This is a genomic window from Mixta sp. Marseille-Q2659 (assembly GCF_940807255.1).
Classification (GTDB): Bacteria; Pseudomonadota; Gammaproteobacteria; order Enterobacterales; family Enterobacteriaceae; genus Mixta.
Map to the genome: position 1 here is coordinate 1 of NZ_CALNWY010000009.1, position 56,415 is coordinate 56,415.

Here is a 56,415-nt window from a genome sequence, read left to right on the forward strand (position 1 = left end):
GCCAGACCAGACCAGACCAGACCAGACCAGACCAGACCAGACCAGACCAGACCAGACCAGACCAGACCAGACCAGCACCGTTCTGCTTTATAACCATCCTCGTTTTATAATATTCCTGTTCCTGTTTAGTTACATTTTCTCTCTTTCACTCCTTTCCTGAATATGCCGAGCGCCAATACCTTACGTTTAACTGCCAGCCTCATTGCATAAAGAACCAATAACTCCTGACACCTCACAAAACATGCCGCTCATTTATAAAACATTTTATTAACATCAGACTTTAATGCTTTACTGAGTTTTTGGCCTGTTAGGCGGCAAGGAATACAGTGAGGTATACATGGCTGATATAATCACCAGCAGTAAAAAAAGCGAGTTGACCCAGACGTCAGATAAAGCCCGTATTCGAGCAATTATCGGTGCGTCCTCAGGTAATCTCGTCGAGTGGTTTGATTTTTATGTTTACTCTTTTTGCTCTCTCTACTTCGCACATATCTTCTTCCCAACGGGAAACACTACAACGCAGCTGGTACAAACGGCTGGAGTTTTTGCTGCCGGCTTTCTGATGCGTCCAATTGGCGGATGGCTCTTTGGCTGGATCGGCGATCGTCATGGGCGTAAGAAATCGATGCTGATTTCCGTCTGCATGATGTGCTTCGGCTCGCTGGTCATTGCCTGCTTACCCGGCTATACGACTTTAGGGATCTGGGCACCGATACTGCTTTTACTGGCCCGCTTGTTTCAGGGGCTGTCGGTTGGGGGAGAATACGGAACCAGCGCCACCTATATGAGTGAAGTCGCCGTCGAAGGGCGCAAAGGCTATTACGCTTCTTTCCAATATGTCACCTTGATCGGCGGGCAACTGCTGGCATTACTCACCGTCGTGATATTACAGCAACTATTAACACCTGAAGATCTGCGTAGCTGGGGCTGGCGTATTCCTTTTGCGTTAGGCGCCGTACTGGCAATCGTCGCGCTATTCCTGCGTCGTTCCTTAAATGAAACCACTAATAATAAAACACGGCAGCATCATGACGCAGGACGCCTGCGCGGCTTATGGAAACACCGTCGCGCTTTTTCAATGGTATTAGGTTTTACCGCCGGCGGTTCCCTGAGCTTTTATACCTTTACTACCTATATGCAGAAATATCTGGTGAACAGCGCAGGAATGGATGCAAAAGATGCCAGCGCTTTAATGACGTTAGCATTGTTTATTTTTATGTTGATTCAGCCGCTGATGGGCGCATTGTCGGACAGGATAGGGCGTCGTAACTCAATGCTTATTTTCGGTGCTGGCGCCACGTTGTGTACAGTACCAATTCTGACCTTATTACAGCGCAGCGAGAGCGGTTGGCTAATCTTCTTCATGGTTATGCTGGCTTTGTTGATTACCAGCTTTTACACCTCAATCAGCGGCATTGTCAAAGCAGAGATGTTTCCGCCAGAGGTACGGGCGTTAGGCGTCGGACTTTCGTATGCCGTAGCCAACGCTATTTTTGGCGGATCGGCGGAATACGTTGCGCTTTCGCTAAAAGCGGCGGGGCACGAAACCTGGTTTTTCTGGTATGTCTCAGGGTTAGGCGCTGTTGCGCTGCTGGTTTCGCTAATGCTGCATCGTAAAGGGCAGGGGATGAAACTGTAGATTACTGACCTATATTCCAGAGGGCGAAGCCGGTCGCCGCACCGGCAATATCCCAGCTTAAATCTTTCCAGCTCCAGCCGCTGCCTGCCGGGCGGCTGTCATACAACTCTTTAGCCGCGCCAAGGCTGAAAGAAAACATCAAGCCGAAACTATTGCTGTGGCGCGCCGACCAGTTCTGTCGCTGGCCATATTCATTACCTGCAGCGGAGAGAACCGCCGAGGCAATAAAATGCTGAGCCTTATCCTGTCCGGACCAGCGATCCTGCGCGGTATGGCTGCATCCGGCACAGCATAAGCAGCATAAAAGCAGGGTTATACGCATCACAGCTCCTGAAAGAATTAAGATGCGACAAACATCCTGCAGGCTACAGGATGCGGCTGATTAACCGATCGATACGGATACGACGCAAACGGCGAATCAGTTTACGAACTTTCACCGGATAATCGGCAATACTGTCGAGATCGCGGAAATGTTTAACCACGCTGGTATGCTGACGAATTAAGGCCAATTCGCGTTCGCGCTGCTCTGCCAGCTGCTGTAGCGGATCGTGGATCAACACCGCATTTTCCAGATCGAGTCGCCAGGCGCGCGGATTCAGGTTATTACCGGTAATCAGCATCCACTCTTCATCCACCCACATGCCTTTCAGGTGATAGCTATTTTCACCGTCTTTCCACAGGCGCACGGTCAGCTGGCCGTTATTAACGTAATATTGCAGCCTGCTTAGGAAACGTCGCAGATTAATTTCGTACAGATAAGGCAACGCGCCGATAATTTTAAACGGCTGGTCCTGCGGAATATAAAAATCATTCGCCGTTTTATCGCCGACAATAATTTCCACCTCTTTGCCCTGGCGCAGCAGCCAAATAATATTGCGTACCAGAATAGCTGGCAGGTTGAAATAAGGCGTACAGAGCGTTAGTTTCTGCTCGGTGCAGGGCATCAAATGATAGATGGTTTTATTCAGCAGGCTGCGTTTACCCAGCCCAACCAGCGGCGTTACCGCCAGTTCTTCATTATTGGCATTAGAGGTAAAGTGGTAATCAAAGCCGCGCAAATCCTGACGAAACTGGCGGGTTTCATTTTTAATTTCCGGGCTTTTTGGGCGCTCATGTTGATCGAGACGATGTACCGCTTCCGCATTTTTCAGATTACGTTCGATCCATTCAAACATAGTATCGGTAAGCTGCGGATTACGAATCAATTGATAGCGGTCGTAACGATATTTATCATGCTGATGCAGATAAACATCATTAATACTGGCGCCGCTATAAAGCAGCGTATCGTCAATAATAAAGCCTTTCAGATGCAGTACGCCCAACGCTTCGCGGGTGTTAACCGGAATGCCGTAAACCGGAATGGCAAGATCGGGATGCTGGCTGGCCATATCGCAATACCAGTCAGCGTTGGTTAACCCTTTGGCGTCGCCGATACGGCCACGCTGCGCCCGATGCCAGTCAACCAGTACACTAATATCCAACTCCGGGCGGGCGCGCCTGGCGGCATAAAGCGCGGACAGCACTGCGCGTCCGGCATCATCATTTTCCAGATAGAGCGCCACAATGCAGATGCGCTGCGTGGCGCTGGCAATTTTTTCCAGCAGCGTAGCGCGGAACTCAGATGGTGAGTAAAGCGTGGTGACATCAGCAACTGACTGAGACAGTTTGGGCAGCTGGGCAAGGTGTTGTTGATGTTTATTACGCTTGAATTTAGACAACATCACAGTGCGCTTCTTCTCTATTCATTGAGTGGTCTTCTGCCATAAAATCATGGTTCTAACCTTCGATATTAACATTAACTCGGCGTAAAGGGCGATCTTCACGGTTTAATGTTGCCCGTCAGCGTGTCTGAGAGGCAGATGCAGGCTAACAATGCCGTCTTCCAGCTGCACCTCTACGCTGAACCCCAGCTTTTTCGCCAGGGTAATCATGCCTTGATTATTGGGCATGGTAATACCATTTAACTGCAACAGGCCATGACTACGCGTATAAACCATCATCTTCTCCAGCAGTTGCCTGCCAAGCCCCAACCCTTTTAAATCCGAACGCACCAGTATTGAGAATTCAGCATCGGTATTATCCGCATCGGAAATTGCGCGCGTGACGCCGATAATTTCCTTCTCACCTTGTTGCTCGCGTACTGCGACAAAAGCCATTTCTCGATCGTAGTCGATTTGCGTCATATTGGCTAAATCCTCGTGGGTAAACTCATTGATCTCACTAAAATAGCGATAGTAGAGATCTTCTTTAGTTACCTGAGCGATAAAGCGCTGAAGCAGCGGCTCATCTTCCGGCAGGATCGGGCGAACCAAACAGCGCTCGCCGTTTTTCATGGTAATCCATGCCTCCAGCGTGTGCGGATAAGGGCGAATAGCCAGGCGGGACTCGCTGTCGCCGTCGAACGTCGCCAACGTCATGCTGACATCCAGTAAGGTAAATTCATCGCCCGCGGCCAGCAGCGGATGGATATCCAGCCGCTGAATCTCCGGGCAATCAATAATCAGGTTAGAGACCTGTACCAGCACCTGGCTGAGCGCGGCAATATCTAGTGGCCGCAGTGCGCTACGTCCGCGCACCTTACCGCTTTTAATCGCCTGAATAACCAGATAGCGCGCCAGCGTCATATTGAGCGGCGGCAGCGCTACGGCTGCATGAAGATCCGCCTGCCATTCGACGCCGCCTTCGCCCAGCATAATCACCGGGCCGAAAAGCGGATCCTGCTCAACCACAATACGCAACTCTTGCGCACCGGCGCGATTTGCCATGCTCTGGACCAGCAGGCCGTGAATACGCGCCTGCGGCCAGGCCAGCTTGACGCGATCGATAATGGCATCGGCCGCCTGCTGAACCTCACTGGCAGTACGCAGATAGAGCATCACGCCCTGAACATCCGACTTATGGGGAATATCTGGCGAGCGCAACTTCAGAGCAACCGGATAGCCGATTTGTCCGGCGATATGCACTGCCTCAGCGCTGTCGCCTGCGATCCAGGTTGGCAGCGTCGTCAGGCCATAGGCCTGCAGAATCGCCTGTACCTCATGCGTATCAAGCTGAGTAGCGCCATCATCTAATGCCTGCTGGATCAGCTGATGCGCATAAGCGGTATCCTGCTTCAGCGAGGCGGGCAGGGCAGGCGTTTCGCGCAGCTGTTTCTGGTTACGACGATATTCCACCATATACATGAAAGCGGTGACCGCGCCTTCCGGCGTACGATAGGTTGGAATCGACGCATCGCTAAAGGCGCGGCGCGCCTCCAGTGAAGAGAACTCGCCGCACCAGTTAGTGAGCAAGGTTAACGCGCTGCCGCGCGGGTGTTTTTTTATCAGCTCGATCAACCGTTGTGCGGTCTCGGTTGCCGGCGCCACGGCGCTCGGCGCGTGAATGATCATCAGGGCGTCCAGCTCGTGACTATCGAGCAGGGCGGAAACCGCCTGCAGGTAGCGTTCCGGCGTGGCGTCATCTTTCAGGTCGAGCGGATTGCCGGGTGTCACTTCGGTGGGAAGCTGCGAGCGCAGTTGCGTCAGCGTCGCCTCGTCAAGCTGGGCCAGTTTGCCGCTGCGGGTTTGCAGCGCATCCAGCGCCAGCGCAGCGGGTGCGGCGCCATTGCTGGCGATCATTAGCCGCTCGCCGCGCAGCGGCCGCATATGGCTTAACGTTTCCACCGCCGAGAACAGTTCATGCGTATCCTGCACGCGCAGCAGACCGGCGCGCTGAATCGCCGCATCCCAGGCTGCATCCAGTCCGGCATGGGTTTTTAACAACGCCTGAGCCTGCGGGCTGCGTCCGCTTTTGATCACCAGAATCGGCTTATTGCGCGAGGCGCTGCGGGCAGCGGAAACAAAGCGGCGCGCGTCGCTTAAGTGTTCCAGATAGAGCAGAATGGCGCTGGTTTTACTGTCGCGCGCGAGAAAATCGAGCAGATCGTCAATATCGGTGTCCAGGCTGTCGCCTAACGCGATAAACCAGGAGAAGCCAAGCTGGCGCTGCTGCGCCCAGTCAAGAATGGTATTGGAGACCGCCGCCGACTGAGAGACAAAAGCCAGCTTGCCTTTCAGGATCGGTACCGGTGAAAAACTGGCGTTAAGGCCCTGCCACGGCGCCAGCAGCCCGAGACTATTGGGGCCAAGCAGCCTGATTTGCCAGCGGCTGGCGCAGACTTTCAGCTCCGCCATCTGGCTTTCCGGCGCGGAAAGGATAATGCAGGCCTGACAACCTTTCTCACCCAGCTGCTGCAATAAGGCGAGATTACGGCTGGCGTTGGTACAGATCACCGCCAGCTCCGGCGTGAACGGCAAACTGGCGATATCGGGCCAAGCCAGCACGCCGGAAACCGCCTTATATTTAGGCGTAACGGGCAAAATTGGCCCGCTGAAGCCACCGCCCAGCAGATTACGCATCATCAAATACCCTGCACGTCCCGGCTTTACCGAGGCGCCAATAACGGCAATAGATTTCGGTCGTAACAGCGCTTCCAGCCCACGTTGACTCATTTCCTGCTCCTGAGGCGACAATTACCCTGAGTCTAAACGTTTTCCGTTTCTTCTGCCGTGAGGTGAGCTGGATGATGCGGTTTTCCTGCCAGATAACGCTGACGGAACAGCAAAAATGCGTGCTGAGGCGTTGCGCAGCGGCTTCATCGCCCGCCTGGCGCAGCAGCTCGGCGGCAACCTCGGCGGTGCAGTGCTGTCCGGCGCCGTGCGCCTCGCGCAGCGTATAGTTGGATGGGGTGGTGAGCTTTAGCGACATCACCGGCAGCGCGTCCAGCCACGGGCTTTTGCGAAACATTTTGCGCGCTTCGGCCCAGGTGCCGTCCAGCATGATAAACAGTGGCGGCTTGCCGCTTTGTGGCGGGCGATTCAACACCGGACGCCCTGGATCGGCATACGATTCAGGGAATACCACCATCGGCTGATAGTCAGGATTGGCTACCGCGGCCAGCAGCGCCGGATCGGTTGCGGTGCGTGACCAGCCGAAAGCCAGCGTATCGGGAAGAATATCGGCGATCAGTCGGCCGGTATTGCTTGGTTTCATTGGCTCGGTATCGAACATCACCAGGCAAAAACGGCTGCGGGCGGACTGCGGAGCAATTTCGCTGCACAGGCAAAGCTTTTGTGGCAGCAGGCAGCCCTGGCAACGAAGCACCCGGTTTCCGCGGGCGAGAAAAGGGCGGGTTGCGCGCGCCAGGCGCTCGGCGCGCAAGCGTAAAACGGCGTTATCAGTCATGAAATTAAGCGGGCAAAACGCCATTGTAGCGGGAAGCGGGCAGGAAGCGTAGTGCGGCTGGCGCTAAGCCAGCCGTGTTTCTCAGAGCGCCTCGTCCAGCCACTCATTAAACGGCGCTTTCGGCATCGCGCCGTTTAACATATCGGCCAGTTCGCCGCGCTTAAACAGCATAATGGTGGGAATGCTGCGAATGCGGAAGCGGGCACTCAGTTCAGGTTCGGCTTCGGTATTGACCTTCAAAAAGCGGACTTTACCGCCGCGCTCGCTGGCCACATCTTCATAAATGGGCGCAAAGTTGACGCAGGGACCGCACCAGGGCGCCCAGAAATCCACCACGACCGGCAGATCGTCCTGCAAATATTTATCCAGCGTCTCGGTAGTCGCGTTGATCACTTCACCTTCAAACAACGCGCCACCGCAGCGGCCGCATTTTGCGCCATCGGCAATGCGCTCTTCTGGAACGCGATTCGTTGCCTGACAGGATGCACATACCGTATTCATTTATCACCTCAGGGTTTATGGAACCTTATTAGCTGCTAATTTTAAGCATAAGTTTAATTATCAATCGGCCCGAATTGAGCGACAACATGGAATGCTCAATGAATGTAATAGTTAGCGACTTTTGGCGGAAGTTGATGGCATAGAATCTACGCTTCAGGTAATCTTCGCGCTTCGCGCTCAGCAGGTGGAGGAACAGATGAACGACGAATTCAAAGGTAAAAGCGGCAAAGTCAAAGTGATGTATGTTCGCGGTGAAGACAATAATGATAAACGCGGACAAAATCCCCGTACCGGCAAAGGCAGCCGTCCAGGCGCCGACCGTTCGGAAGGAAGCCGTCGTCCATCCCGCCAGTCTGAAGGCGCGTCCCGCGGTGGCCGCGATGGTAAATTCCGTGGCGATCGCGATCGTGATGAACTGCCACGCGGCGAGTCGCCGTGGCGTACCGTTTCGCGCGCGCCGAATGAAGAGGCGAAGCCCGATCACGGCGGCATTAGCGGTAAAAGCTTTATCGATCCTGGGCAGCTGCGTCGTCAGCGCCTGGAAGAGACCCGTGTTTATGGTGAGAACGCCTGTCAGGCGCTGTTCCAGAGCCGTCCTGAATGTATCGTACGCGCCTGGTTTGTGCAGAGCGTAACGCCGCGCTTTCGCGATGCGCTGCGCTGGCTGGCGGCCAACCGCAAAGCTTATCACGTGGTAGATGAAGCGGAGCTGGAGAAAGCGTCCGGCACCGAACATCACGGCGGCGTTTGCTTCCTGATCAAAAAACGCGTTGGCACGCCGGTCCGTGACTGGCTGGCAACGGAGCGCGAGCAGGATTGCGTGCTGGCGCTGGAAAATATTGGCAACCCGCACAACATCGGCGGCATTATGCGCAGCAGCGCGCACTTTGGTGTAAAAGGCCTGCTGGTGGACGATGCCGCTGTGTTGGAATCGGGTGCTGCGGTACGTACCGCCGAGGGCGGCGCCGAGCATGTACAGGCGCTTAGCGCATCAAGCTTTGTCGCTGGCCTCGAAGCCTTCCGCAAGGCGGGCTACACCATCGTCACCACCTCCAGCCATAAAGGCAGCACGCCGCTGACGCAGGCAAAACTGCCGGCGAAAATGGTGCTGGTGCTGGGGCAGGAGAGCGATGGCCTGACCGAATCCGCGCTGCAGCAGGGCGATCTGAGCGTGTCGATTGACGGCACCGGTAAGGTAGAAAGTCTGAACGTATCGGTGGCGACCGGCATTCTGCTGGCGGAGTGGTGGCGACAGAACCACTAATTTTGCCGTCAGGCGGAAAAAGAAAAACGGGCGATAAGCCCGTTTTTTTATGCCTGACATTCAGTGCGCGCCGCCGCCACCTCCACCGGAGCTAAAGGGCGGACGGGCAAACCAAATCAGCGCCAGCAGCACCAGGAAGATGCCGGCTGAGGCCCAGAAAATCTCATTAGCGGAGATGATCAGCCCCTGATTAGTGATCTGCTGGGCGATATAGCCGGACGCCTGCTGTTGCGTCATGCCCATCTGCTCCAGCTGGCGATAGGCTTCCTGCGCATTCACGTTGTACGGTGTGATCGACTCGGCGAAATAGCTATGGTGCATCGATTCGCGATTGGTCCACATGGTGGTGGTAATCGAGGTACCGATGGAACCGGCCAGGGTACGCAAAAAGTTTGACAGGCTGGAGGCCGCCGCCAGCCGCTCCGGCGGCAGGCCCGACAAGGTGATAGTGGTCAGCGGCATAAAGAAGCAGGCCACCGCCAGTCCCTGAACAAACTGCGGCCACGCCGATGCGCCGAAGTCCATGCCTGGCTCAAAGGTATAGGCGCGCCAGTAAAAGCAGACGGCATACATAATAAAGCTGAAGGTCACCAGACGCCGCATATCGATGCGGTGGGCGAAGCGGCCGATAATCGGCGACAGGATCACCGGGAAAATCCCCACCGGGGCAGAGGCCAGCCCAGCCCAGGTTGCCGTATAGCCATAGACTTCCTGCAACAGCTGCGGCAGCAGCACAATGGAGCCGAAGTACAGCATATAGGCCAGGCTGATCGACAGACAGCCGATGGTAAAGTTGCGCGATTTAAAGAGCGTCAAATCCACCACCGGATGATCGTCGGTCATCTCCCAGACAAACAGCACCGCCAGCGCCACCACCGCGATAACCGTCAGCACGATAATTTCGGTTGAGCTGAACCAGTCCAGCTCACGCCCGCGATCGAGCATGATTTGCAGCGCGCCGATCCCCACCACCAGCAATACCAGGCCTACTGTATCGATAGGGCGGATTTCGGTTTTGGTTTCACGATTGCGCAGCGTTTGCAGCGTCAGGATGGTCACCACGATGCCAATCGGCACGTTGATAAAGAAGATCCAGCCCCAGTGATAGTTATCGCTGATCCAGCCGCCAAGAATCGGGCCGCAAATCGGCGCGACCACCACCGTCATCGCCCAGAGCGACAGGGCGATGCTGCGCTTAGCGGGCGGATAGTTGCTCAGTAGCAAACTCTGCGACAGCGGAATCAGCGGACCGGCAACCAGCCCCTGAATCACGCGGAACAGAATCAGCATTGTCAGGCTATCCGCCACGCCGCACAGGAAAGAGGCGGCGGCGAAAGCGATCGTCGACCAGACGAACAGCTTTACTTCGCCCACCCGCTTCGCCAGCCAGCCGGTAATCGGAATGGAGATCGCATTAGCGACGCCAAACGAGGTAATAACCCAGGTGCCCTGTGAGTTCGAGGCACCGAGGTTACCGGCAATGGTTGGGATGGCAACGTTGGCGATGGTGGAATCCAGCACCTGCATAAAGGTCGCCAGCGACAGCGCAATGGTCATCAGAACCAGCTGAGCGCCTTCAAGCGGTTTTTGTGCCATAACCGTCTCCCGCGTTATTCGCCCGCATTGGCGCGAATAATCTCGCTGATTAACTGATTCACCGGCGCAAGGTCGATCGCCAGCGCGTCGCTCTGATAAGCCGCCGTCTGACGAACCTGAGAAGCCAGCACGCTGCCTGCTTTATTGCTGGTATCCACTTTTACCAGCGTGGAAAGACCGATGCGCAGCGGATGATCGGCCACTTCTTTGGCATCCAGTTCGATACGCACCGGCAGGCGCTGCACGACTTTAATCCAGTTGCCGGTGGCGTTTTGCGCCGGCAGCAGCGAGAAGGCGGCGCCGGTACCCATATCCAGGCCGACCACTCTGCCGTGATAAATCACGTCATCGCCGTAAATATCGCTGACCACGGTGGCCGGTTGTCCGATACGTACGCCAGCCAGCTGCGTCTCTTTAAAGTTGGCGTCAACCCAGACATTTGTCGCCGGAACCACCGCCATCAGCGGCGTGGAGGTTGAGATCTGCGCACCAACCTGTACGCTGCGGGAAACGTAGCCGTCGATAGGACTGCGGATCTCGGTACGTTGCAGCGCCAGCCAGGCATCGCGTAGCGCCGCGGCGTTCTGTTTTACCGCCGGCTGGTTTTCCAGCGAGGTATCAAGAATCGCCGCCTGGTTGGCGTTATATTGCTGAACCGCCACATCCAGTTGCGCTCTGGCAGTTGCCACCGCATCGCGCGCGTGTTGCAGCTCTTCACGGCCAATCAGGTTGGACGCGCCCAGCGGCTCGCGACGTTTAAGATCCGCTTCCGCCTGTGCCAGCGCTGTTTTTTGCAGCGCAATAGATGCCTGATACTGCTTGCTGTTGATCATCAGCTGATGCGTTTGGCGCACACTGGTGGCCAAGGCGGTTTGCGCTTTTTCAAACGCCTGTTCGGCATCGGTTTTATCCAGCGTGACCAGCACATCGCCTTTTTTCACAAAATCGGTATTGTCGAACCTGACTTTGTTTACGCTGCCTGCCACCTGGGCCATGATTTGCACCTGGTTGCCCGCCACGTAAGCGTCATCCGTCTCTTCAAAATGGCGCAGTACCAGCGCCCAGTAAATCAAATAAGCGACGCCAGCCAGAACAAACAGAACCGCCAGGAAAGTTAACGCACCTTTACGTTTTTTCTTTTTATTACCTGGCTTCTGCGGGTGTTGCGTCTCCGCATTCACGCTCATACTTCTCTCCACGTTTTCCACGTATACACGTTTTTCGGGGTGCGCCTTTCCATGTGCGCAGGGGCCCGAGCCTAAAATGCCAGCGTTACAGGCGCTGGCATGGACAAAAGGGATTTAAGATAACGATTTCTGAGGGTGATTGTGTCGCAGGAATTGCTATTGATGTGACAGCGAAGAAATAACTTCTTCTTCATCCATCTGATCAAGACGATTCAATAGTTTACGCGTCAGGCTTTCCAGCTGTGCTTTTTCGCTGTTGCTGAGCGAAGACCAGAGATATTGCAGGCTCTGATGTTGCGGCGGCAGAACCTGATGCAGGAACGCATTGCCTTTTTCCGTCAGGTGCAGGTGCAGACAACGGCGATCGTTATCGCTTTCACGACGCTCAATCCAGCCACGTTTTTCCAGCTCATCGGCGATACGCGTAGCGTTAGTACGGGATGAGCCCAGCGCGGCGCTTAGCTCAGAAGGCTGAATGCTTTGATTTTCCTGGGCGTCCAACGTAATCAACGCCATAAACAGTGTCTCGTTAATCCCCTGAGCTTTCAGCATTTTGTTGCGATTATCCAACAGTTTGCTCTGCATGTGCATGCACAGACGCGTCAGCATGATTTCCTGGAGCGGGAAATTTTTATGGCGAGTAGCGCGAATATTCAGCATCTGTTCAATGGGAGTAAACGAACTTTCCATCTTAAAGGAACCTCATTAGTTGCAACTGGTATGTAATGGTGATGACGAAACAGACATGAACATCTTTACCAGCAGCGATAGCTCATACGATCGCAACGTCATCATCTAAATTTCCGGCTCACTCCATAAACCGAAAGGTCGGGCGACATCACGCACTGATGCCGCAGATCTCATAAATAGTGTCCGGCGCAACGCGGGGCTGCAGTTATCAAAGGCCCTAACAAAACGCTGTCGCAAGCGGCTGCGCAAAGGCAAAATCGCGGGCGCGTCATTTGGCGCCTCCAACCTTGTCACTGGCGATTGCAGCACAGAAAAAACAGAGGTTTATTCTCGCTTAAGCATGCTATTTGCTAATGTGACGGGCCGCTGATTGATGTCAGTACCGCTGCGACACAACGGCCTCTTTCCGCACTATTCTTTCCATAACCTGAATAATTGCTTACGAAAAAATAACCATTATGAATGAATTCACCGCTAACCATACCAGAGTGGTAAACGGCTTTATAGCCTGCTGTTACTGAAAAAAATGTCTATTTACATTTTGTCAGTTAATTATTGTGATCTTCGTAACGGTAGCCTCGCCACCAGCTCAACAGATTAAGCAAAGTTAATAGCGCTCCGGCGATACAAACGCCGTACCAGCCTGCGAAATGATAAGCGCTGGCGGAGAGCAAAGAGCCAGCCGCACCGCCGATAAAGTAGCTGGTCATATAGCCAGCCGTCAGCCGGTTACGCGCTTCAGGCATACGTCGATAGATCACGCTCTGGTTGGTGATATGAACGCCCTGTACCGCTAAATCGAGCAGGATAATGCCCACAATCAGGGCCGCCAGAGAATGTGCGCCCAGCGCGGTCAATCCCCAGGAAATCAGCATAATCAGCAGGCCAAGCGTCGTGGTCAGACGGGCTTTGCCGCGATCTGCCAGCGAGCCTGCCTGTCGGGCCGCCAGCGCGCCCGCGGCGCCCGCCAGACCTAACAGGCCGATTTCACCTTCAGAGTAATTAAACGGCGGCGCAGCCAGCAGAAAAGCCATCGATGTCCACAGCACGCTGAAGTTGGCAAAAGAGAGGCAGCCAATAACGGCGCGGGTACGGAGAACACGCGAACCCGCATACAGGCGGAAAATAGAGCCAAGCAGTTGTGGATAGCTCAGTTCGACCGTCTGACGGTAGCGCGGCAGTCCGCGCCACAGTGCCAGCGCCATCAACACCATCAGGATGCTGGCTACCCAGAAAACGGCGCGCCAGCCGCCCAGCTGCGCCAGCGCGCCAGCGACGGTACGGGCCAGCAGAATGCCGAGCAGCAGGCCGCTCATCACCGTGCCGACCACTTTGCCGCGCTTTTCCGGCGCGGCGAGCGTCGCGGCCAGCGGAACCAGCAGCTGCGCCACTACGGAAAACAGGCCGGTCAGCGCCGTGCCGAGCAGCATCATGCCGAGGCTGGTGGAGAGCGCGGTAATCACCATGCCGCCTGCCGCCAGCAGACTCATTCCGACAATTAACCCGCGCCGTTCCAGGCGATCGCCAAGCGGAACCAGCAGCAATAACCCGGCGGCATAGCCCAGCTGAGCGGTGGTAACAATGAAACCGGCCTGATTAACGGACAGGTTAAAACTACGGGCAATGGTGTCCAGCAGAGGCTGTGCATAATAGTTGCAGGCAACGGCCAGTCCAGTGGCAAAGGACATCAGGGCTACCAGCGTGGGGCTAAGGCCCTGGTTTGTTGAATTCATAAGCAGTAAGCAGGGTTGATAATTCGTCGCTGCTAATAGTAACCCAAAAAACTATTTCGTAGTTGGCTGTATTTTACAGGACCTACCAGTTTTGTTTACTTTTGTTCTGCTTTTTAGCGCAGGCGACGGAATAAATATAAAAAAACGGACAACAATCGTTGTCCGTTTCGCTAAACAAATAGTACTTATTTGGCGGCTGCTTGCGCGTCGGCAATCCATTTATCGAACAGCGCCTGATGGGCTTTGATCCAGCCATCGACATGAGCATTAATATCCTGCTCAGAGGAGTGACCCTGATGCATACGAGAGTTCTGCGCGTTGATGTCGCCGATCGGCAGCTTCATTTCGGCAAACAGGCGCGCCGCAGCTGGGTTTTTCTCTGCCCAGGCCTTATTCGCGACGATATGCATCGTATTGACCGGGAAGCCATAATTCGCGCCGTTAGGCAGCTCGGTGTTAACCGCTTTCTGCTCGCCTGGCATGGAGGAGAACGGCACCTGTAACCAGACCACATCGCGGCCCGGGACCAACACATCGCTTATCCAGTAAGGCGTCCAGGTGTAATAAAGGATCGGTTTTCCCTGTTTATAGCGGGCGAGGGTATCGGCCATCATAGCGGCATAGTTACCCATATTCGGCTCGACGGTTTTGCTCAGGCCGAAGGCTTTGTTCTGATGCAGAATCACCGCTTCGCAGCCCCAGCCCGGCGTACAGCCGGTCATATCCGCTTTGCCGTCGCCGTTGGTATCAAACAGGCGCGCCAGCTTTTCATCTTTTAGCTGATCGATACGGGTAATGTGATATTTTTCCGCGGTTTTTCTGTCGATCAGGTAACCCTGCGCGGCGCCGGTAACATAGGTGCCCTGACGGTAAAAGGCTTTGTCGCCGCCGGCGGCTTTATACATATCATCGTGCAGCGGCTGCCAGTTAACGGCGGTAAAGGTGGCGTCACCGGAGGCGATCGAAGTATAGCCGACGTTGTAATCCACTTCGCTCGGCTTTTCGACGCTATAGCCTAATTTTTCCAGCGCGCGGCTGACCAGCAGCGTCTGGAAGGTTTCTTCAGAAATAGTACTTTGCACCGGTTTCACGGTAATGCCTTCGCCGGGTAACGCGGCGGTAGCAGCCTGCACGCCGGTCAGCGACATCAGGGCGGCAGCCAGAAGGGCTGATTTACGCATAGCGATTCCTTATTTATCGTTGGTATACGGTAACGGGCGGCGCGCTGTGGCGCCGCCGGAGGATTAGTGAAACAGACGGGTAATCAGGCCCAGCGGGCCGGTTGCGAACCAGCGACGATTGCCGCGGCTGCGTTTATCGCGGCCGAATGACTGCGTCAGGCGATCGAGAATAATCGCCAGAATCACAATGCCGACGCCGCCGACGGTGGCCAGCCCCATATCGAGACGGCCAATGCCACGCAGCACCATCTGACCGAGGCCGCCAACCGCAATCATCGAAGCGATAACCACCATCGACAGCGCCAGCATCAGCGTCTGGTTCACACCCGCCATAATGGTCGGCATCGCCAGCGGCAGCTGAACTTTGAACAGCATCTGTCGCGGGTTAGCGCCAAAGGATTCGGCAGCTTCGATCAGATCTTCCGGCACCTGTTTAATGCCGAGAACCGTCAGGCGCACAATCGGCGGCAGGGCGAAAATAATCGTCACCACCACGCCTGGTACGTTGCCGATACCGAACAGCATTACGATCGGCACCAGATAAACGAAGGCGGGCGTGGTTTGCATCGCATCCAGCAGCGGACGAATAATGCGCGCCGCACGCTCGCTACGTGCCAGCCAGATCCCCAGCGGCAGGCCGATCACAATACAGAACAGCAGGGCGGTTAACACCAGCGCCAGCGTGACCATTGCCTGTGACCAGGCGCCGATAGCGCCGATCAGCACCAGCGAAATCAGCGTGGCAACGCCCATCGTAAAGCTGGAGAGCTGCCAGGCGATCAGGGCGAACAGCAAGATGGCGACCGGCGCGGGCATTCCCAGCAGCAGCTGCTGAAAAGCGCTGAGGATATAATCCACCGGCACGCGGATCCCCTGAAACAGCGGGCGAAAATGGCTGACTACCCAGTCGATCCCGTTGGTGACCCAGCTATCGAGCGGGATCAGCGTATGGTGAAAAGGATCGAGAATATTAAAATGCTCCGCCTGCGGCGCGGGCGCGCTGTTCAGCCAGTCGCTGCTGCTGGCAGCGGCTTCATGGCCGCCAGACGCGTCGGCAGGCGAGCCCCAGGCGTCGGTTGCGGCAGGCTGCGCTGCGCTGCCGTCAGCAGGCGTTGCGCCCCAGGGATCGCTGGCGGTTTGGCTGGCGGCGGGCTGAGCCGTCTGCTCTGGCGCGCTTTCCCACGGATTAGTTGTTGACTTGCTCATGACGGGCTCCCCTCGCGATCTAATGCCTGTAACAGCGTGCCTTTAGAAATCACGCCGATATACTGATTCTCGTCGCCGACAATCGGCACCGCGCAGGGCGCTTGTGCCACGTGCGACAGCAGTTCATTCAGGGAGGTATCGCCGGAAACGGCGGCGGGTGAGGAAAGGATCGCCGCGTCAAGGCCCGCGCCAGCGGCCAGCGCCGCCTTCAGCGAATCGGTGGAAACCACGCCGACAAATTTTTGTTTTTCCAGCACGTAGCCATATTCCCGATCTTCATCCTGCAACAGCTTGATTGCCGAACGCGGACCGAAGCCGGGCGCTTTGCGCATCAGGGCGCTGGCGCCACGACGGGCAATATCTTTCGCGCTAAAGACATGGCTAATATCAACGCCGCGGAAAAAGGTGCGCACATAGTCATTGGCCGGATTATTGAGAATTTCATCCGGCGTGCCGACCTGCACCACTTCGCCGCCCTGCATAATGGCAATGCGATCGCCAATACGCATCGCTTCATCGAGATCGTGAGAAATAAAAATAATTGTGCGCTGATGTTTGGCCTGGAGTTTTACCAGTTCATCCTGCATTTCCGTACGAATTAACGGATCAAGTGCGGAAAACGCTTCGTCCATTAATAGAATATCGGGATTAATTGCCAGTGCGCGGGCTAATCCAACACGCTGACGCATACCGCCAGATAATTCATCGGGCCAGGCGTGAGCATAATTCTCCAGTCCAACCTGACGCAGCGCGTCCAGCGCTTTTTCCTGCCGCTCTTTTTGTGGCACGCCCGCTAATTCCATACCGAAAGCGGTATTATTTAATACGCTCATATGCGGCATCAGGGCAAATGACTGGAATACCATGCTGATTTTATTTCGCCGGACTTCACGCAGTTCGCTGTCAGATATTTTTGCAATATCGACGCCATCAATAATGACCTGGCCGCGTGTCGGCTCTATCAGACGATTGAGAAGGCGAACCATAGTGGATTTTCCTGAGCCGGAAAGTCCCATGATGACAAAGATCTCGCCTTCTTCAATGGCCAGACTGGCGTTTTTTACTCCGAGGGAAAGGCCGGTTTTTTCCAGCAAAGTTTCTTTGCTGATGCCCTTATCAATATATTTAAAAGCGCGCTCTGGATTTTCGCCAAATATTTTATAGAGGTTTTTTGCTTCTAACTTAATTGCCATGCAGCTTAACTGTCCTGGTTGGTTAATTATCTGGTTTGATTCTTGTCCTGGTGAATTTAAAGCGGCCTATACCCTAACATACTCAGAATCTCTGACAACCCTTTGCGCCGCGCTGCAGCACTGGCTTTGAGATGCGCATCTCGCATCAGGTCAGACGTGATAAGGGCTGAGGCGAAATAAATTAAGGCTGAAAAAAGTTGAATTTCCTGCCTGAAAAGGCGATTTCCCACCATTATTTTTGACTGAAAATTGGCGATTGATATCAATAATGGTTGTAAGGAATAAATACTATTTTTGTGGGAAAATTCGGTATGCAGAGATTATTATTTGTCAGTGTTGGCGAGATAAAAAGGGCGCGATAGCGCGCCCAATTATTATTTAAAAATCCCAATCCTCATCTTCGGTATCTACCGCTTTCCCCATGACATAGGAGGAACCGGAGCCGGAAAAGAAATCGTGGTTTTCATCAGCGTTAGGCGACAGGGCGCTTAAAATCGCCGGGTTAACCTGGGTCATCTCCGCCGGGAACAGCGCTTCATAACCCAAATTCATCAGCGCCTTGTTGGCGTTATAGTGCAGGAAGGTTTTCACCTCCTCCAGCCACGGCGTTTCGCCATACAGCGCCTCGGTATAGGCCAGCTCATTATCGTAGAGCGCCATCAGCAGCTCGACGGCAAACTGCTGAAGCGCCTCACGCCGCTGCGTATCTTCTTTTTGCAACGCTTTCTGATACTTATAGCCGATATAGTAACCGTGTACCGCCTCATCGCGAATAATCAGACGGATAAGATCGGCGGTATTGGTTAGCTTGCCGCGGCTTGACCAGTACATCGGCAGCCAGAAACCGGAATAGAAAAGAAACGACTCCAGAAACACGCTGGCAATTTTCTTCTTCAGCGGATCGTCGGCGCAGTAATGCTGATTGATCAGTTGCGCCTTGTTCTGCAACGGGCCGTTTTCTTCGCTCCAGTCATAAGCCGCGTCCACATCGTTAACCGGACAGAGCGTGGAAAAAATAGAGCTGTAGGAGCGCGCATGTACCGCTTCCATAAAGCTGATATTGGACATCACCGCTTCTTCGTGCGGCGTCAGCGCATCGGCCATCAGCGCGGGCGCGCCGACGCTATTTTGCAGGGTGTCCAGCAGCGTCAGGCCGGTAAACACGCGGATGGTCAGCTGCTGTTCGTTTCTGCTCAGCGTATTCCACGCGGGCAGATCATTCGACAGCGGCACCTTCTCCGGCAGCCAAAAATTGGTGGTCAGACGGTTCCAGACCTCCAGATCTTTATCATCTTCAATACGGTTCCAGTTTATCGCCTGGATGCGCTTAAGCTTTTGCATAGCTCGATCCATCAATGGTTTATAGCGAGCAGGAGACGCAGCCCTGCACCTCGGTACCTTCCAGCGCCATCTGGCGCAGGCGGATGTAATACAGGGTTTTGATCCCTTTCTTCCAGGCGTAGATCTGTGCGCGGTTGATATCGCGCGTGGTCACGCCGTCACGGAAAAAGAGCGTCAGCGACAAACCCTGATCGACATGCTGCGTCGCCTCGGCGTAGGTATCGATAATCGCTTCCGGGCCGATCTCATAAGCATCCTGCCAGGCGGCGAAATTTTCGTTGGTCAGGAAGGGCGCCGGATAATAAACGCGGCCGGTTTTGCCTTCTTTACGGATCTCAATACGCGACACAATCGGATGAATGCTGGACGTCGCGTGATTGATATAAGAGATCGAGCCGGTCGGCGGGATCGCCTGAAGATTTTGGTTATACAGGCCGTCGCGCATCACCGCTTCCCGCAGCGCCGTCCACTCCCCCTGGCCGGGCAACGCAATGCCCGCGTCGGCAAACAGGCGCGCAATGCGTTCGGTACGCGGCAGCCATTCCCGTTCGATATATTTCGTGAAGTAGTCGCCGCTGGCGTAGCGCGACTGTTCAAAACCGGCGAAGCGCTGCTGACGTTCGCGCGCCAGCTGATTTGAGGTGCGCAGCGCGTGATACGTCACGCAGTAAAAATAGAGGTTGGTGAAATCGAGCGCTTCCGGCGAACCGTAGGGGATCCCTTCGCGCGCGAGGTAGCCGTGCAGGTTCATCTGTCCCAGGCCAATGGCGTGCGACTGCGCATTTCCGCGCTCAATTGACGGCACCGAATGGATGTGGCTCATATCCGACACCGCGCTGAGCGCGCGCACCGCCACTTCAACGCACTTCGCCAGGTTGCCGGAATCCATCGCATGAGCAATATTCAGCGAGCCGAGATTACAGGAAATATCTTTGCCCACCTGGCGATAGCTAAGATCGTCATGGTAGCTGGAGGGCGTATTAACCTGCAGGATCTCCGAGCAGAGGTTGCTCATATTAATCCGGCCCGATACTGGATTGGCGCGGTTCACCGTATCCTCAAACATAATGTAGGGATAGCCTGATTCGAACTGGATCTCCGCCAGCGTCTGGAAGAATTCGCGCGCGTTAATAAAGGTTTTGCGGATACGTTCGTCCGCCAGCATCTCATCATATTTCTCGCTGACGCTGATGTCGGCAAACGCCTGGCCGTACAGTCGCTCCACGTCATAGGGCGAGAAGAGCGCCATCGGCTGATTCTCCTTTGCCAGCCGGAAAGTGACATCCGGGATCACCACGCCCAGCGACAGCGTTTTGATGCGGATCTTCTCGTCAGCATTCTCGCGCTTGGTATCGAGAAAACGCAGAATATCGGGATGGTGCGCGTGCAGATAAACCGCACCGGCACCCTGGCGCGCGCCCAGCTGATTGGCATAGGAAAAAGCGTCTTCCAGCATCTTCATCACCGGAATCACGCCAGAGGACTGATTTTCAATGCGCTTGATCGGCGCGCCCGCTTCGCGCAGGTTGGAGAGCAGAAAGGCCACGCCGCCGCCGCGTTTTGACAGCTGCAGGGCGGAGTTTACCGCGCGGCCAATCGACTCCATATTGTCTTCAATACGCAGTAAAAAGCAGGAAACCAGCTCGCCGCGCTGCTGTTTACCGGCGTTTAAAAAGGTTGGCGTGGCGGGCTGGAAGCGCCCGGAAAGCATCTCCTCCATCAGCGCCGTGGCCAGTCGGGTATCGCCCTGCGCCAGCGTCAGCGCCACCATGCAGACGCGATCGGAAAAATCTTCCAGATAGCGTTTGCCGTCAAAGGTTTTCAGCGCATAGCTGGTGAAGAATTTCCAGGCGCCTAAAAAGGTCTGGAAGCGATAGCCCCAGCCCGCCGCCTGTTCAAACAGCTGGCAGACAAACTCAAACGGATACGCGTTCAGCACCTCCGCCTCGTAATACCCTTCCGCTACCAGATATTGCAGCCGCGCCGTCAGCGAAGCGAAAGGGACGCGGTTAGGGATCACGTGCTGCAAATAGAACTGGCGCGCCGCTTCACGATCTTTCTCAAACTGAATATTGCCCTGCGCGTCATAGAGGTTGAGCATGGCGTTCAGCGCATGGTAATCGGGCGCTAGCTGTGTACTGTCTGTTGTTGCCAAAATTGGGTCACTCCCGCTTTAACGTTGGCGATGTCGTCAGCGGTTCCCATCAGCTCGAAGCGGTAAAGATAAGGAACCTGACATTTTTGCGCGATAATGTCGCCGGCCAGGCAAAAGCCCGCGCCGAAGTTACGGTTGCCAGCGGCGATAACGCCGCGCAGCAGCCGACGATTGGCTTCATCGTTCAGAAACTGGATAACCTGGCCGGGAACCGCACCGCGCGCGCTGCCGCCGCCGTAGCTGGGTACCACCAGAATAAAGGGCTGCTCCGCCCGCAGGCGCTGCGACTTATCCAGCGGAATACGGCGCGCCGGCAGGCCGAGCCGGGTGATAAACCGGTGCGTGTTCTCCGACTGGCTGGAGAAGTAAACCAACATGGGATTAACCCTGCGCCCGCTGCGGCTGCGCCAGGCGCATCAGCTTATCGGGACGGAAACCGCTCCAGTGATCGCCATCGGCCATCACCACCGGCAGCTGGCGATAGCCCAGCGCCTTCAGGTTTTCGATAGCGGCCGGCTCATCATCAAGGTTAATCAGCTGATAGGTGAGGCCCTGCTTATCCATGATGTTTTTGGTAGCCGTACACTGCATGCAGTTGTTTTTAGTGTAAATAGTAATGAGCATGATTCGTATTTCCCTTTTACGTCCTGAAGCATCACCTTCAACGGCGCTATACAGGCGACGTCATTTTGATACAGGCACAACAGGTAGTGTGTTGGTGGTAGTGTGAATACTAGATGTGGATTTTTTGATTTTCAACCACGCAAAGTTCAGGCCTAACGGCAAATAACCGCACAGAGCGCGTCAGCGCTGGTAAAAATTTTTTGGTCGTCATTTTCGCGTTTTGTTTAAACATTTTCCTTCTCCCTTTGCTGAATAACGTAATACTTAGTGTTGAACCATCGCCGATAAGCGAAGCGGGCAGGCTTTCTGGATAATTCTGAATGCTCCCGATAGTCACGCTGTTGTAAGGTTGCGAAGCTTTATAAGATAGAGAGGATTAAGCATGTATTTACGACCAGATGAGGTGGCACGCGTTCTGGAAAAAGCTGGCTTTGAAATGGATACCGTGACGCCGAAAACCTATGGTTACCGCCGTGGCGAAGACTATGTTTACGTCAACCGCGAAGCGCGCCTGGGGCGAACCGCACTGGTCATCCATCCGACGCTGAAAGAAAAAAGTCTGAACTATGCTGACCCGGCGTCAGAGATTAAAACCTGCGATCACTACACCCATTTTCCGATGTATCTGGCAGGCGATACGCAGGATCATTATGGTATTCCGCACGGCTTTAGCTCGCGCGCTGCGCTGGAACGCTACCTGCAAAGCATGTTTGACTAATTACCCCTTCGAGCCATTTTCTGTCCTTAACCGTTGTTCCCCGTAGCTTTTCTGGATGCGGGGAAGCGCCGTCTTTCTGTTCGCTGCCGCTAAACCCATATCGTTTGTCACGTTGCATTCTGCCGTCAGGGCAGGTATAAATCTTGCCACATTTAGAAGTTTAGACGTCCATACGGATAGACAATCATGCAGTCAGAACAGCCGCAAGGCGGACAATTCAAACGCAGTATGAAGGCGCGCCATCTGGTGATGCTGTCGCTGGGCGGTGTGATCGGCACCGGCCTCTTTTTTAATACCGGCTATATCATTTCTACCACCGGCGCGGCGGGCACGCTGCTCGCCTATCTGATCGGCGCGCTGGTGGTCTGGCTGGTGATGCAGTCGCTGGGCGAACTGTCGGTAGCGATGCCTGAAACCGGCGCATTCCACGTTTACGCCGCCCGCTATCTCAGTCCGGCCACCGGCTATACCGTCGCCTGGCTCTACTGGCTGACCTGGACCGTGGCGCTGGGCTCCAGCCTGACGGCGGCGGGCTTTTGTATGCAGTACTGGTTTCCGCAGACGCCGGTTTGGCTCTGGTGCCTGATCTTCTGCGTGGCGATTTTTCTACTGAATGTGATTTCTACGCGCTTTTTCGCCGAAGGCGAGTTCTGGTTTTCATTGATCAAAGTGATCACCATTCTGGCGTTTATTATTCTCGGCGGCGGTGCGGTCTTCGGCTTGATCCCGCTGAAGGATGGCACGCCCGCGCCTTTTTTCCATAACCTGACCGCCTCTGGCTGGCTGCCGCACGGCGCGCTGCCGATCCTGATGACGATGGTGGCAGTCAACTTCGCCTTTTCCGGCACCGAACTGATCGGCATCGCGGCGGGCGAAACGGAAAATCCGCAGAAAGTGCTGCCGCTGGCGATCCGCACCACCGTGGCGCGCCTGATTATTTTCTTTATCGGTACGGTATTAATTCTGGCGGCGCTGATCCCGATGGATCAGGCGGGCATTGTGAAAAGTCCGTTTGTGCTGGTTTTTGAAAAGATCGGCATTCCCTGGGCGGCGGATATTTTCAATTTCGTGATCCTGACAGCTATCCTGTCGGCGGCCAACTCCGGCCTCTATGCTTCGGGCCGTATGCTCTGGTCGCTCTCCAATGAAGGCACGCTGCCGCGCTGCTTCTCGCGCCTGACGAAACGTGGGATTCCGCTGGTGGCGATCGGCGCCAGCATGTTGGGCGGGCTGCTGGCGCTGTTCTCCAGCATTGTGGCGGCCGATACGGTTTATGTGGCGCTTTCCGCTATTTCCGGCTTCGCCGTGGTAGCGGTCTGGCTCAGCATCTGTGCATCTCACTATGCGTTCCGTCGTCAGCATCAGCGAGAAGGGCGACCGCTCTCTGAACTTAAATTTCGTGCCCCCTGGTTTCCGCTGACGCCGATCCTGGGGTGTGTCCTTTGTCTGCTGGCCTGCGTCGGGCTGGCGTTCGATCCTGAACAGCGCATTGCGCTCTGGTGCGGTCTGCCGTTTGTGGCGATCTGCTACGGCGCCTACTGGCTGACACAACGTAAAAAGCGGGAAAGCGCTAAGGAAACAGAACATGCTATTTGATCCCATTGCCGATCTGCTCAAGCGTCACGGCACGCTGATTCTCGACGGCGCGCTGGCGACAGAACTGGAGGCGCGCGGCTGTCAGCTTGCCGATGCGCTGTGGTCAGCAAAAGTGCTGATGGAAGATCCGCAGCTAATTTATCAGGTTCATTACGACTATTTTGCCGCCGGGGCGCAGTGCGCAATTACCGCCAGCTATCAGGCGACGCCGCAGGGCTTTGCGGCGCGTGGATTAAGCGAGCTGCAGGCGCGCGAGCTGATCGTGCGCAGCGCGGAGCTGGCGCTGCGGGCGCGGGAAGATTATCTGGCACAGCAGCCGCAGGCCGCACCGCTGCTGGTGGCCGGATCGGTTGGCCCGTACGGAGCGTTTCTGGCCAACGGCGCGGAGTATCGCGGCGATTATGCGCTGCCTAAGGCGGAGATGATGGCGTTTCATCGTCCGCGCGTTGAGGCGCTGGCGGGCACCGGCATCGATCTGCTGGCCTGCGAAACGCTGCCTTCTTATGCCGAGCTGGAGGCGCTGGTAACGCTGCTGGCGGAGTTTCCCACGCTGCCCGCCTGGTTCTCCTTTACCCTGCGCGACAGCGAACACCTGTCCGACGGCACGCCGCTGACGAAGGTCGCTGCGCTGCTTAACGACTGCCCGCAGGCGGTAGCGCTGGGCATTAACTGTATCGCGCTGGAAAAAGTGACGCCGGCGCTGGCAACGCTGCGTGGTCTGACCGCGAAGCCGCTGCTGGTCTATCCCAACTCCGGTGAGCAGTACGATGCAGTCAATAAAAGCTGGCACAGCGCGCCAGCGGGCTGTTCGCTGAAGGATAAGCTGGCGGAGTGGCAAACGACGGGCGCGCAAATTATTGGTGGCTGCTGCCGCACCACGCCGCAGGACATTGCTGCGCTGGCTCGCTGCTGCGCTGCGCAATAATCAAGGCTCAGCTTGCGCCTGGAAAGGATGCCGGGCGCAAGCAAAGATCGGCGTTATGGCTTATTGCCTTACTCTCTGCTGAATTCCCGCCCGGAAAGGTTTTGGCGCGCTAAGGAAAAGCGCCGCGCTGCCGATTACACTAATACCAAACCGTAAAATTCAGGAAAGCGTATGAAACGCCTGTTACTGGCGCTGGCGGCGGCATCGCTGCTGAGCGGCTGCGCCACCATTGTTGGCTCGGAAACCCAAAGCGTGCGTATCGATTCGATTCCGCCAGGGGCGACTTTTGTCGTACAGGATGAAACCGGTCGTCCGGTAGCGCAGGGGATTACCCCGAAAACCGTGGTGCTGGAAAAGTCCAACGGCAGCTATTTCGGTAAAAAAAGCTATCTGGTGATGATGGAAATACCGGGCTATGTTCCGCTGACGGTGCCGCTCAGAGAAAAGGCGAACCTCTGGTATATCCTCGGCAATATCCCACTGGGCGGTTTCCCCGGCTGGCTGCTGGTCGATCCCTTTTATGGCGGCATGTATAACATCGAACCGGCGCAAATTCAGCCCGTTATTAATCCTGTTGGCGCACGCGGCGGCTGATAATGGATTCGGGGCCGCGCGGAGACGTTCACCGCGCGGCGATGGTTCGGAGCAGGCTTTTGTCTGCACGGAAAGCCCGCTTGCTGTACGGTCAGTCGGGCCTTCAGCGTTACATGTTGATATTTCTGCCAGCGTTAGCCGTCCTTTTACTGCGCGGTCGGCTTCACCATCGCGCCGGGATTGGTTTTATGCTTCTGCAGATACTGATGCTGGAAAATGCACATGCGGATGGTATTGCGGTATTCGCCGTTAATAAAAAATTCGTGCCGCAGCACGCCCTCAATTTCAAAGCCCAGCTTGCTGTAAATATGAATCGCTTTTTCGTTCTCCTGATCGACGATCAGGTAGAGTTTATAGAGATTTAATACGGAAAAGCCGTAATCCATCGCCAGTTTCGCCGCCCGGCTCGCCAGGCCTTTGCCCTGATGCGTTGGGTCGATAATGATTTGAAACTCGGCGCGGCGATGCACATGATTAATTTCAACCAGTTCCACCAGCCCGACTTTCTCGCCGTCGTTTTCCACCACAAAGCGGCGCTCGCTCTGATCGTGAATATGTTTGTTATAAAGATCGGACAGCTCGACAAACGCCTCGTAAGGCTCTTCAAACCAGTAACGCATGACGCTGGCGTTGTTATCCAGCTGATGCACAAAATGCAGATCCTCCCGCTCAAGCGGCCGTAATTTCACGCTCATACAGACATCCTGGTAAACAGCTTTAATTCACATTAATGCAAAACAGCAGCCGGAATGATTCCGGCTGCACAGCATCAGCACACGCCGAAATCACCCTCTTCATGATAGATATTGACCGAGCTGGCCGGGATTTCGATCTCTTTTTTATCGGCATCGTCAACACGGGCGCACCAAAGCGTTTCGCCTTCTACGCGCAACACCTGCATTTTCGGGCCGCCAGTCTTTGACTGCACAAAATCATCTTTCTGGAACATCTCAACTCTCCATCATTCTTTATTGGTTACATTTTTCCTCAGTCCGGCAGGCAAGGCGCGGTCGGGCTGGAGGCGTGTGATGTTGTTATAACGTTGTTGCCGACAGGTGATACGCAGCGGGCTAACTATACTGATAGTACATTTCAGCGAAACAGGAGGAAAGATGACCATTCATAAGAAAGGGCAGGCCCACTGGGAAGGCGATCTTAAACGCGGTAAAGGCACCGTCTCTACCGAGAGCGGCGCATTAAGCCAGCAGCCCTACGGTTTCAACACCCGCTTTGAAGATCAGCCGGGCACCAACCCGGAAGAGCTGATTGGCGCGGCGCACGCCGCCTGCTTCTCGATGGCGCTGTCAATGATGCTGGGGCAGGAAGGGCATACGCCGCAGAGCATTGATACCACGGCGGATGTCTCGCTGGATAAAAAAGGCGAGGGCTTTGCCATCACCAGGATTGCGCTCGACAGCACCGTTAAACTGCCGGGTATTGATAGCGCCGCGTTTGATGAAATTATCAATAAAGCGAAGGCGGGCTGCCCGGTTTCGCAGGTGCTGAATGCCGAAATTACACTGAACTATAAGCTGGAAAACTAACGTTTCCTCTTGCCGCTCTGCATCAGCAGGGCGGTACTTTGCTGTCCTGCTTCCTGCTTCCTGCTTCCTGCTTCCTGCTTCCTGCTTCCTGCTCCTTGTTCTTTGATCCTTTTCCGCTCATTGGCGAAACCGTGTCTTCGCAGCGCAATGCACCCATTTCCCGCGTGGGAAACCGATAGTTTTCCTCGTCATCAGCGCAGAGATCGCTATACTGCCCGCTTTAAACGCCGGAAGGTTAAGAGGTCATCGCGATGATGAATAACGACGTACTGCGTAGCCTGCGCTACACGCTAAAACTGAATAATAACGATATGGTCGCGATTATGGCGCTGGCCGATACGGCGGTAACGGCAGAACAGATCGCCAGCTACGTATTAAAAGAGGATGAAGCAGGCTTTGCGCCCTGTCCCGACGTGGTGATGAGCTGTTTCCTGAACGGACTGATCTACCATAAGCGCGGAAAAGACGAGAGCATGCCGCCGCTGAAGGTCGAGCGCCGCATGAATAACAATATTATTCTTAAAAAACTGCGCGTCGCCTTTGCCCTGAAAACCGATGATATTCTGGCGATTCTGACTGCTCAGCAATTCCGTATTTCTATGTCAGAAATTACGGCAATGATGCGCGCGCCGGAACATAAAAATTATCGCGAATGTGGCGACCAGTTTCTGCGCTATTTCCTGCGCGGCTTAACGGCGCGTTTGCGTCCGGCTTAACGGCCCGTCAGTACCCAGCTTTATGATCCGTCTGCGTCCGACACCGGGCGCAGTGTTCAGCGCCATCCTCTCACTCTCCTTTTTGCCAAATCACCGCTTAACCATTGCCAACCTTGCTTCAGGTTTAACGCCCTTGATCAGCAAAACTGCCGCTTCCCCAACGCTTCCTTAATACTCATTTACATTCTGAATGAAAATGATTAAATTTCTCATTCTCAGTGATGACGGCGAAATTATTGCTCATGAATTAATTTCATCTGCCAGGTGGCCAGGCGGCCAGGCGGCCAGGCGGCCAGGCGGCCAGGCGGCTCACGCCAGAATGAATATGGTGAAAAACTGCTTTACTGGCCCAGGCAAAACCGCCTCAAGCGTAGCGCTTCTTCTGCTTCAGACAGGCTGAAACGGTCGGGCAACGGAAAATAATAAAATCTCGCAAAGGTAAGCTATGTTTTTGACTTCAAGTAATAACCGGGAAAAATGTGCGTCAGTGGGCCGACGCGTAAGCTGTCTGGCCGCCTTAATTGCCGCAGCGCTCTATGCGCCAGCAACCCTGGCCGCGCCGCAGGAAGAAACGATGGTTGTCGATGGTGCCAGCGAAAGCGCGGACAGCACGCAACAAAGCGATTACAGCGTGCCGGTTACCGAAGCGGGCACCAAAATGACCCTAACCGCGCGCGATATTCCGCAATCTGTCAGCATCATCAGCAAGCAGCGTATGCAGGACCAGCAGCTGCAATCCCTCGGCGACGTATTGAAAAATACCACCGGCATTACCGAAAAGATTGCTGACCTCGACCGCAGCACCTTTTATGCACGTGGATTTATGATCGACAACTACATGGTTGATGATATTCCTACCGTGTTTGAGGAGAACTGGAACCTTGGCGATGCCGCTTCCGATACGGCGATTTACGATCGTATCGAAGTCGTGCGTGGCGCGACCGGCCTGATGAGCGGCGCGGGCAACCCGTCCGCTTCGGTAAATATGGTGCGTAAGCACGCCGACAGCCGCGAATTTGTTGGCAACGTTTCTGCCAGCTACGGCAGCTGGGATAAACAGCGCTATGTTCTTGATCTTTCCGCGCCGTTAACCGATTCCGGCAATGTACGTGGCCGCCTGATCGCCGGCTATCAAGACAGAGACAGCTATATCGATCGCTACAGCAACAACAGGAAATTTATCTATGGCGTGCTGGATGCGGATCTGACCGATGCAACGACTTTATCCGTTGGCTACGAATATCAGGAAACCAATGCTGACCGTCCAACCTGGGGCGGCCTGCCGCGCTGGTATACCGACGGCAGCCAAATTAGCTATGACCGCAGCGACAATACCGCGCCGGACTGGGCCTACAGCGATACCGAATCAAGAAAGGTCTTCGCTACGTTGAAGCAGCGCTTCGATAACGGCTGGCAGTTCACCCTGAACGGCACCCATGCGGAAACCAAGCTCGACAGTAAAATGCTGTATATCGACGGCTTCTTCGATAAAAACACCGGACGCGGCGTCAGCGCTTACGCGAATTATCCGGTCGTTGGCGGCACCGGCTATAACACCGGCACGCGCAAGGTTCATGCGTTTGATGCTTTCGCCAGCGGCCCTTATCAGCTGTTTGGGCGCCAGCATGAGCTGGTGGCGGGCGTAAGCTACAGCCGCCAGAACAACCGTTATATGAACGCTTTTGCTAATATTTCCTCGGATGAACTCGGCGACTATAACAACTGGGATGGCAATTTCCCGGAAACTAACTGGGGCGAGCTAAGCCTGGCGCAGGAAGATACGGTGCATCAGAAATCCGCTTATACCGCGACGCGGATTTCACTGGCCGATCCGCTGCATCTGCTTATCGGCGCGCGCTATACCCAATGGAGCGCCAGTACGCTGACGCAGAATGTGGAAAAGAATCGCGTTACGCCTTATGCCGGTCTGATTTATGACATCAACGATACTTGGTCCGCTTACGCCAGCTATACCTCCATCTTTAATCCGCAAACCAAGCGTGACCTCAGCGGCAGCTACCTGGCGCCGGTGACCGGCAAAAACTATGAAACCGGCGTAAAAGCGGATGGCTGAACAGCCGTCTGACGACCTCAGTGGCAATATTCCGCGTTGAGCAGGATAACGTTGCGCAAACCACCAACCTCTATATTCCGGGCACGGCGGAACAGGCTTATTACGCCGCGCAGGGCACGGTCAGCAAAGGCGTTGAGTTTGAGGTGAACGGCGCGGTTACCGATAACCTGCAAATGACCTTTGGCGCGACGCGCTACGTGGCGGAAGATGGCGATGGCAATGCCGTCAACCCGATGCTGCCGCGCACCAGCGTGAAATTGTTCGCTGCTTATCGACTGCCGATGCTGCAGGATCTTACGCTGGGCGGCGGCGTCAACTGGCAGACCCACGTCTGGCAAGATGTTGCCGCGCCGGAAGGCAACGGCACCTGGCGGGCGGAGCAGGGCAGCTATGCGCTGGTCAACCTGTTCGGACGCTATCAGGTCACCAAACAGTTGTCGGTGCAGGCTAACCTGAATAACCTGTTCGATAAGTCCTACGACACCTATGTTGGGCAATATCTGGTGTACGGCGCGCCGCGTAACGTCTCAGTGACCGCCAGCTACCAGTTCTGATCGCCATAACAAAAATGGCTCCCTACGGGGGCCATTTTTACTGATAAAGCGTCCAGACGAAAATTTGCGGCCTTCCGTAAAGACGCAACGACCGTTATCCATGACCGGCTTGCCCAGCGCGCGCCAGGGCAGGGGATGCTTTACGGCTTGCCGGGGCCTTTCTCGCCTTAACTTCAGGTTTCGCCTGTGGCTGACCTCAACAAACCGCCTGAAGCGCTATCGATTAATGAGCGATCTGCTTCAGTAAAAGCTCCGCGGTTGCGGCCGAAGAGGTCGGGTTCTGACCAGTAATCAGCAGGCCATCGATAACCACGTAAGAACTCCAGTCATCGCCTTTAGAATAACGTCCGCCTTTAGCAATCAGTTCATCTTCCACCAGGAATGGCACCACGTTTGTCAGGCCGACCGCTTCCTCTTCACTGTTGGTAAATCCGGTGACTTTTTTACCTGCAACCAGCGGCTTGCCGTCCGGCGTTTTCACATGGCGCAGCACGCCCGGCGCATGGCAGACCAGCGCAACAGGTTTATTGGCCGCCAGGAAAGACTCGATCAACGCGATGGAATGGTGATCTTCAGCCAAATCCCACAGCGGGCCATGGCCGCCGGGGTAAAAAACGGTGTCGAAATCGGCTTGCGAAACGCTGTCAAGCCGGACAGTGGAAGCGAGCTGGGCGGTGGCTTCAGCGTCAGCCTCAAAACGGCGGGGCAGTTCAGTTTGAAACATCGGCTCATTGCTTTTCGGATCTAAAGGCGGGTTGCCGCCTTTCGGTGAGGCTAGGGTAATGGTCGCGCCCGCATCTTTAAAGGCGTAATAGGGTGCGGCCAGCTCTTCCAGCCAGAAGCCGGTTTTACGTCCGGTATTGCCCAGTTGATCGTGAGAAGTCAGTACGATTAATACGTTCATGGCGTGTTTCCTGATTGAGGTTAAAAGCATATATAGTATAAGTAGACCAGTCGTCTTAAAACTTGTTTCAAAAAAACGCCCGCAGGCGCTCTTTATCTGGCAGCCCGGATTAAGCGGGCTGGTTAAGCAATTTTTCGGTAGTGGACAGCGCCGCATCAAACGGCTGCGTGTCGCGCATGATTTTTACCATCACGCTGGCGCCCAGCCAGAGTTGATAAAGGCTCTGCGCCAGCGCGTCAGGATCGTTGGTGACCTTAAGCGAACCTTCCGCAACACCAGCTTTAATCGCCGCCGCGATATTCTGAGTGATGGCGGCCGTACCGCGTCGCAGTGATTTGCGCATCGCCTCTGACAAATCGGCCACTTCCGCGCCCAGCTTCACTGCCAGACATTTACCCTGGCAATCCTCGAACGACTGGTTATCGCGCCACTGACGGAAATATTCCATCAACCGTTGCGGTACCGTCAGATCCTCTCTGGCAAAAAGAGCCGTCATTTCAGCCAGGTAATCCTCAAAGTAATAATCCAGCAGCGCCTCGCCGAAAGCCTCTTTAGAACTGAAATAGTTATAGAACGAGCCTTTTGGCACTGAGGCGGCCGTCAGGATCTCATTCAGCCCAACGGCTGAAAACCCTTTGGCGGCCATAATGCGGTAGCCGGCATCAAGGATGTTCTGTCGGGTTCCGGCATTTTTCTGTGCAGTTGTTTTGTTCATGAAGTAACCTTAGCCTTAATTAGACCGGTCGTCTACAAAAATTCAGTTTATTTTTTCATCTAACGCCGCAGCCCTGGTTTTGCTGGGCAGGCCAGCAGGATTTTACAGGGTTTCCATGGGGTAAATGCGAGCTTTATCAATGCTTTTAAATAATTCTGCCTGTTTGTTCCCGACGGCGGCTTTTAATCAACAGCCGTCGCTGGCGCAGAAGTATTAAGTTCACGCACATAATCGATAAAGGCCCGCAGCGGCGCCGGAACCAGCCGACGGTCATTGTAATATAACCAGGGGCCGGTAAAGCTCAGCCACCAGGGCTGTAAAACCGGCTCCAGTTTGCCGCTGTCAAAAGCCGGGCGCAGCCACTCTTCAAAAAGATAAACGATGCCGCCGTTGGCAATCGCCGTATCGACGGCAAGATCCATTGCGCCGCCAACGCTGACTATCAGCGAACCCTTGACCTCCAGAGTGACCTTTTCGCCGTCGCGCTCAAACTCCCAGGCGGGCATTACGCCGCTGGCATAGCGTCCACGCAGACATTGATGCTGCATCAGATCGCGTGGATGCGCCGGACGACCGTAGCGCGCCAGATAATCGGGCGCAGCGCCAGCGGCATAACGCTGCCGACGCGGACCGATGGGCAGCGCCACCATATCCTGCTCAAGGCGCTCCTCATAACGAATACCGGCATCGCAATCGGTGCGAAAAACGTCCTGAACGTTACTCTCCGCTATAACCTCCAGCCGGATCTCTGGATAGCGTTGCAAAAAGCCGGGCACAATGGCGGGCAAGACCAGCCGCGTCGCGCTTACCGGCACGTTCAGCCGCAGCGTACCGGCAGGCCGTTGACGCAGCTGGTTAACGGTATCCAGCGCCGCTTCTATTTCATTCATTGCAGGCAGCAGCCGCGCCAGCAATGTTTTTCCCGCTTCCGTCAGGTTGACTGTACGCGTGGTACGGTTAAAAAGCCGGACGCCCAACTGCTGTTCAGCGCGCCTGACCGCGTCACTCAGGCTCGATGCATTACTGCCCGTAACGCGCGCGGCTTCACGAAAGCCTCCCGCCTTCGCTACCGCCACCACGGCATGAAGCAATCCTATATCCATTGTCCGCCACCTCGTACAGCCTGTCGCTATTTTGCCGGATAGTTGCACGCGGGCGGCGGGATTACAATCAACACAACCCACAAAGAGGAGGCTATCTATGTTACCGTCCACGCTGACTTATCATCTCGGCAGCCGTCAGGTTAATCGTCTCGGTTATGGTGCAATGCAGCTCGCCGGGCCCGGTGTATTCGGCCCGCCAGCGGATGAAGCTCGCGCGATTCAGGTGTTACGCGACGCCGTTGCGGCAGGCGTGCGTCATATCGATACCAGCGACTTTTATGGCCCGCACATCACCAATCAGCTCATCAAAAAAGCGCTGCATCCTTATCCTGACGATTTATGTATCGTTACGAAAGTCGGCGCCCGGCGTGATGATAAGGGCGGCTGGCTGCCTGCGATGAGCGCGGCTGAGCTAACGCAGGCGGTAGAAGATAACCTGCGTTATCTGAAGCTGGAGACGCTCGAGATTGTTAATTTGCGCAGCATGTTAGATGTGCATCAGCCAAAAGAGGGGAAGCTGGACGCGCAACTGGAGGCCTTAATCAGGTTAAAAGATCGCGGGCTGATCCGTCATATTGGCCTGAGTAACGTGACGGCCACGCAGGTCGCCGAGGCACAAAAAATGACCGCCATCGCCTGCGTACAAAACCTTTATAACCTCGCGAATCGGCAGGACGATGCGTTGATTGATGAACTGGCCCAACAGAATATGGCTTACGTACCGTTTTTCCCTCTAGGTGGCTTTGCGCCTTTACAATCTGAACAGCTTAACGATATCGCTGCTGCGCTGGGCGCGACGCCCATGCAGGTTGCGCTTGCCTGGCTGTTGCAGCGTTCCCCGAATATTATGCTGATCCCTGGCACCTCATCGCCCCAACATTTGCAGGAAAATCTGGCCAGCGCGCAGCTGGTGTTACCGGCAGAAAGCGTGGAGCAGCTGAACAAAATAGGGCAGCGTAATACTTAACCGCACTGGCGACCGGGAAACAGGCGGTGACGCATGCCGGAGCCGCTGTCAGATCGGACAGCCATATTTCGTTTCCCAACGAAGCAACTCTCTGTCAAAGGCGGCATGCTGGGCTTCCGAATATGAAGGAGCCGATTATGTTTGCCGTTATTTTTGAAGCCGCGCCTTTTCCCACGCAGCGTCAGCGCTATTTAACCCTGGCAGCGGAACTAAAGCCGCTGCTAAACCATATCGACGGGTTTATTTCCATTGAGCGTTTTCAGAGTCTGACTCAGCCGGAGAAAATTCTGTCGTTGTCCTGGTGGCGTGATGAGGCAGCGGTTATCGCCTGGCGTCAGCAGATAGCGCACCAGGCGGCCCAGCGGGAAGGGCATGCAGAGATCTTTAGCCACTATCGATTACGCGTGGCGGCGGTGGTGCGAGACTATGGCAAAACCGATCGCGCTCAGGCACCGAAACAGGGAGCCGATAATGGAATATAATCTCGCAATCTTGCTGTTAGCCTGCCTGACCTTTCTGCTTGCGGGGCTGGTAAAAGGCGTGACCGGTATGGGATTGCCGACGGTAGCGATGGGCATACTGGGCTCGTTACTTTCGCCTTCCACTGCCGCTGCGCTGCTACTGCTGCCATCGTTAATCACCAATATTTTCCAGTTGGGCGGCGGCGGTCATGCGATAGCTCTGCTGCGCCGCCTTTGGCCGATGCAGGTGGCGATCGTGATTTCTACGCTGTTCAGCAGCCAATGGCTGGCAACCGGTCATAGCACCGGTACGCAACTGGCATTGGGCGTCGCGCTGGTGGTTTATGCGCTGTGGACGCTGGCCGGACGCGCCTTTTCCGTTTCTCCGCGAGCTGAACGCAACCTTGCGCTACCGGTTGGTATGGTGACTGGGTTGCTCACTGGCGCTACCGGCGTATTTGTCATGCCCGCTGTGCCCTGGCTTCAGGCGCTGAGGCTGGAAAAAGATCAGCTGGTGCAGGCGCTGGGCATCTCTTTTACCAGCTCCACGCTTGCGCTTGCTGCCGGACTGTGGTGGCATGGCGCTCTACACTCCACCTCGCTGGGCGTATCGGGATTGGCGGTGATTCCGGCGCTAATCGGACTGTTTGCCGGACAGCGGCTACGGCGGGTTATCTCTGCACCGGTATTTAAACGTTATTTTCTGTTCTGCCTGCTTGGGTTGGGGCTTGAGATGACGATCCGTGCCTTATAAAAAGCAAGGGCAGGCCGGAGGCGTATAAGCGCGCTGCGGTCTTTTTTACGCTAAAGGGCAGCATAAAAATGGCTTTACGCAGCGAAAAAAGAGACGTTCAGGACGATTTACGGCCGGAAGATTTGCTGGCGGCAACGGCTGCGGTGATGGCCGATAAGTCGCGTGTTCGTATGCTGTGCGTATTGATGGACGGCCGCGCCTGGACCGCTACGGAGCTGGGGGCCGCCGCCGATATTTCCCCTTCGACCGCCAGCGCGCATTTGGCAAAACTTACCGAGCAGCGCTTCGTGGTGTGCCTGGCGCAGGGACGGCATCGTTATTATCGGCTAAGCAGCGCAGAGATTGCCGAACTGCTGGAAAGATTAATGGGAGTTTCCTGGAACGGGCAGAATACGCCGCGCATTACTACGCCCGATTACCTGCGTCGCGCCAGAACCTGTTACGACCACCTGGCAGGGGAGATTGCCGTCAACCTCTACCAGCGTCTGGTTGAACGCGCCTGGCTAACGGCGGATGGCAGCGCCCTGACCATACCGGGAAAGGAGGCGTTGGCGGTATTGGGGATTGTTACGGAGCAAGGTTCCTCACGCAGAAAATTCAGCTGCGCCTGTCTGGACTGGAGCGAACGTCGCTATCATCTTGGCGGCGCGCTGGGGGCCGCGCTGCTCAGTGGATTTGAAAAGCAGCGCTGGATAGTAAAAGATTTGGGCAGCCGCTGCGTTCACATCACTGCTAAAGGTGCCAAAGGTTTTAAGCACCATTTCGCCCTTTAGCGTTTCATGCTGGCGGCTTATAGATAAAATTCGATGGCCGCCAGAGGCTTTATCCGGCGACTTAGCGCCTGCCAGCGCTGCGATATGTGGCCGATTTTTTCCTGAGGCGCCCCAAAACGTCAGAAACCGCCAACCTTACAAAAACGTCAGCTCCGCCGCCAGAAACGCTAAAAAGGCGCGGTTAATCTCGCTGCGCTGCCGATGCTGCGGGTAAACGGCATATAAACCCAGCGGCGAAGGCCAGTATTCTTCCAGCACCGTTATCAGCTCGCCGCGCGCAATAGCAGGCGCGATAATAAATTCCGGCAGTAAAACCAGGCCCATTCCGGCGACGGCGGTGTCGCGCAGCATTTCGCCGGTATTGCTGATTACCGGGCCGCGCACCTCAAACAGTTTGCTTTTGCCCTCCAGGCACAGCTCCCAGCCGCTTTGCCCTTCGCGCCCATAGCGCAGACAGGCGTGTTGCAGCAGATCTTCCGGCGCGCGCGGCGTACCGGCGCTCGCCAGATAAGCCGGACTGGCACAGATCACGCGCTTCAGTTCGCCCAGGCGGCGGGCGATCAGCGTCGAATCCGCCAGTTTGCCGATGCGGATCGCCATATCAAAGCCTTCGCCAATCACATCCACATAACGATCGGCCAGCTCGGTTTGCAGCTGAATGGCCGGATGCTGCTGCAGAAAACGCGCTAACAGCGGCGAAAGGTGGCTCATGCCAAACGACATCGGCATGCTGATGCGAAAAGGACCGTGCAGTTCCTGGCGTCCGGCGGATACCGCCAGCTCCGCCTCCTGAATATCATCCAGAATACGCTGCGCATGTTGAGCAAAAACCTGTCCCGATTCGGTCACCGACAGCTTGCGGGTATTACGCATCAGCAGCTGGGCTTTTAATGAGGCTTCCAGCGCCGCCATGCGTCGGCTGACATATTGCTTGGATAACAGCAACTGCTCGGCTGCGGCGGTAAAGCTGCCAGCCTTCACTACCGCCATATAAATTCGGAGATCTTCAATCTGCATATTGTCCACTAATCTGTGACAGTGATTGCCATTTCAGCTCATTGTTGAACAAACAGGTTTACGTGTAACCTCTTTTCATCGCAAGGGCAAACACATTCACCGCATACATTAAGGAACACATCATGATTGAACAACGACTGTCAAACCAACGCGGACTGGGTAATCACGGCTGGTTGAATTCACGTCACACCTTCTCGTTCGCCAACTACTGGGATCCGAAACAGACCGGCTTCTCCGATCTGCTGGTAATTAACGACGATCAGGTGGCACCTTCTCGCGGATTCGGCAGCCACGCGCACAGCAACATGGAGATTATCTCTTATGTGCTGGAAGGGGCGCTGGCGCATAAAGACTCCATGGGAACCGGCTCGGTGATTGTTCCCGGCGACGTGCAGCTGATGAGCGCCGGATCCGGCGTGACCCACAGCGAGTTTAATCATGCCGACAATGAATATGTCCATTTCCTGCAGATCTGGGTCGTTCCGGCGGAAAACGGCACGGAACCGGGCTATCAGCAGATGTCGGTGCCGGAAGCGGAAAAACGCGGCAAGCTGCGCCTGATCGTCTCGCCGGATGGCCGTCATGATTCGCTGCGCATTCGTCAGGATGTGAAAATCTACGCGGGCCTGTTTAACGGCGCGGAGCAGGATACCATTACGCTGGACGACGATCGTTACGCCTATATCCATGTTGCTCGCGGCAGCGTGACGGTAAACGGCATCGTCTTTAACGCTGGCGATGGTGCGCGCGTTCGTGATGAAAAAACGCTGACCTTTAGCGGCGGCGAGGAAGCGGAAGTGCTGTTCTTTGACCTGCGTCCGCTGGAAGTCAATCATCCAACACGTTAACGCAACGGTGTAAGAGGATAGCGGACATCCTCTTACAAACGACCACTGAACCCAGGGCGCCCTGCGCAGACACCTGTCTGCTTTAAAGGGGATGCCTGGCATCCCCTTTTTTATCGCTCACTGAAAACCGCGTCCTGCGGATGCGGCAATCACGTCGCCTTCTGTGTTCTTACTTATGCGCCTGCAGAAACGCCAGCAGATCGTTATTCAGCTGATCCTGATGCGTGACGGCAAAACCGTGTGGGCCGTTGTCATACACTTTCAGTTCGGCGTTGGCGATCATTTCCGCCGCCACTTTACCGGTAGTTTCAAACGGCACGACCTGATCGTTGCTGCCGTGGATCACCAGCGTCGGCACATCAATTTTCGCCATATCCGGGCGGAAATCGGTTTCGGAGAAGGCGGTCACGCAGTCCAGTGTGCCTTTCAGCGAGGCCAGCAGCGCAATATTCAGCGTCTGAGTCAGCACGCCTTCGGAAACCGTCTGTCCGGCATTGGTGCCGTAAAAAGTCGCGGCGAAATCGCTGATAAACTGCGCGCGATCTTTAAGCAGACCGTCGCGAATACCGGCGAACACGCTGAGATCCACGCCCTGCGGGTAATCTTCCGCTTTGCCGAAAATCGGCGTTACCGCGCCCAGCAATACCAGCGCCGCCACACGCGCGCTGCCGTAGCGTCCGATATAGCGTGTAACATCACCGCCGCCCATTGAGAAGCCGACCAGCGTCACCTCCTGCAGATCCAGCGTCATAATCAGATCGTTAATATCAGAGGCGAAAGTATCGTAATCGTAACCCTGCCACGGCTGATCGGAACGGCCAAAACCACGGCGATCGAAGGCAATAACACGATAGCCGCGCTCGGCGAGGAAATTGAGCTGGCTGTCCCACATATCCGCATCCAGCGGCCAGCCGTGGCTGAACAGTACCGGTTTGCCTGTGCCCCAGTCTTTGTAATAAATCTGGGTGCCATCCTGTGTTCTGAAAGTACTCATAAAAAAATCCTCATTTTCGTTATTTAGCAAAGGTTATGGTTCTGATTATCAGGCGCCGGGAGCGACAAGATAACGCACGGCAGGCGGCCGCTCGCCGCGATGAAAAGCCTGAACCCGCTGCTGAATTTTCAGGTCATTCATCGTATGGCGTTCATGCTGCCTGAGATGTTCAATCCATGAACCGACAACAAAGGTTTCGACAAAAATGCCGGGCTGCTGCACATCTTCATACACCGACCAGCTCAGCGCGCCGCCGCGTCGCCGCACCCGGCGTATTTCCTGAATACAGACGGTGAAATCATGGGCATCGACGGGATCGATAAGGTATTCATAGGCAACCATTACCGGCCCACGCTGATGCGCGATCGCCAGATCCGGCGCGATCTCGCCCGCGCCGCTGATCTCCAGGTTTAAATCGGGATCTTTATTTAACCGCCAGCGCAGTCCGGTGAGACAGGCCAGCAGCATGCCTGCCGTCGCCGCGCAAAGCGCTACCGGAATGGTGAAATGCGACGCCAGCTGGCCCCAGATGGCGCTGCCTAACGTCATCGCGCCGAAGAAGAAGGTCAGGTAAACCGCTAATGCTCTGGCTTTAACCCACTTTGCCGCGCTGCGCTGGGCGCCCAGGTTGAGCGTGGACAGCACCGCGATCCATGCAAAACCGGTAAAAAACTCAAAGGCGTTCAGCAGCCAGAAATGACGGATAAAGGCCAGCGCCAGCATGGTGGCGGCGAACAGCAGACTGGCCAGCAGCATCAAACGATCGGGATCAAAACGCTGGCGTAAACGCGGCAGCACGACAGCGCCGCAGATAGCGCCAATGCCGATACAGGCCAGCATAATGCCGTAACCGCCAGGACCGAGGCCCAGTTCGCGCCGCGCCACTAACGGCAACAGCGCCCAGCCTGCGCTGGCGAACAGAAAGAAGGCGACGGTGCGCACCAGCACATTGCGCAGCACCGGCGCGGCATGGACATAGCGCAAACCGGCGCGCACCGCCGGGAAAAAGTGTTCCGGCGGCAGGCGCTGAATGGTCGGCTGCGCCTTCCAGCGGTATAGCACCCAGGCAACGCCCAGCACCGACAGCGCATTAAGCATAAACACCATCCACGGCCCGGCCAGCGAGAGGATAAAGCCGCCCAGCGCCGGGCCGATGGCGCGGCTGATATTGATGCCAAGCGAATTCAGCGCAATCGCTGAGCCCAGCTCACTTTTCTCCACCAGATCCGGCACGATGGCCTGGAACGGCGGCGAACTCATCGCCGCGCCGGTACTGAGCAGAAAGGCAGCGATCAGCAGCACGGTTGGCGTCACCTGGCCGGTAAGCGACAGCACGGTCAACCCGACGGCGGCGATAAACACCCAAAGCTGCGAAAACAGCAGATATTTACGGCGATCGACAATATCGGCCATTACGCCGGAGGGCAGGGCGAACAGGAACATCGGCAGGCTGCTGGCAGCCTGGACCAGCGCCACCGCCAGCGGATCGGCGCTCAGCGTCAGCATGCTCCAGTTAATGCCGACATCGTTCATCCACGAACCGATATTCGACACCACTGTGGCAATCCACAGAATGCGGAACACCGGCTGACGCAGCGGCTGCCAGGAGGAGGCGTGCGCCGCTGGCGCGGCGGCCTGCGCGGTCGCTGCATGAACATCATTAACCTGCGCCATAGCGATACTCCTTTTTCCTCAGCGAGCCCGTCCGCCAGTTGCCCGGCCCGGCGATCGCCAGCGTGGCGAACATAATCAGCAGCAGCCAACCGAATTGCCCTTCGGCAATGCTCCAGTGTGGATGGACAAACAGCATCGCCACCAGCAGCACGCCGATAATCGGCAGACAGGCCAGGCGCGTACCGATCCCCAGGATAATAAAGATCGGGCAGATCACCTCCGCCGCGATCGCGGGCAACAGACTCGTCCAGGGGCCAAGCCCGAACGGATCTTCAATCCGCGCGAGTTCCGCGCTGAAATGCAGCACCTTGGGCAGGCCATGAACCCAGAGCAGCAGCAGGCTGCCGCTCAGACGCAGGAAAAACAGCCCCGCATCGATACGGGGCGTTACGTTAGCGTTTTTCATAAGTATCAGAAGGCGAAGCAGCTACAGCCGAGCGCGCCCCAGAAGGCGTTCTCGTCGGCAACCGGAATGGAAGAGGCGCGCGCCGTATCGTGCTGATGCTGATGAACGCCGCACGGGCCGCTGCAGTGGTGAACGGCGGGCATCATCCCAACGCGGTTGGCCTGCGGCGGCGCGCTGCGATAGTGGCCTGGCACCTTCGTCACCGGCGACCACTCCGGCAGAACCGGAATGGAAGGCGGCGCTTCAGCGGCAAAGCCGCCTGCGGCGTAGACAATTTTGCCATCGACTACCGTCAGCACCGACTCGATCCCCTTGATCTCCTCCTCCGGCACGCGGAAATAATCTTTGCTCAGTACCGCCAGGTCAGCCAGCTGGCCCGCTTTAATCTGGCCTTTTTTCCCCTGTTCGCTGGAGAACCAGGCGCTGCCCTGTGTCCAGAGCATCAGCGCGGTATTGCGATCCAGCCGGGCGTTAACGTCATACATCTGCATGCCGCCGACGGTGCGGCCGGAAACCAGCCAGTAGAGCGCGGTCCAGGGATTGTAGCTGGCGACGCGCGTGGCATCGGTGCCCAGCCCGACCGGCACGCCGGTTTCCAGCATGCGCGCGACCGGCGGCGTGTGGCGGGTGGCCTCAATGCCGTAACGCTCGGCGAAATATTCGCCCTGGAACGCCATGCGGTGCTGCACCGCAATGCCGCCGCCCAGCGCTTTAATACGATTGATATTCGCCTGGGTAACGGTTTCCGCATGGTCGAAGAACCAGTGCAGGCCGTTAAACGGGATCTCGCGATCGACCTTTTCGAACACATCGAGCATGCGGCTAATCGATTCGTTATAAGTGGAGTGCAGGCGGAACGGCCAGCGATGCTCAACCAGATGACGTACCACGCGCTCCAGCTCATCTTCCATGCCCGGCGCTAAATCGGGACGTGGCTCAAGGAAATCTTCAAAATCGGCGGCGGAAAAGACCAGCATTTCACCCGCGCCGTTGTGACGGAAAAAGTCGCTGCCCTGGCCCGGCGTCAGCATATCGGTCCACTTCTCGAAATCTTCCAGCTCGTGGCCGGGGCGTTGGGTAAACAGGTTATAGGCGATGCGGATCGTCATCTGCTGCTTCTGGTGCAGCTCGGCAATCACTTCATAATCTTCCGGGTAGTTCTGGAAGCCGCCGCCCGCGTCGATGGCGCTGGTCAGGCCGAGACGGTTCAGCTCGCGCATAAACTGGCGCGTGGAGTTCACCTGCTGCTCCAGCGGCAGCTTCGGCCCTTTCGCCAGCGTGGCGTAGAGGATCATGGCGTTAGGGCGCGCAATCAGCATACCGGTCGGATTGCCGTTGCTGTCGCGCTGGATCTCGCCGCCCGGCGGGTTCGGCGTATCTTTGGTATAGCCGACCACGCGCAGCGCGGTGCGGTTAAGCAGGGCGCGATCGTAGAGATGCAGAATAAAAACCGGCGTATCGGGCGCGGCCTCGTTAATCTCATCCAGCGTTGGCATCCGCCGTTCGGCAAACTGAAACTCCGTCCAGCCGCCCACTACACGCACCCACTGCGGCGACGGCGTGCGCAGCGCCTGCTCTTTCAGCATACGCAGCGCGTCGGCCAGCGACGGCACGCCTTCCCAGCGCAGCTCCAGATTGTAGTTCAGGCCGCCGCGAATCAGATGCAGGTGGGAGTCGTTCAGGCCTGGAATGGCGGTATGGCCGGTTAAATCAACCACTTTGCTGCCTTCGGCGTGATACTGCATCACCTCGGCTTCGCTGCCGACCGCCAGAAATTTACCGTCGCGGATCGCCACGGCATCGGCGAGGGGTTGCTCTCTGTCAACCGTATGGAATTTACCGTTAATTAAAATCAGATCTGCTTTACCGAGCGGAACCATAGTTCCTCCTGTCTGAAATGTCCGGGAAAGGCGCCAGGCCTGGGGACAAAAAGGCGTGTTGGACACACGAAGTTGGCGAGATTATGGTCAGCAGCGGAAAGCAGCGTCTATTATACGAACGTATAGTTATACACAGAGATAATAGCCCGCCCGACAAACCCCTTTTACTATTCCCTCCGACATCTGGTCTGCGGCAATGCACCTTTTCGATCGCGACCGGTTTTCTTCCGCCATTGCGGACTCCTGTTACTTAAACCTCAAATGGGTATTCTCATGACCAACGCTAAGCTTGAAGTACTGACTCCCGAAAACAGCCAGCTGATTTTTATCGATCAGCAGCCGCAGATGGCATTTGGCGTGCAGTCTATCGATCGCCAGGTATTAAAAAATAATGTCGTAGGCCTGGCGAAAGCGGCCAAAGTCTTCAATATTCCGACCACCATCACCACGGTGGAAACGGAGAGCTTCTCGGGTAATACCTTCCCTGAGCTGCTGGATGTCTTCCCGGAGAATGACATTCTGGAGCGCACCTCAATGAACTCCTGGGACGATCTGAAAGTGCGTGAAGCGCTGGCGAGAAACGGCAAGAAAAAAGTTGTGGTTGCGGGCCTGTGGACCGAAGTTTGCAACAACACCTTCGCGCTGTGCGCCATGCTGGAAGGGGATTATGAGATCTATATGGTGGCGGACGCGTCCGGCGGTACTTCTAAAGAAGCCCATGATTTCTCAATGCAGCGCATGATTCAGGCGGGCGTGGTGCCGGTAACCTGGCAGCAGGTGATGCTGGAGTGGCAGCGCGACTGGGCGCACAAGGCGACCTACGATGCGGTGATGGATATCGTGAAAGAGCATTCCGGCGCTTACGGCATGGGCGTGGATTACGCTTACACCATGGTTCACAAAGCCCCGGCGCGCGCGAAAGGCTCGCACCGTACGCTGGCACCACAGCCGGCTAATAAGTAATCGGCCGCAGGCTGGCCCTGTCTGGCCAGCCTCAGCAGGCAATAACGGGAGAAACGTTATGACCGCAGGGCTTATCTCCCTGGGCGCGGGCATGCTGATTGGTTTGCTCTATGCGCTGCTGAAGGTGCGTTCACCGGCTCCGCCCGCTATTGCGCTGGTGGGGCTGCTGGGCATGCTAATCGGTGGCTGGCTGACGGCTGACGAGTCTGGGCCGTATGAAAACCACGGCGCGTCATCGACGCTGTCGCAGGCAAAGGGCGCATCGACGCCGTTGCTGCCAACGCGGGCGGGCTAATAATGCTAAAAGCGTATCTGGTTTCATTGACAATGGGCCTGCTGGCAGGCCTTATTTATGGCGGAATGCATGTGCATTCACCGGCGCCACCGGTGATTGCGCTGTTGGGGCTGTTTGGCATGTTGGTCGGCGAGCAGCTTATTCCGCTTTGCCGACGGCTTATCCAGCGTCAACCGATCACCCTGGCATGGTTTCGTCATGAATGCGTGCCAAAAATCAGCGGCACTCCTCCTCCTGAAGGCGAACATAAACCTTAAGAAAGAGCGCCTTTCACCTTTGCGTGATTTCAGACAGAGGATTACAGCATGATGCTGTCACCGCGCATTGTCATCGTTGACGATGAACGCTCCGTCCGCAGCGGGTTATGTAACTTATTGCAGTCGGACGGCTACGACACAGACGCCTTCGAAACAGCGGAGGCGTTTCTACAGGATAAAAGCGCGCTGGCGGACGCTGCATTGCTGATTCTCGACGTAAAGCTGAAAGGAATGAGCGGATTTGAGCTTTTCCGGCAGGTGGCGGCGCAGCCGAGTCCGCCGCCGGTTATTTTTATTTCCGGGCACGGCGATGAAAATATGCTGTGGTACGCCATTAATCTCGGCGCGGTCACCTTTTTACGCAAACCGATTAACGTCGATACGCTGCTGGATTATATTCGCCGTGAACTCTCTGCCCGCGAGGAGCGACCTTGAGCGAGAAACTTTCCGCCGCCGGACAAATGATGGATGCCGGTGTGCTGACGTTAAGCGACGAGATTATTTTTACCCCGCTGGCACAGGAGGGCGCGATCGCCTGGACGCTTGGCCAGCCGCTGCACTCTGGGGAATCCTTTATTCTGGCCAGCGCCGCTGGCGAAGAGCGCGCGTTTCAGGCCACGCAGCTACTGAAACATGAATTCTCTCTGCGGATGCAGCTCTCTGCCGACTGGGCGGTCAGGCCGCTCAGCGCGACGCTGCATCATAGCCGCTACGCGCTAGTGTATGCGGCTTTCCCCTTTCAGACGCTAACGCGCCTGATGCCGCTGAACATCGCCGATTTTCTGGCGCTGGCGGTGCGGCTTTGTAAACCGCTGCAGCAGATGCATGCGGCTGGGCTCATCCACAACGATATTAAACCGGGCAACATTTTCCTGGATGCGGACGGCGGCTGTCGGCTGGGCGGTTTCGGCCTGGCCTGCGCGGTGGAGAACGGCGGCGCGCAGACGCGCCTGAACGTCTCCGGCGGCACGCTGGCCTATATGTCGCCGGAGCATACGGCGCGTACCCGCGATGCGGTAGACAGCCGCAGCGATCTCTACAGCCTTGGCATTGTGCTGTATGAACTGCTGACCGGCGCCTTGCCGTTCGATCTGCGCGAAGGCGGCCAGGCGGAGTGGGCGCATCATCATATCGCCTCCGCGCCCCGGCCTCCGCACCAGCTGCGCGCCGAAATCCTCGCCATGCTCTCGGTGATTATTTTACGCCTGCTGGAGAAATCGCCCGGCAACCGCTATCAGAGCGTAGAAGGGCTGATCGCGGATTTGCGCCGCTGCCAGGCGAACCTCGCTGATGATGGCCAGATTGCCGACTTTACGCCAGGTCTGCAGGATCGCGCGCCGGTACGCTGGCTGACGGATAACCTTTATCTGCATCATCCGCAGGAAGGACAACTGCTGGCGGCGTTTGCGCGGGTCGCCACCGCCAGCACGCCGGAGCTGGTGGTGATTAGCGGGCCGCAGGGCATCGGTAAATCGTCACTGATCGCCTCGGCGCTAAAAAGTATCCAGCACAAGCCCGCGCTGCTGGCGGTCAGCAAGGCGGATCAATATTCGCCGGTGCTGCCATATGCGGTGATAACCGCTGCCTTCCGCGCGTTAACACTTTATCTGTTAGGGCTTGATGCCGCTGAAGTGGCGTACTGGAAACGGCGTTTGAGCCGGGCGTTGGGTAACTATGCCGGACTGGCGGTCAACCTGGTGCCGGAGCTGGGGTTGCTGCTGGACAGCAAAGCGCAGCTGCCTGCCGATATGCACTCTGCCGATGCACGTTTGCGCTTTAACCAAATGGCGCACGGTCTGGTCAGGGCGTTTGCTACGCCGGGCCGCCCGCTGGTGTTGTTAATTGATGATATTCACTGGATCGACCAGGCCAGTTTGCAACTACTGGCGTACCTGGCCAGCAACTGCGAAGCCCTGCCGCTGCTGATCGTGGTGTCTTACTGCGATGCTGAGAATGAGGCGCAGTCGCCGTTGGCGACGTTGCGCGCGTCAACCTGTGGGCGGCAAGAAATCAGGCCGCAGCCGTTTAGCGTAAAAGCGGTGGCGCGCTGGCTGGCCGACATTTTTCAAACGCGCGCCGCCGGTCTGAATGAGCTGGCCGCGTTGATTCATGAGAAAACCGGCGGCAATCCGCTGTTTACCTATGAGTTTTTCCGTCGCATCGTGCAGGACGGACTGATTACGCATCATCCGCAGCACGGCAAATGGCATTACGATTTGGCGGCGATCCGGGCGCGCAACTATACCGAAAATGTTGCCACCCTGCTGCTGCAGCGGCTGGCCGCGCTGCCGCCGTCCACGCGCCAGCTGCTCGGCGGCCTGGCCAGCGTTGGCGGAAACGGCAAGCTGGCGCTGCTCAGCCAGATGCAGGGGATTCCGCTGGCCGAGCTGCGGGAACAGCTACAGCCCGCTATCGACGCCCGACTGATCGCCTTTGCCGCAGACGAGTATGCTTTTACACACGATCGTCTGCAGAAGGCGGCGCAGGCGCTGCTGGCGCCGGAGGAAGCGTGCCGTCTTAATTTTGCCGCCGCCAGCCAGCTTACCGATGCGTTAAGCCAGAACGATAATAACGATGCGCTGTTTCTGGCGGTTCACCATATTACTTCCGCCATCGACTCTATTCGTGCGCCTGCGGATCGCGAGCGTTTTCGCACCGTCTGCCTGCGCGCCGCGCAGCGCGCCAAAAGTACCGGCGACTACGCGTCGACGTTACGTTATCTGGGCACCGCCCGCAGCCTGCAACCGGAGGCGCAGCACAACGCGCCGGATGAAATTTTCGCCCTCGATTTCCAGCAGGCGGAGTGCGAGTTTTTGCAGGGCAATCTGCCGACAGCGCTGACATTATGCAATCAGTTAATGACCATGCCCGGCAGCCGTGAGCAAAAAGCGCTGGCCGCCTGCATGATGGCGGAAGTGCATATGCGCCAGTCAGATATGCAGCTGGCTCTGGAAACCGCGCTGGCCTGGCTGGCGGTGTTCGGCATTCACCTGAGCCGGCGCCCCGATGATAAAGACTGCCTTGAGGCGCGTCGGAGTCTGGAGGCGCGAATCGGTGCCCATCCGTCCGACATCTTCAGCGCGCTGCCCGTTACCGACGATCGCGAAGCGGAAGCCATTATGAGCCTGCTGATCGGCGCCGGTATGTTTGCCGCCTTCGCCAGCCCGCGTCTGCATTTTTTACTGCTCTGCAAAATTCTGGAGATGACGCTGGATCGCGGAATGTGCGGCGCATCGACCGCGGCGCTCTCCTGGTACGGCGTGCTGATTGGCTGTCGCTACGATGATTATCCGCTGGGCCTGCAATATAGCCTGCTGGGACGCGATTTGGTGATGCAGCACGCGTTCGATAGCTTTAAAGGGCGGACGCTGCTGGCGGTCGATCTGTCCAGCGCCTGGGTTCAGCCGCTTAACTTCGTGGTGGAACAGGCCAAAAACTGTTTCACAGTCGCGGTCGATCACGGCGATCTGACCGCCGCCTGCTTTATTATTCGCCATCAAACCATGAATTTCCTGACGCGCGGCGATCACCTGGATGCGGTGCTGACCACCATCGAGCGCGGCCTGAGCTTTATCCGCAAGCTGCGCTTTCCCGATGTGGAGATCCTGCTGCTGATCCAGCGGCTGTACGTGACGCATCTGCGTAACCCGTCGGCGGCGCAGTTTAGCGGTGCGGGGGTACTCCCTGATTCGCTGATCGCGCCGGAAAATGGCCGCCAGCCTATTCCGCTGACGCGCTTCTGGTTCTGGCTCTATCGCGGCATGGCTTATTTGCTGGCGGGGGAATATCAGCAGGCCAGCGATGCCTTAGCTGAAGCGGGCGAGCTGACTTATGCGGTGCCGGGCTATGTTCATCTGCTGGATTACCATTTTTACAGCGCGCTTGCGCTGACGTTACCGCTGTCGCCGGAGAATGCTGGAGCCGCCCAGCGTCAGCAGGCGCAGGCGCACTACGCAAAAATCGCGCTGTGGGCCGAGCATAATCCGGCGACCTTTGCTGATAAGGCGGCGCTGATCGCGGCGGAACTGGCGCGGCTGGCGGGCGATAACGGGCGCGCCAGCGAGCAATATGAACGGGCGATTAAGCTTTCCGGTGAAGCGGAGTTTCATCATGTTAACGGCCTGGCCCATGAGCTGGCCGGACGTTTTGCCAAAGCCTGTGGCTATCACGTAGCGTCGGACGCCTATTTCAAAGGGGCGTTTAGCGCCTGGCGCCGCTGGGGCGCGCTGGCTAAGCTGCGCCAGCTGGAGCAGCAGTGGCCGCACCTGGCGCCGTCCGGGCAATCCACGCCTTACGACACCATCGCCTTTGCGCAGAATGAGGCGATCCGCGATCTGGAAAGCGTGCTGCGCGCGGTGCGGGCGATGACCGAAGAGATCAATCTCGATCGACTGATCCATATTCTGATGACTATGCTGCTGGAGCGCGCTGGCGCGCAGCGTGGCCTGCTGATCCGCATTCTTGATAACAACATTCCTGAAACCCAGGCCTGGGCGGAAACCACCTCGGACGGCGTGAAGGTGCAGATTGTAAAAGAGACGCCTTCGGCGACCGATCTGCCTTTGTCGGTGCTGGCGGCGGTTATGCGCACCGGGCAGGAGATCCGCACCAGCAAGCCGGAAGTGTTTAGCCCGTTCAGCCAGGATGCCTATCTGGTGACGTCGGGCGCGGCGGTGATGTGCGTACCGATGTATAAGCAGGCACAGATGGTCGGCGTTCTCTATCTGGAGAACCGGCTGATGCCGGATATTTTTACCGCAGAGCATTCGCGTATTGTGCGTATGCTGGCGGCGCAGGCGGCGGTATCGCTGGAGACGGCGCGGCTGTATGCCGAGCTGCTGGAGGAGAATATTCAGCGCCGTCGGGTGGAAAAAGAGCTGCGTGCCAGTCAGACTTCGCTGATGCTGGGCGAAAAAATCAGCAATACCGGCACCTGGCGCTGGGAGCTGGAGCATGATCTGATGTTTGTCTCCGATGAATATGCGCGCATTCTCGATCTGCCTGAGGGACAGCGCACCATTTCCATGGCGGATTTTTTGCAGCTGGTGCATAGGGAAGACTTTCCACGCATCAACAAGCTGGTGACCGAAAGCGTGCGCAACGGCGTTTCGATGCGCGCGGAGTTCCGTATTTTCCGGCCGGACGGCAGCTGCCGCTATATTTTAGGCGTCGGCAATCCTATTGGCGAAGGGCGCCATATTGATGAGTATTTCGGCACCATTACCGATGTAACCGCCCGACGGCAGTCGGAAGATGCGGTGCGGGTGGCACAGGCGGATCTGGCGCGCGTTTCACGCGCAACCACGGTCGGACAGCTGACCGCCTCCATCGCCCATGAAATCAATCAGCCGCTGATGTCGATTGTCGCCAATGCCGGTGCCAGCCTGCGCTGGCTAAGCCGCAATCCGGTTATGTTGACCAACGCGCGCAGCAGTCTGGAGGAGATTATCAGCGAGGGAGAGCGCGCCGGTAATATTATTCGCGGTCTGCAGGCGCTGACGCGTAATCAGATGCCGAGCTATGCGCGGGTTAATCTGCATCATCTGGTTTATCACATTATGGCGCTGTCGCGCAGCGAGCTGGAACGGCGGCAGATTGTGCTGGAATATGCGCTAAAGGCGGAGGCGGCCTTTATTTACGGCGACAGCGTGCAGATTCAGCAGGTGCTGTTGAACCTGGTGATGAACGCCATCGATGCGATGTCTGAGATTCATCATCGCCCGCGTGTCCTTACCCTGAATTCCTTTAACCCGACGCCCGAAAAGATCCGGCTGGAAATTGCCGATACCGGCATCGGGCTCTGCCCGGAAGTGAAAGCACGGCTGTTTGATTCGTTTTACACCACCAAAGAGCAGGGCATGGGCATGGGTTTAACTATCAGCTACGGCATTATTGAAAAGCATTTGGGCGAGTTGACTGCCGAATCCCGTCAGCCTGATGGCAGCGTGTTCGCTTTTACGCTGCCAATTGACAGAGAACAGCAAGAGGCTTCGCGCTAAGCGCGCAAACAGTCAGGCGCGCTGCAGAAGGGCAATACGCTACGTCTGCACAACGCGCGCCCAGACACAAAGCTGGCGGCATTTAATTAATGAAAGAACGCTAACGCCCCTGGGTTTTAACAATATTCAGGCGCTCGGCAGCCCTCACCAGATCGGTTAGCGAGCGCACTTCCATCTTCTCCATCACCCGCCGTTTATGCACCTTGGCGGTAATTTCACTGACGCCCAGCGCGGTGGCGATCTGCTTGTTCAGCAGACCGCCAATCGCCAGCTGAAGTACCTCGCGCTCGCGCGGTGTCAGGGAATCGTAGCGTGCGGTCAGCGTCTGCATTTCACGTGAGGCGCCCAGGTTTTTTTCTGCCAGCTTGAGCGCCTCTGCGACCGCCTGCAACAGCAGACGTGGCACGGCGGGCTTGGTCATAAACTCATACGCGCCCGCTTTCATCGCTTTGACCGTTAACGGAATAGTGCCGTAGCCGGTAAGAAAAATCGTAGGAATAAGGTAGCCCAGTTTGGTCAGCGCATCGGTAACATCAAAACCGTTGGCTTCTGGCATATTCATATCCAGAATCAGGCAGCCGGGCGCTGGGCTAAAAGAGTGAGCAAGAAAGGTCTGAGCGGAGGAAAAATCAGCGACCTGATAATCTTCAGCCTTTAACAAACTAACCAGCGCTTGCCTGACTGAATTATCATCATCAACCACATAAACAATATGTTCCATAAGCGGTTCCCGCTGTCATTGAGAATATTGCTGTATGGCCAGGTATCAGCCAGAAAATCCATATTAATTACAGCAACATGCAGATAGCTTTTTTGCAATAAACCTGATGTTATCACAATAATTATCATTATCATCGGGGAAAACATTATCGCAGATAAATAAATAACCCATTGATAATAAGGGTTTTACCGGAGTTGGGGGTTATATCCGGCAGCTTAATGAAAAATACGAATAAACGTTATCCTGGCGGCATCCGAAGGAACATGGCGAATATCTGATTTTAGCGGCCGCCATCGAATGGCCGCTTGCTACTGATTAACTTTGCTGAGCCGTTTATTCTTTATCCCAGCCGTGCGGGTTGACCACCAGCACAGCAGCGAACCCAGGCTTACCATCGCCGCACCCTGCCAAAAAGTCAGCGTCAGCGTTGTGCCAAGAATAAAAGAGGCCAGCAGCGCCGAAATCACCGGAATAAAATAGGAGGCGGTCGCCAGCACGGTTACGTTGCCGTGCAAAATACCGATATTCCACGCCGCATAACCGAACCCCATCGCGCAGGCGGCTAAAACCAGGCTCATGATTGTCGGCGTGGTAATAATAAAAGCGGGCTGTGGCGCTGAAAGGAATTTTATCCATAAGGTCAGCGCGGTCAGCATAAAAAACAGCGTAATGCCGTTGCTGCCCTGGGCGATTTTTTGCGTCACTACACAGTAAATGGCCCAGATAACCGCGCCGCTAAAGGCCAGACCGTAACTTAACGGATTGCTGGCGAGATTGCCGATAATGCGTGCCGGTGAAAAGCCGTCGCTGCCGCCTAATACGCAGCAGATACCCGCAATCGCCAGCAGCAGGCCAGGAATAATTAACGGACTGGTTTTCTGCCGGTTAACCAGCACCGACAGCAAAATCGTCATGCCGGGCCAGAGATAGTTCACCATTCCCACTTCGATAGCCTGCGTGCCGCTGCGCGCAAAGCCCAGCGACAGCGCCAGGCAAATTTCATAGCTGACAAACAGCAGACTGCCGACGATTAAATAAGCGCGCGGAAAGGTTTTAAGTTTAGGCAGGCCCACGGTCACCAGCAGCAACATTGCGCTTAACGTATAGATTAAGGCCGCACCGCCCGTGGCGCCGAATCCTTCGCTAACGCTGCGGATAAGGCCGACGATAGCGCTCCATAGCAGTACGGCTAACAAGCCGGTGAGAGTGGCTTTTTTTGATGTCATCAGCGTTAAAAACCTCACACTATACGCCCGCTTTTTCAGATGGGACGGCAAGCGCTCAAAGAGATGAACGGAAAATTAGGAGAAAAATACCTGTACAGGCTTTTCTTTTTTGTATAGTTTATCGTGCATAACATGTAGTTTACATTTCATTCAATCTGACCATGAGGGCGCCGATGATGCAACAGCAACAATGGACACCAAACGCTGGTAATGCAGTGGCTCAGCGTTTTGATATGGCAGATATGAATATCCCTACTCAGCAGGAAACGCTGGGGCAAATCGTAGAAGAGATCTTACGAGCGGGGCAATCCGTCAATCGTAAGGCGATTTGTGCAAAATTGCTGGCAAAGCTGGATAACATATCCTGCAAAAACATGGAAGCGCACTATCACGGGCTGCTTGCCCTGGTGCTGGGCCGGGAATAATTCATTATCTGTAATGGGTCTGTTCCAGCCCGTTCGGTTTATATCAATTGTTTATGCTATGTCTGTTTGTAGTAAAGCTCTCCTGATTCCGGCGCGGCTGTTGCCCTGATAAACAGCAGGCACCAGAAAAGCGGCTGGTTATTGTGTTGGCATCGCCTGTGTAACCGGCCTTCATTCACGTCAGCACAGGAGAGAATTTGGATAAAGACGAATCAAAGAATATACATGTAGCTCTGGGCGAAGCGGTACTGTCTATTCTGGAAAGCCAGAGTGCTTTAAGTAATCACTCCATTCTGGAGCGATTACAGCAGCTTGCCGAAAGCGAAGTCGATGAAGAAAAAGTCGCCGCTTACTGGCAGGCCAAAAAAGCATTCAGACACATCCCGCAGTCGGTGACCAGGCTCCGTCGTCAGGACGTTAACAGCACTGACAACAAGACGGTGAGAATGCCTCCGAACAGGTTTTCGTTCAGAAGAACGCGAACTGGCGAAGGATCTGACTGAATGAACAAACCGGCAGAGTGCGTTAAATCGCGCTCTGCCGGTTTTTTATTGCGCGTTTTCTCTGCTGTCAGATATTTCCGACGGGTTAAAAAAACGTTAAGGTTGATCCCTGCGCCATCCTCCGATCTGTCGTCTGTGTGAGAAGAGCCATGCCAAAAACCGTAACCCGCGACTGGATCGATCTGCGTCGCGACAGCGAAACCGGCATCGAAAGCGTACAGGCCCATTTCTATGGCCATGCTTACGATCCGCACGATCATGATGAAATGCTGGTGGGCGTTACGCAGCAAGGATTGCAGCGGTTTAACTGCCATCGCACGCTGCATACCAGCACGCCCGGACAGGCGATCCTTATCGAACCGGGCGCGGTACATGATGGCCATGCACCGGATCCGGCGGGCTTTTCCTATTCCATGCTCTATCTGCCGCAGGCCTGGCTGGGTGATATGCTGCAACGGCGCGGGCTGGGTGATATTTCCGCGCTGCAGGCCGCCTTTCGCCATACGCTTACCGAAGATCCCCAGCTTTACAACGCGATCCAGCAGGCGTTTCATGCCGTGCATTATGCTGAAGGCAAGCTGGCGCGCGACCAGAGTCTGGATCGGTTGATCGATCTGCTGGCACGCCATATTTACGTGCGGCCCGCGCTGGCGCAGGGCGACGCCTTCAACCAGATGTGTCGGGTCAGAGATTATATGCAGGCGTGCATGGCGCAGGATATTGGGCTGGACGACCTTGCTCAGCATGCCGGTATCGATCGTTTTCGTTTAACCCGCCAGTTTCAGCGCGCTTTCGGACAGTCGCCTCATGCCTGGCTGGTGAGGCTGCGTTTGCGTACCGCGCGCATGCTGCTTAGCCAGGGATTCCATCCGGCTCAGGCTGCCGCTCAGGTCGGCTTCGCTGACCAGAGTCATTTCGGACGCTGGTTCCGGCGCGCCTATCGCATCACGCCCGCTGAATATCAGGCGCAATGCACAAACGTTCTATACGCGCACACGCCGCCTCCCGGATGATGGTTACCGTTGTTAACCACCGGAGAGCCTGATTGATGTTTGATACTAAAGTTGCCCTTATCGTCCGTGACGATCTTGTCGTATGGCAGCGCCTGAATGTGGTGGCCTTCCTGGCCAGCGGCGTTGCTTCAGCGGCGCCTGAGATGATGGGCGAGCCCTATCTGGACGCTCACGGTAATCGTTACGGCAATATGCTGGGCCAGCCGATGCTGGTTTTCGAGGCGGACATTAGCGGCCTGCAGGCGGCGCACCGCAAAGGGCTGGAGCGCGAGCTGACGCTGATTCCCTATGTTCACGCCATGTTTTCTACCGGCCATGACGCCGCCAACCGCGCCGCCTTTCTGGCTGAAGATGCCGATAATCTGGATCTGGTGGGGCTGGCATTGCGCGGGCCAAAAAAAGCGGTAGATAAAGCGATTAAAGGGCTGGCGCTGCATAAATAGGTTTCTGTTGCGCTTTTTTGGGAAAGGAGCCTTCAGTTTGCCGAACAGAGCAGGGCAAACCGGTAATCTGGCGCTGAATACGTCGCGTATCTGACCGTATCATCAGCTTTAGCCAGCAGAAACAAAGTAAAAAGGCCGCATCTGCGGCCTTTGTTGTGTCAATAATAATAGCCCTTCGGGCGCTTGTCCGGCAGCCATAACAGTCCGTCAGGGTCCTTACCTCGTAGCACATGATGTCGCTGTTCGCTGTCATTCATGCGTCTGCGTTTGGTGGTACAGAGATTATTCCACCAGCCAGGCGACTTGCTCACATAGCTGGCCCCAGCAGGATAGTTATCTGGCCATTTAAACTTATGCGGCTTTGGCTTGCCGTTCGGGAAGCGATCCCGTCGCGTATTGAAAACGCTCATAAACACCTCGTAACTGAAAACAGTTACAACGTGTCGAGAGTCGCCAGATCTCTTTTGCCTTTCACCAGTACCACTTAGTTGGGTAGTTGTCCGGTGACCACGCCATTCCCTCTGGATCGGCCCCACGCATTATTCTGTGAATTCGCTCTTTATCAGCAGCACGGCGTGGCTTTGTTGTATAGAGCCATTTCCAGTAATGCGTTCCGTTCGGATTGCTGTAATAGCGAATGGGATGCCGATGGTTTTTAGCGCGGCCATTCGGATAGCGGTCTTTGCGCGTATTGAACAAGCTCATTGATACATTCCTCAGAAAAGTAAATTTCCGATCGTGTATCGAGCGCATCCATGTTCCGGTTACATCGTTGCATTATCGTTCCCCTGTCAATGCTTCAGGGCGGTTACCAACAGGATTAAGCCGGTGCCGATCGCTCCGCCTGCTCCCATCAATACCAGCCCATGCAGGGCTGGTGTCAGGATTTCCCGATAAAATTCTTTCACTGCTTAATCTTAATCCGTATAGCGCAGACGAGCGCGGCGCTCCTGCATGTTCATTCCGTCATGTTGACGCCGATGTCCACACATCCAACAGCTGCACGAACAGGGGGTACGTGCAACAATACCTGTGCTTTGGGGCGAACCATCCTCCACATTATGATAATGACGGCGTTTAGATTTCAGACGACATTCATGATGTCGGCGCAATGCTTTGTTCAAGGTCGTAACTCCATTCAGCGAGGCGGGACAATTCCCGCTTTCTCGGCATCTCGGAGTACGTATTAGAGCGATGGTAAATCTGCAAAGGCTCCTCCAAATATGAAGTTTGCCCGGTGGCGTGAAGCATGGCTCAGCAACAAGGGAGTAAGGGGGCTTGTGCCCCCTTTTCCCTTAACGCGAGGCGAATACCAGCGTTAATTTCAGACAAAGCAGTTCAATGGTGGCCTGGCTCAGCGTCTTTCCACTGAGGTAGAGAAAGAGAAGAACCAGCGACAACATCAAACATGCTTGCAGTATTTTCGTTGGCATTACGCCCCCTTGCCTTATCGGCTGTTAAGGGGCTACAATCTGATTGCGAAGTCAAGATTTGGCCCCATGGTTGAACAGAAATGTTTACCTGGGGCTTTCGTTTATTCACTGCCTGCCGGAGCAAGAGTGAATAACCTCAAGCACCGGGCGCAACTATGTTAAGCGGTACCGTTTCCCCAGGCAAGGCGCTTCTTTTTAAACCATCCAGCCTTCTTTACAGCCCAAATGTCTGGTTGTTGACTGGCAAATGACCTCTATTAAAATTTTCATGACGAAGAAATTGAAGGTTATCGAAAAATCAGAAAACGTTGCGTCATCTGATTTTTCCGGCGTTCCAGGATTAGGACCAGGCTCCAGAGAAGGGGATGACATCCTTTTATCGTCGCC

52 protein-coding genes and 3 pseudogenes are annotated in these 56,415 nt (G+C 55.8%); 23 read left to right on the top strand and 32 right to left on the bottom strand.

What is annotated here, in order from left to right; genetic code table 11:
- Positions 1-337 precede the first annotated feature (337 nt).
- On the top strand, positions 338-1,639 hold the full coding sequence (locus tag P3C52_RS08590) for an MFS family transporter (protein WP_275554605.1): 1,302 nt from the start codon (positions 338-340) through the stop codon (positions 1,637-1,639).
- 1 nt (position 1,640) lies between these two features.
- Here the strand turns inward: P3C52_RS08590 and P3C52_RS08595 are convergent, their stop codons facing one another.
- The 6 genes and pseudogenes from P3C52_RS08595 to trxC all read right to left on the bottom strand — a co-directional run bounded on the left by P3C52_RS08595 (position 1,641) and on the right by trxC (position 7,363).
- Positions 1,641-1,961, bottom strand: a complete 321-nt coding sequence (locus P3C52_RS08595) for a YfiM family lipoprotein (RefSeq protein ID WP_275554606.1) — start codon at positions 1,959-1,961, stop codon at positions 1,641-1,643.
- A 43-nt stretch (positions 1,962-2,004) separates the two neighbouring features.
- Positions 2,005-3,360, bottom strand: a complete 1,356-nt coding sequence (pssA, locus tag P3C52_RS08600) for a CDP-diacylglycerol--serine O-phosphatidyltransferase (protein WP_275554722.1) — start codon at positions 3,358-3,360, stop codon at positions 2,005-2,007.
- Positions 3,350-3,385: pseudogene (locus P3C52_RS08605) on the bottom strand (hypothetical protein). Before P3C52_RS08605 ends, pssA begins: the two are co-directional and overlap by 11 nt.
- 80 nt (positions 3,386-3,465) lie before the next feature.
- The gene (locus tag P3C52_RS08610; RefSeq protein WP_275554607.1) at positions 3,466-6,129 is read right to left on the bottom strand and encodes a bifunctional acetate--CoA ligase family protein/GNAT family N-acetyltransferase; all 2,664 of its coding nucleotides are present in this window, start codon (positions 6,127-6,129) and stop codon (positions 3,466-3,468) included.
- 32 nt (positions 6,130-6,161) lie between these two features.
- Positions 6,162-6,862, bottom strand: a pseudogene (locus P3C52_RS08615) (tRNA-uridine aminocarboxypropyltransferase).
- A gap of 81 nt (positions 6,863-6,943) precedes the next feature.
- Positions 6,944-7,363, bottom strand: coding sequence for a thioredoxin TrxC (trxC, locus tag P3C52_RS08620; RefSeq protein ID WP_275554608.1), 420 nt, complete (start codon positions 7,361-7,363; stop codon positions 6,944-6,946).
- A gap of 196 nt (positions 7,364-7,559) precedes the next feature.
- Between trxC and P3C52_RS08625 the strand changes: the two genes are divergently transcribed.
- A complete protein-coding gene (locus tag P3C52_RS08625; RefSeq protein WP_275554609.1) occupies positions 7,560-8,627 on the top strand; it encodes a tRNA/rRNA methyltransferase in 1,068 nt (355 codons plus the stop codon).
- A 60-nt stretch (positions 8,628-8,687) separates the two neighbouring features.
- Here P3C52_RS08625 and emrB read toward each other — a convergent pair whose 3' ends face one another.
- From emrB to nrdH, 11 genes are all read right to left on the bottom strand, one after another.
- Positions 8,688-10,223: a multidrug efflux MFS transporter permease subunit EmrB gene (gene emrB, locus P3C52_RS08630; RefSeq protein ID WP_275554610.1), complete on the bottom strand. Its 1,536-nt coding sequence runs from the start codon at positions 10,221-10,223 to the stop codon at positions 8,688-8,690.
- A gap of 14 nt (positions 10,224-10,237) precedes the next feature.
- Positions 10,238-11,410 carry a multidrug efflux MFS transporter periplasmic adaptor subunit EmrA gene (emrA, locus tag P3C52_RS08635; RefSeq protein ID WP_275554611.1) on the bottom strand — a complete coding sequence of 391 codons (1,173 nt, stop codon included), beginning with the start codon at positions 11,408-11,410 and terminating at the stop codon, positions 10,238-10,240.
- A 156-nt stretch (positions 11,411-11,566) separates the two neighbouring features.
- Positions 11,567-12,100, bottom strand: a complete 534-nt coding sequence (gene mprA, locus P3C52_RS08640; protein ID WP_275554612.1) for a transcriptional repressor MprA — start codon at positions 12,098-12,100, stop codon at positions 11,567-11,569.
- 548 nt (positions 12,101-12,648) lie between these two features.
- Positions 12,649-13,833 carry an MFS transporter gene (locus P3C52_RS08645; protein ID WP_275554613.1) on the bottom strand — a complete coding sequence of 395 codons (1,185 nt, stop codon included), beginning with the start codon at positions 13,831-13,833 and terminating at the stop codon, positions 12,649-12,651.
- Positions 13,834-14,018: 185 nt separating this feature from the next.
- Positions 14,019-15,014: a glycine betaine/L-proline ABC transporter substrate-binding protein ProX gene (proX, locus tag P3C52_RS08650; RefSeq protein ID WP_275554614.1), complete on the bottom strand. Its 996-nt coding sequence runs from the start codon at positions 15,012-15,014 to the stop codon at positions 14,019-14,021.
- Positions 15,015-15,077: 63 nt separating this feature from the next.
- Positions 15,078-16,220: a glycine betaine/L-proline ABC transporter permease ProW gene (gene proW, locus P3C52_RS08655; RefSeq protein ID WP_275554615.1), complete on the bottom strand. Its 1,143-nt coding sequence runs from the start codon at positions 16,218-16,220 to the stop codon at positions 15,078-15,080.
- Positions 16,217-17,413, bottom strand: coding sequence for a glycine betaine/L-proline ABC transporter ATP-binding protein ProV (proV, locus tag P3C52_RS08660; protein ID WP_275554616.1), 1,197 nt, complete (start codon positions 17,411-17,413; stop codon positions 16,217-16,219). Before proV ends, proW begins: the two co-directional genes overlap by 4 nt.
- A gap of 378 nt (positions 17,414-17,791) precedes the next feature.
- Positions 17,792-18,754: a class 1b ribonucleoside-diphosphate reductase subunit beta gene (gene nrdF / locus P3C52_RS08665; RefSeq protein ID WP_275554617.1), complete on the bottom strand. Its 963-nt coding sequence runs from the start codon at positions 18,752-18,754 to the stop codon at positions 17,792-17,794.
- A gap of 19 nt (positions 18,755-18,773) precedes the next feature.
- Positions 18,774-20,909 (bottom strand): class 1b ribonucleoside-diphosphate reductase subunit alpha, encoded by a 2,136-nt coding sequence (gene nrdE, locus P3C52_RS08670; protein WP_275554618.1) that lies wholly within the window; start codon positions 20,907-20,909, stop codon positions 18,774-18,776.
- On the bottom strand, positions 20,882-21,286 hold the full coding sequence (nrdI, locus tag P3C52_RS08675; protein WP_275554619.1) for a class Ib ribonucleoside-diphosphate reductase assembly flavoprotein NrdI: 405 nt from the start codon (positions 21,284-21,286) through the stop codon (positions 20,882-20,884). Before nrdI ends, nrdE begins: the two co-directional genes overlap by 28 nt.
- A gap of 4 nt (positions 21,287-21,290) precedes the next feature.
- On the bottom strand, positions 21,291-21,533 hold the full coding sequence (gene nrdH, locus P3C52_RS08680; protein WP_275554620.1) for a glutaredoxin-like protein NrdH: 243 nt from the start codon (positions 21,531-21,533) through the stop codon (positions 21,291-21,293).
- 382 nt (positions 21,534-21,915) lie between these two features.
- Between nrdH and P3C52_RS08685 the strand changes: the two genes are divergently transcribed.
- From P3C52_RS08685 to P3C52_RS08700, 4 genes are all read left to right on the top strand, one after another.
- Entirely contained in the window at positions 21,916-22,251 is a 336-nt protein-coding gene (locus tag P3C52_RS08685; protein ID WP_275554621.1) for a DUF2002 family protein, read from the top strand.
- A 186-nt stretch (positions 22,252-22,437) separates the two neighbouring features.
- Positions 22,438-23,847 carry an S-methylmethionine permease gene (gene mmuP, locus P3C52_RS08690; RefSeq protein WP_275554622.1) on the top strand — a complete coding sequence of 470 codons (1,410 nt, stop codon included), beginning with the start codon at positions 22,438-22,440 and terminating at the stop codon, positions 23,845-23,847.
- A complete protein-coding gene (gene mmuM, locus P3C52_RS08695) occupies positions 23,837-24,772 on the top strand; it encodes a homocysteine S-methyltransferase (protein WP_275554623.1) in 936 nt (311 codons plus the stop codon). The genes mmuP and mmuM overlap by 11 nt, the downstream gene beginning before the upstream one ends.
- Before the next feature lie 171 nt (positions 24,773-24,943).
- Positions 24,944-25,366, top strand: coding sequence for a hypothetical protein (locus P3C52_RS08700; RefSeq protein ID WP_275554624.1), 423 nt, complete (start codon positions 24,944-24,946; stop codon positions 25,364-25,366).
- Positions 25,367-25,512: 146 nt separating this feature from the next.
- Here the strand turns inward: P3C52_RS08700 and speG are convergent, their stop codons facing one another.
- Positions 25,513-26,061, bottom strand: coding sequence for a spermidine N1-acetyltransferase (gene speG, locus P3C52_RS08705; protein ID WP_275554625.1), 549 nt, complete (start codon positions 26,059-26,061; stop codon positions 25,513-25,515).
- A gap of 74 nt (positions 26,062-26,135) precedes the next feature.
- Entirely contained in the window at positions 26,136-26,315 is a 180-nt protein-coding gene (locus tag P3C52_RS08710) for a DUF2158 domain-containing protein (protein ID WP_275554626.1), read from the bottom strand.
- A gap of 163 nt (positions 26,316-26,478) precedes the next feature.
- Here P3C52_RS08710 and P3C52_RS08715 point away from each other — a divergent pair, with 163 nt between their 5' ends.
- The 3 genes and pseudogenes from P3C52_RS08715 to fhuE all read left to right on the top strand — a co-directional run bounded on the left by P3C52_RS08715 (position 26,479) and on the right by fhuE (position 30,254).
- Positions 26,479-26,910, top strand: coding sequence for an OsmC family protein (locus tag P3C52_RS08715; protein ID WP_275554627.1), 432 nt, complete (start codon positions 26,479-26,481; stop codon positions 26,908-26,910).
- Between the two features lie 251 nt (positions 26,911-27,161).
- The gene (locus tag P3C52_RS08720; RefSeq protein WP_275554628.1) at positions 27,162-27,626 is read left to right on the top strand and encodes a DUF1456 family protein; all 465 of its coding nucleotides are present in this window, start codon (positions 27,162-27,164) and stop codon (positions 27,624-27,626) included.
- A 445-nt stretch (positions 27,627-28,071) separates the two neighbouring features.
- Positions 28,072-30,254: pseudogene (fhuE, locus tag P3C52_RS08725) on the top strand (ferric-rhodotorulic acid/ferric-coprogen receptor FhuE).
- 223 nt (positions 30,255-30,477) lie between these two features.
- Here the strand turns inward: fhuE and P3C52_RS08730 are convergent.
- From P3C52_RS08730 to P3C52_RS08740, 3 genes are all read right to left on the bottom strand, one after another.
- Positions 30,478-31,158, bottom strand: coding sequence for a type 1 glutamine amidotransferase domain-containing protein (locus P3C52_RS08730; protein WP_275554629.1), 681 nt, complete (start codon positions 31,156-31,158; stop codon positions 30,478-30,480).
- Between the two features lie 109 nt (positions 31,159-31,267).
- Positions 31,268-31,873, bottom strand: a complete 606-nt coding sequence (locus P3C52_RS08735) for a TetR/AcrR family transcriptional regulator (RefSeq protein ID WP_275554630.1) — start codon at positions 31,871-31,873, stop codon at positions 31,268-31,270.
- Between the two features lie 182 nt (positions 31,874-32,055).
- Positions 32,056-32,976 carry a LysR family transcriptional regulator gene (locus P3C52_RS08740; RefSeq protein ID WP_275554631.1) on the bottom strand — a complete coding sequence of 307 codons (921 nt, stop codon included), beginning with the start codon at positions 32,974-32,976 and terminating at the stop codon, positions 32,056-32,058.
- A 97-nt stretch (positions 32,977-33,073) separates the two neighbouring features.
- Between P3C52_RS08740 and P3C52_RS08745 the strand changes: the two genes are divergently transcribed.
- The 4 genes from P3C52_RS08745 (at position 33,074) to P3C52_RS08760 (ending at position 35,931) form a co-directional block, all read left to right on the top strand.
- A complete protein-coding gene (locus P3C52_RS08745; protein ID WP_275554632.1) occupies positions 33,074-33,943 on the top strand; it encodes an oxidoreductase in 870 nt (289 codons plus the stop codon).
- 137 nt (positions 33,944-34,080) lie between these two features.
- The gene (locus P3C52_RS08750) at positions 34,081-34,425 is read left to right on the top strand and encodes an antibiotic biosynthesis monooxygenase (RefSeq protein WP_275554633.1); all 345 of its coding nucleotides are present in this window, start codon (positions 34,081-34,083) and stop codon (positions 34,423-34,425) included.
- Positions 34,415-35,158, top strand: a complete 744-nt coding sequence (locus P3C52_RS08755; RefSeq protein WP_275554634.1) for a sulfite exporter TauE/SafE family protein — start codon at positions 34,415-34,417, stop codon at positions 35,156-35,158. Before P3C52_RS08750 ends, P3C52_RS08755 begins: the two co-directional genes overlap by 11 nt.
- A 68-nt stretch (positions 35,159-35,226) precedes the next feature.
- On the top strand, positions 35,227-35,931 hold the full coding sequence (locus tag P3C52_RS08760) for a metalloregulator ArsR/SmtB family transcription factor (RefSeq protein WP_275554635.1): 705 nt from the start codon (positions 35,227-35,229) through the stop codon (positions 35,929-35,931).
- 135 nt (positions 35,932-36,066) lie between these two features.
- Here the strand turns inward: P3C52_RS08760 and P3C52_RS08765 are convergent, their stop codons facing one another.
- A complete protein-coding gene (locus tag P3C52_RS08765; protein WP_275554636.1) occupies positions 36,067-36,948 on the bottom strand; it encodes a LysR family transcriptional regulator in 882 nt (293 codons plus the stop codon).
- 122 nt (positions 36,949-37,070) lie between these two features.
- Between P3C52_RS08765 and P3C52_RS08770 the strand changes: the two genes are divergently transcribed.
- Positions 37,071-37,796: a pirin family protein gene (locus P3C52_RS08770; protein WP_275554637.1), complete on the top strand. Its 726-nt coding sequence runs from the start codon at positions 37,071-37,073 to the stop codon at positions 37,794-37,796.
- A 169-nt stretch (positions 37,797-37,965) separates the two neighbouring features.
- On the opposite strand, the gene P3C52_RS08775 is transcribed toward P3C52_RS08770, so the two are convergent.
- The 4 genes from P3C52_RS08775 to P3C52_RS08790 are packed head-to-tail and all read right to left on the bottom strand — an operon-like array spanning position 37,966 to position 42,750.
- On the bottom strand, positions 37,966-38,790 hold the full coding sequence (locus tag P3C52_RS08775) for an alpha/beta hydrolase (protein WP_275554638.1): 825 nt from the start codon (positions 38,788-38,790) through the stop codon (positions 37,966-37,968).
- Positions 38,791-38,838: 48 nt separating this feature from the next.
- Entirely contained in the window at positions 38,839-40,464 is a 1,626-nt protein-coding gene (locus tag P3C52_RS08780; protein ID WP_275554639.1) for an MFS transporter, read from the bottom strand.
- Positions 40,451-40,870 carry a DoxX family protein gene (locus P3C52_RS08785; protein ID WP_275554640.1) on the bottom strand — a complete coding sequence of 140 codons (420 nt, stop codon included), beginning with the start codon at positions 40,868-40,870 and terminating at the stop codon, positions 40,451-40,453. Before P3C52_RS08785 ends, P3C52_RS08780 begins: the two co-directional genes overlap by 14 nt.
- A 5-nt stretch (positions 40,871-40,875) precedes the next feature.
- Positions 40,876-42,750 (bottom strand): amidohydrolase, encoded by a 1,875-nt coding sequence (locus P3C52_RS08790; protein ID WP_275554641.1) that lies wholly within the window; start codon positions 42,748-42,750, stop codon positions 40,876-40,878.
- Between the two features lie 273 nt (positions 42,751-43,023).
- On the opposite strand from P3C52_RS08790, the gene P3C52_RS08795 reads away from it, so the two are divergent.
- Genes P3C52_RS08795 through P3C52_RS08815 form a run of 5 tightly spaced genes read left to right on the top strand, consistent with a single transcriptional unit; the run spans position 43,024 to position 50,264 of the window.
- A complete protein-coding gene (locus P3C52_RS08795; protein ID WP_275554642.1) occupies positions 43,024-43,713 on the top strand; it encodes a hydrolase in 690 nt (229 codons plus the stop codon).
- Positions 43,714-43,771: 58 nt separating this feature from the next.
- Positions 43,772-44,008, top strand: coding sequence for a DUF1427 family protein (locus tag P3C52_RS08800; RefSeq protein WP_275554643.1), 237 nt, complete (start codon positions 43,772-43,774; stop codon positions 44,006-44,008).
- A gap of 2 nt (positions 44,009-44,010) precedes the next feature.
- Complete coding sequence (locus P3C52_RS08805) at positions 44,011-44,265, top strand: XapX domain-containing protein (protein ID WP_275554644.1); 255 nt, start codon at positions 44,011-44,013, stop codon at positions 44,263-44,265.
- Between the two features lie 48 nt (positions 44,266-44,313).
- Entirely contained in the window at positions 44,314-44,700 is a 387-nt protein-coding gene (locus P3C52_RS08810) for a response regulator (RefSeq protein ID WP_275554645.1), read from the top strand.
- Positions 44,697-50,264 carry an AAA family ATPase gene (locus P3C52_RS08815; RefSeq protein WP_275554646.1) on the top strand — a complete coding sequence of 1,856 codons (5,568 nt, stop codon included), beginning with the start codon at positions 44,697-44,699 and terminating at the stop codon, positions 50,262-50,264. The genes P3C52_RS08810 and P3C52_RS08815 overlap by 4 nt, the downstream gene beginning before the upstream one ends.
- A 100-nt stretch (positions 50,265-50,364) precedes the next feature.
- On the opposite strand, the gene P3C52_RS08820 is transcribed toward P3C52_RS08815, so the two are convergent.
- Together P3C52_RS08820 and yddG are read right to left on the bottom strand one after the other, a co-directional pair.
- Entirely contained in the window at positions 50,365-50,985 is a 621-nt protein-coding gene (locus P3C52_RS08820) for a response regulator (protein ID WP_275554647.1), read from the bottom strand.
- A gap of 308 nt (positions 50,986-51,293) precedes the next feature.
- Entirely contained in the window at positions 51,294-52,211 is a 918-nt protein-coding gene (yddG, locus tag P3C52_RS08825; RefSeq protein ID WP_275554648.1) for an aromatic amino acid DMT transporter YddG, read from the bottom strand.
- Between the two features lie 173 nt (positions 52,212-52,384).
- Between yddG and ycgZ the strand changes: the two genes are divergently transcribed.
- The 4 genes from ycgZ to P3C52_RS08845 all read left to right on the top strand — a co-directional run bounded on the left by ycgZ (position 52,385) and on the right by P3C52_RS08845 (position 54,595).
- Positions 52,385-52,636 (top strand): regulatory protein YcgZ, encoded by a 252-nt coding sequence (gene ycgZ / locus P3C52_RS08830; protein ID WP_275554649.1) that lies wholly within the window; start codon positions 52,385-52,387, stop codon positions 52,634-52,636.
- 197 nt (positions 52,637-52,833) lie between these two features.
- Entirely contained in the window at positions 52,834-53,139 is a 306-nt protein-coding gene (locus P3C52_RS08835; RefSeq protein ID WP_275554650.1) for a hypothetical protein, read from the top strand.
- A gap of 149 nt (positions 53,140-53,288) precedes the next feature.
- Complete coding sequence (locus P3C52_RS08840) at positions 53,289-54,152, top strand: AraC family transcriptional regulator (RefSeq protein WP_275554651.1); 864 nt, start codon at positions 53,289-53,291, stop codon at positions 54,150-54,152.
- Between the two features lie 35 nt (positions 54,153-54,187).
- Positions 54,188-54,595: a DUF2000 family protein gene (locus P3C52_RS08845; protein WP_275554652.1), complete on the top strand. Its 408-nt coding sequence runs from the start codon at positions 54,188-54,190 to the stop codon at positions 54,593-54,595.
- Between the two features lie 158 nt (positions 54,596-54,753).
- Here the strand turns inward: P3C52_RS08845 and P3C52_RS08850 are convergent, their stop codons facing one another.
- The 3 genes from P3C52_RS08850 to P3C52_RS08860 form a co-directional block, all read right to left on the bottom strand.
- Complete coding sequence (locus P3C52_RS08850) at positions 54,754-55,005, bottom strand: hypothetical protein (RefSeq protein WP_275554653.1); 252 nt, start codon at positions 55,003-55,005, stop codon at positions 54,754-54,756.
- A gap of 61 nt (positions 55,006-55,066) precedes the next feature.
- Complete coding sequence (locus tag P3C52_RS08855) at positions 55,067-55,300, bottom strand: hypothetical protein (RefSeq protein WP_275554654.1); 234 nt, start codon at positions 55,298-55,300, stop codon at positions 55,067-55,069.
- A gap of 590 nt (positions 55,301-55,890) precedes the next feature.
- Positions 55,891-56,028, bottom strand: coding sequence for a hypothetical protein (locus P3C52_RS08860; RefSeq protein WP_275554655.1), 138 nt, complete (start codon positions 56,026-56,028; stop codon positions 55,891-55,893).
- Positions 56,029-56,415: the final 387 nt, after the last annotated feature.

Bases quoted from the DNA above. Each gene is read 5' to 3' on its own strand.
- P3C52_RS08590 (WP_275554605.1), top strand. From the start codon at position 338: ATGGCTGATATAATCACCAGCAGTAAAAAAAGCGAGTTGACCCAGACG.
- P3C52_RS08595 (WP_275554606.1), bottom strand. From the start codon at position 1,961: ATGCGTATAACCCTGCTTTTATGCTGCTTATGCTGTGCCGGATGCAGC.
- pssA (WP_275554722.1), bottom strand. From the start codon at position 3,360: ATGTTGTCTAAATTCAAGCGTAATAAACATCAACAACACCTTGCCCAG.
- P3C52_RS08610 (WP_275554607.1), bottom strand. From the start codon at position 6,129: ATGAGTCAACGTGGGCTGGAAGCGCTGTTACGACCGAAATCTATTGCC.
- trxC (WP_275554608.1), bottom strand. From the start codon at position 7,363: ATGAATACGGTATGTGCATCCTGTCAGGCAACGAATCGCGTTCCAGAA.
- P3C52_RS08625 (WP_275554609.1), top strand. From the start codon at position 7,560: ATGAACGACGAATTCAAAGGTAAAAGCGGCAAAGTCAAAGTGATGTAT.
- emrB (WP_275554610.1), bottom strand. From the start codon at position 10,223: ATGGCACAAAAACCGCTTGAAGGCGCTCAGCTGGTTCTGATGACCATT.
- emrA (WP_275554611.1), bottom strand. From the start codon at position 11,410: ATGAGCGTGAATGCGGAGACGCAACACCCGCAGAAGCCAGGTAATAAA.
- mprA (WP_275554612.1), bottom strand. From the start codon at position 12,100: ATGGAAAGTTCGTTTACTCCCATTGAACAGATGCTGAATATTCGCGCT.
- P3C52_RS08645 (WP_275554613.1), bottom strand. From the start codon at position 13,833: ATGAATTCAACAAACCAGGGCCTTAGCCCCACGCTGGTAGCCCTGATG.
- proX (WP_275554614.1), bottom strand. From the start codon at position 15,014: ATGCGTAAATCAGCCCTTCTGGCTGCCGCCCTGATGTCGCTGACCGGC.
- proW (WP_275554615.1), bottom strand. From the start codon at position 16,220: ATGAGCAAGTCAACAACTAATCCGTGGGAAAGCGCGCCAGAGCAGACG.
- proV (WP_275554616.1), bottom strand. From the start codon at position 17,413: ATGGCAATTAAGTTAGAAGCAAAAAACCTCTATAAAATATTTGGCGAA.
- nrdF (WP_275554617.1), bottom strand. From the start codon at position 18,754: ATGCAAAAGCTTAAGCGCATCCAGGCGATAAACTGGAACCGTATTGAA.
- nrdI (WP_275554619.1), bottom strand. From the start codon at position 21,286: ATGTTGGTTTACTTCTCCAGCCAGTCGGAGAACACGCACCGGTTTATC.
- nrdH (WP_275554620.1), bottom strand. From the start codon at position 21,533: ATGCTCATTACTATTTACACTAAAAACAACTGCATGCAGTGTACGGCT.
- P3C52_RS08685 (WP_275554621.1), top strand. From the start codon at position 21,916: ATGTATTTACGACCAGATGAGGTGGCACGCGTTCTGGAAAAAGCTGGC.
- mmuP (WP_275554622.1), top strand. From the start codon at position 22,438: ATGCAGTCAGAACAGCCGCAAGGCGGACAATTCAAACGCAGTATGAAG.
- mmuM (WP_275554623.1), top strand. From the start codon at position 23,837: ATGCTATTTGATCCCATTGCCGATCTGCTCAAGCGTCACGGCACGCTG.
- P3C52_RS08700 (WP_275554624.1), top strand. From the start codon at position 24,944: ATGAAACGCCTGTTACTGGCGCTGGCGGCGGCATCGCTGCTGAGCGGC.
- speG (WP_275554625.1), bottom strand. From the start codon at position 26,061: ATGAGCGTGAAATTACGGCCGCTTGAGCGGGAGGATCTGCATTTTGTG.
- P3C52_RS08710 (WP_275554626.1), bottom strand. From the start codon at position 26,315: ATGTTCCAGAAAGATGATTTTGTGCAGTCAAAGACTGGCGGCCCGAAA.
- P3C52_RS08715 (WP_275554627.1), top strand. From the start codon at position 26,479: ATGACCATTCATAAGAAAGGGCAGGCCCACTGGGAAGGCGATCTTAAA.
- P3C52_RS08720 (WP_275554628.1), top strand. From the start codon at position 27,162: ATGATGAATAACGACGTACTGCGTAGCCTGCGCTACACGCTAAAACTG.
- P3C52_RS08730 (WP_275554629.1), bottom strand. From the start codon at position 31,158: ATGAACGTATTAATCGTACTGACTTCTCACGATCAACTGGGCAATACC.
- P3C52_RS08735 (WP_275554630.1), bottom strand. From the start codon at position 31,873: ATGAACAAAACAACTGCACAGAAAAATGCCGGAACCCGACAGAACATC.
- P3C52_RS08740 (WP_275554631.1), bottom strand. From the start codon at position 32,976: ATGGATATAGGATTGCTTCATGCCGTGGTGGCGGTAGCGAAGGCGGGA.
- P3C52_RS08745 (WP_275554632.1), top strand. From the start codon at position 33,074: ATGTTACCGTCCACGCTGACTTATCATCTCGGCAGCCGTCAGGTTAAT.
- P3C52_RS08750 (WP_275554633.1), top strand. From the start codon at position 34,081: ATGTTTGCCGTTATTTTTGAAGCCGCGCCTTTTCCCACGCAGCGTCAG.
- P3C52_RS08755 (WP_275554634.1), top strand. From the start codon at position 34,415: ATGGAATATAATCTCGCAATCTTGCTGTTAGCCTGCCTGACCTTTCTG.
- P3C52_RS08760 (WP_275554635.1), top strand. From the start codon at position 35,227: ATGGCTTTACGCAGCGAAAAAAGAGACGTTCAGGACGATTTACGGCCG.
- P3C52_RS08765 (WP_275554636.1), bottom strand. From the start codon at position 36,948: ATGCAGATTGAAGATCTCCGAATTTATATGGCGGTAGTGAAGGCTGGC.
- P3C52_RS08770 (WP_275554637.1), top strand. From the start codon at position 37,071: ATGATTGAACAACGACTGTCAAACCAACGCGGACTGGGTAATCACGGC.
- P3C52_RS08775 (WP_275554638.1), bottom strand. From the start codon at position 38,790: ATGAGTACTTTCAGAACACAGGATGGCACCCAGATTTATTACAAAGAC.
- P3C52_RS08780 (WP_275554639.1), bottom strand. From the start codon at position 40,464: ATGGCGCAGGTTAATGATGTTCATGCAGCGACCGCGCAGGCCGCCGCG.
- P3C52_RS08785 (WP_275554640.1), bottom strand. From the start codon at position 40,870: ATGAAAAACGCTAACGTAACGCCCCGTATCGATGCGGGGCTGTTTTTC.
- P3C52_RS08790 (WP_275554641.1), bottom strand. From the start codon at position 42,750: ATGGTTCCGCTCGGTAAAGCAGATCTGATTTTAATTAACGGTAAATTC.
- P3C52_RS08795 (WP_275554642.1), top strand. From the start codon at position 43,024: ATGACCAACGCTAAGCTTGAAGTACTGACTCCCGAAAACAGCCAGCTG.
- P3C52_RS08800 (WP_275554643.1), top strand. From the start codon at position 43,772: ATGACCGCAGGGCTTATCTCCCTGGGCGCGGGCATGCTGATTGGTTTG.
- P3C52_RS08805 (WP_275554644.1), top strand. From the start codon at position 44,011: ATGCTAAAAGCGTATCTGGTTTCATTGACAATGGGCCTGCTGGCAGGC.
- P3C52_RS08810 (WP_275554645.1), top strand. From the start codon at position 44,314: ATGATGCTGTCACCGCGCATTGTCATCGTTGACGATGAACGCTCCGTC.
- P3C52_RS08820 (WP_275554647.1), bottom strand. From the start codon at position 50,985: ATGGAACATATTGTTTATGTGGTTGATGATGATAATTCAGTCAGGCAA.
- yddG (WP_275554648.1), bottom strand. From the start codon at position 52,211: ATGACATCAAAAAAAGCCACTCTCACCGGCTTGTTAGCCGTACTGCTA.
- ycgZ (WP_275554649.1), top strand. From the start codon at position 52,385: ATGATGCAACAGCAACAATGGACACCAAACGCTGGTAATGCAGTGGCT.
- P3C52_RS08840 (WP_275554651.1), top strand. From the start codon at position 53,289: ATGCCAAAAACCGTAACCCGCGACTGGATCGATCTGCGTCGCGACAGC.
- P3C52_RS08845 (WP_275554652.1), top strand. From the start codon at position 54,188: ATGTTTGATACTAAAGTTGCCCTTATCGTCCGTGACGATCTTGTCGTA.
- P3C52_RS08850 (WP_275554653.1), bottom strand. From the start codon at position 55,005: ATGAGCGTTTTCAATACGCGACGGGATCGCTTCCCGAACGGCAAGCCA.
- P3C52_RS08855 (WP_275554654.1), bottom strand. From the start codon at position 55,300: ATGAGCTTGTTCAATACGCGCAAAGACCGCTATCCGAATGGCCGCGCT.
- P3C52_RS08860 (WP_275554655.1), bottom strand. From the start codon at position 56,028: ATGCCAACGAAAATACTGCAAGCATGTTTGATGTTGTCGCTGGTTCTT.